The sequence below is a fragment of the Neobacillus ginsengisoli genome, from assembly GCF_030813055.1.
Map to the genome: position 1 here is coordinate 1 of NZ_JAUSTW010000011.1, position 57,671 is coordinate 57,671.

49 protein-coding genes and 12 pseudogenes (1 of these 61 running past the window's edge) are annotated in these 57,671 nt (G+C 36.2%); 46 read left to right on the top strand and 15 right to left on the bottom strand.

All coding sequences use genetic code 11. The features are described 5' to 3' along the window. The first annotated feature begins 148 nt into the window (after positions 1 to 148). From J2S10_RS23980 to J2S10_RS24030, 11 genes are all read left to right on the top strand, one after another. Positions 149 to 460 carry a hypothetical protein gene (locus J2S10_RS23980; RefSeq protein WP_307413161.1) on the top strand — a complete coding sequence of 104 codons (312 nt, stop codon included), beginning with the start codon at positions 149 to 151 and terminating at the stop codon, positions 458 to 460. 56 nt (positions 461 to 516) lie between these two features. Further along, on the top strand, positions 517 to 1,833 hold the full coding sequence (locus J2S10_RS23985) for an ATP-binding protein (protein WP_307413164.1): 1,317 nt from the start codon (positions 517 to 519) through the stop codon (positions 1,831 to 1,833). 298 nt (positions 1,834 to 2,131) lie between these two features. Further along, positions 2,132 to 2,464, top strand: coding sequence for a chaperone CsaA (gene csaA, locus J2S10_RS23990; RefSeq protein ID WP_307413344.1), 333 nt, complete (start codon positions 2,132 to 2,134; stop codon positions 2,462 to 2,464). Between the two features lie 140 nt (positions 2,465 to 2,604). Continuing rightward, entirely contained in the window at positions 2,605 to 3,162 is a 558-nt protein-coding gene (locus tag J2S10_RS23995; RefSeq protein WP_307413166.1) for an AAA family ATPase, read from the top strand. A gap of 460 nt (positions 3,163 to 3,622) precedes the next feature. Continuing rightward, positions 3,623 to 3,760: a hypothetical protein gene (locus J2S10_RS24000; protein WP_307413168.1), complete on the top strand. Its 138-nt coding sequence runs from the start codon at positions 3,623 to 3,625 to the stop codon at positions 3,758 to 3,760. 450 nt (positions 3,761 to 4,210) lie between these two features. Continuing rightward, positions 4,211 to 4,630, top strand: a complete 420-nt coding sequence (locus J2S10_RS24005; protein ID WP_307413169.1) for an RrF2 family transcriptional regulator — start codon at positions 4,211 to 4,213, stop codon at positions 4,628 to 4,630. A gap of 118 nt (positions 4,631 to 4,748) precedes the next feature. Then, positions 4,749 to 5,138 (top strand): IDEAL domain-containing protein, encoded by a 390-nt coding sequence (locus tag J2S10_RS24010; RefSeq protein WP_307413172.1) that lies wholly within the window; start codon positions 4,749 to 4,751, stop codon positions 5,136 to 5,138. A gap of 66 nt (positions 5,139 to 5,204) precedes the next feature. After that, positions 5,205 to 5,519: a thioredoxin gene (trxA, locus tag J2S10_RS24015; protein ID WP_307413174.1), complete on the top strand. Its 315-nt coding sequence runs from the start codon at positions 5,205 to 5,207 to the stop codon at positions 5,517 to 5,519. Between the two features lie 36 nt (positions 5,520 to 5,555). Beyond that, positions 5,556 to 5,690 (top strand): hypothetical protein, encoded by a 135-nt coding sequence (locus J2S10_RS24020; RefSeq protein ID WP_307413176.1) that lies wholly within the window; start codon positions 5,556 to 5,558, stop codon positions 5,688 to 5,690. A gap of 124 nt (positions 5,691 to 5,814) precedes the next feature. Next, positions 5,815 to 6,492: a nitroreductase family protein gene (locus J2S10_RS24025; protein WP_370876277.1), complete on the top strand. Its 678-nt coding sequence runs from the start codon at positions 5,815 to 5,817 to the stop codon at positions 6,490 to 6,492. Positions 6,493 to 6,835: 343 nt separating this feature from the next. Then, on the top strand, positions 6,836 to 7,402 hold the full coding sequence (locus J2S10_RS24030) for a hypothetical protein (RefSeq protein WP_307413177.1): 567 nt from the start codon (positions 6,836 to 6,838) through the stop codon (positions 7,400 to 7,402). Between the two features lie 441 nt (positions 7,403 to 7,843). Here the strand turns inward: J2S10_RS24030 and J2S10_RS24035 are convergent, their stop codons facing one another. Next, positions 7,844 to 7,993 (bottom strand): hypothetical protein, encoded by a 150-nt coding sequence (locus J2S10_RS24035; protein WP_252202086.1) that lies wholly within the window; start codon positions 7,991 to 7,993, stop codon positions 7,844 to 7,846. 624 nt (positions 7,994 to 8,617) lie between these two features. After that, positions 8,618 to 9,619 (bottom strand): annotated as a pseudogene (locus tag J2S10_RS24040) (DUF3231 family protein). 253 nt (positions 9,620 to 9,872) lie between these two features. Here J2S10_RS24040 and J2S10_RS24045 point away from each other — a divergent pair. The 4 genes and pseudogenes from J2S10_RS24045 (at position 9,873) to J2S10_RS27535 (ending at position 12,473) form a co-directional block, all read left to right on the top strand. Beyond that, entirely contained in the window at positions 9,873 to 10,331 is a 459-nt protein-coding gene (locus tag J2S10_RS24045) for a hypothetical protein (protein ID WP_307413181.1), read from the top strand. 223 nt (positions 10,332 to 10,554) lie between these two features. Then, positions 10,555 to 10,944: a cupredoxin domain-containing protein gene (locus J2S10_RS24050; RefSeq protein ID WP_307413183.1), complete on the top strand. Its 390-nt coding sequence runs from the start codon at positions 10,555 to 10,557 to the stop codon at positions 10,942 to 10,944. Between the two features lie 561 nt (positions 10,945 to 11,505). Continuing rightward, a pseudogene (locus tag J2S10_RS24055) lies at positions 11,506 to 12,216 on the top strand (HAD-IC family P-type ATPase); the annotation flags it as partial. A 56-nt stretch (positions 12,217 to 12,272) separates the two neighbouring features. Continuing rightward, positions 12,273 to 12,473, top strand: a complete 201-nt coding sequence (locus J2S10_RS27535) for a hypothetical protein (protein WP_370876281.1) — start codon at positions 12,273 to 12,275, stop codon at positions 12,471 to 12,473. 482 nt (positions 12,474 to 12,955) lie between these two features. On the opposite strand, the gene J2S10_RS24060 is transcribed toward J2S10_RS27535, so the two are convergent. Continuing rightward, complete coding sequence (locus tag J2S10_RS24060; protein ID WP_307413185.1) at positions 12,956 to 13,717, bottom strand: N-acetylmuramoyl-L-alanine amidase; 762 nt, start codon at positions 13,715 to 13,717, stop codon at positions 12,956 to 12,958. Positions 13,718 to 13,884: 167 nt separating this feature from the next. Next, positions 13,885 to 14,244 carry a retroviral-like aspartic protease family protein gene (locus tag J2S10_RS24065; protein ID WP_307413346.1) on the bottom strand — a complete coding sequence of 120 codons (360 nt, stop codon included), beginning with the start codon at positions 14,242 to 14,244 and terminating at the stop codon, positions 13,885 to 13,887. A gap of 632 nt (positions 14,245 to 14,876) precedes the next feature. On the opposite strand from J2S10_RS24065, the gene J2S10_RS24070 reads away from it, so the two are divergent. Together J2S10_RS24070 and J2S10_RS24075 are read left to right on the top strand one after the other, a co-directional pair. Further along, entirely contained in the window at positions 14,877 to 15,536 is a 660-nt protein-coding gene (locus tag J2S10_RS24070) for a DUF1232 domain-containing protein (RefSeq protein ID WP_307413188.1), read from the top strand. 181 nt (positions 15,537 to 15,717) lie between these two features. Continuing rightward, positions 15,718 to 16,773 carry an LCP family glycopolymer transferase gene (locus J2S10_RS24075; RefSeq protein ID WP_307413190.1) on the top strand — a complete coding sequence of 352 codons (1,056 nt, stop codon included), beginning with the start codon at positions 15,718 to 15,720 and terminating at the stop codon, positions 16,771 to 16,773. Between the two features lie 488 nt (positions 16,774 to 17,261). Here the strand turns inward: J2S10_RS24075 and J2S10_RS24080 are convergent, their stop codons facing one another. Beyond that, on the bottom strand, positions 17,262 to 17,903 hold the full coding sequence (locus J2S10_RS24080) for a DUF1232 domain-containing protein (RefSeq protein WP_307413191.1): 642 nt from the start codon (positions 17,901 to 17,903) through the stop codon (positions 17,262 to 17,264). Between the two features lie 324 nt (positions 17,904 to 18,227). Here J2S10_RS24080 and J2S10_RS24085 point away from each other — a divergent pair, with 324 nt between their 5' ends. The 11 genes and pseudogenes from J2S10_RS24085 to J2S10_RS24135 all read left to right on the top strand — a co-directional run bounded on the left by J2S10_RS24085 (position 18,228) and on the right by J2S10_RS24135 (position 31,438). Next, on the top strand, positions 18,228 to 18,329 hold the full coding sequence (locus tag J2S10_RS24085; RefSeq protein ID WP_307413348.1) for a hypothetical protein: 102 nt from the start codon (positions 18,228 to 18,230) through the stop codon (positions 18,327 to 18,329). Positions 18,330 to 18,735: 406 nt separating this feature from the next. Next, positions 18,736 to 20,037 carry an NRAMP family divalent metal transporter gene (locus J2S10_RS24090; protein WP_307413193.1) on the top strand — a complete coding sequence of 434 codons (1,302 nt, stop codon included), beginning with the start codon at positions 18,736 to 18,738 and terminating at the stop codon, positions 20,035 to 20,037. A 468-nt stretch (positions 20,038 to 20,505) separates the two neighbouring features. Further along, positions 20,506 to 20,842 (top strand): annotated as a pseudogene (locus tag J2S10_RS24095) (IS4 family transposase); the annotation flags it as partial. Positions 20,843 to 21,029: 187 nt separating this feature from the next. Next, positions 21,030 to 22,241: a distal tail protein Dit gene (locus J2S10_RS24100; RefSeq protein ID WP_307413195.1), complete on the top strand. Its 1,212-nt coding sequence runs from the start codon at positions 21,030 to 21,032 to the stop codon at positions 22,239 to 22,241. Further along, on the top strand, positions 22,225 to 22,794 hold the full coding sequence (locus tag J2S10_RS24105; RefSeq protein WP_307413197.1) for a phage tail spike protein: 570 nt from the start codon (positions 22,225 to 22,227) through the stop codon (positions 22,792 to 22,794). The genes J2S10_RS24100 and J2S10_RS24105 overlap by 17 nt, the downstream gene beginning before the upstream one ends. 641 nt (positions 22,795 to 23,435) lie before the next feature. Then, complete coding sequence (locus J2S10_RS24110; RefSeq protein ID WP_307413199.1) at positions 23,436 to 24,428, top strand: thiamine pyrophosphate-dependent dehydrogenase E1 component subunit alpha; 993 nt, start codon at positions 23,436 to 23,438, stop codon at positions 24,426 to 24,428. Between the two features lie 118 nt (positions 24,429 to 24,546). Further along, positions 24,547 to 25,575, top strand: coding sequence for an alpha-ketoacid dehydrogenase subunit beta (locus J2S10_RS24115; RefSeq protein ID WP_307413201.1), 1,029 nt, complete (start codon positions 24,547 to 24,549; stop codon positions 25,573 to 25,575). A 27-nt stretch (positions 25,576 to 25,602) separates the two neighbouring features. Then, positions 25,603 to 26,832, top strand: coding sequence for a dihydrolipoamide acetyltransferase family protein (locus J2S10_RS24120; protein WP_307413203.1), 1,230 nt, complete (start codon positions 25,603 to 25,605; stop codon positions 26,830 to 26,832). A 15-nt stretch (positions 26,833 to 26,847) separates the two neighbouring features. Beyond that, positions 26,848 to 28,227: a dihydrolipoyl dehydrogenase gene (gene lpdA, locus J2S10_RS24125; protein ID WP_307413206.1), complete on the top strand. Its 1,380-nt coding sequence runs from the start codon at positions 26,848 to 26,850 to the stop codon at positions 28,225 to 28,227. Positions 28,228 to 28,244: 17 nt separating this feature from the next. Beyond that, on the top strand, positions 28,245 to 29,303 hold the full coding sequence (locus J2S10_RS24130) for a 2,3-butanediol dehydrogenase (protein WP_307413209.1): 1,059 nt from the start codon (positions 28,245 to 28,247) through the stop codon (positions 29,301 to 29,303). A 254-nt stretch (positions 29,304 to 29,557) separates the two neighbouring features. Continuing rightward, on the top strand, positions 29,558 to 31,438 hold the full coding sequence (locus J2S10_RS24135) for a sigma-54-dependent Fis family transcriptional regulator (protein ID WP_307413211.1): 1,881 nt from the start codon (positions 29,558 to 29,560) through the stop codon (positions 31,436 to 31,438). A gap of 361 nt (positions 31,439 to 31,799) precedes the next feature. Here J2S10_RS24135 and J2S10_RS24140 read toward each other — a convergent pair whose 3' ends face one another. Then, on the bottom strand, positions 31,800 to 32,396 hold the full coding sequence (locus tag J2S10_RS24140; protein ID WP_307413213.1) for a hypothetical protein: 597 nt from the start codon (positions 32,394 to 32,396) through the stop codon (positions 31,800 to 31,802). A 181-nt stretch (positions 32,397 to 32,577) separates the two neighbouring features. On the opposite strand from J2S10_RS24140, the gene J2S10_RS24145 reads away from it, so the two are divergent. Continuing rightward, positions 32,578 to 33,090, top strand: a complete 513-nt coding sequence (locus J2S10_RS24145; RefSeq protein WP_307413217.1) for a hypothetical protein — start codon at positions 32,578 to 32,580, stop codon at positions 33,088 to 33,090. Between the two features lie 479 nt (positions 33,091 to 33,569). Here the strand turns inward: J2S10_RS24145 and J2S10_RS24150 are convergent, their stop codons facing one another. Then, the gene (locus tag J2S10_RS24150) at positions 33,570 to 33,752 is read right to left on the bottom strand and encodes a YolD-like family protein (RefSeq protein ID WP_307413220.1); all 183 of its coding nucleotides are present in this window, start codon (positions 33,750 to 33,752) and stop codon (positions 33,570 to 33,572) included. Positions 33,753 to 34,555: 803 nt separating this feature from the next. Between J2S10_RS24150 and J2S10_RS24155 the strand changes: the two genes are divergently transcribed. Next, positions 34,556 to 35,380, top strand: a complete 825-nt coding sequence (locus tag J2S10_RS24155) for a polysaccharide deacetylase family protein (RefSeq protein ID WP_307413222.1) — start codon at positions 34,556 to 34,558, stop codon at positions 35,378 to 35,380. 137 nt (positions 35,381 to 35,517) lie between these two features. Here the strand turns inward: J2S10_RS24155 and J2S10_RS24160 are convergent. Together J2S10_RS24160 and J2S10_RS24165 are read right to left on the bottom strand one after the other, a co-directional pair. Then, a pseudogene (locus tag J2S10_RS24160) lies at positions 35,518 to 36,226 on the bottom strand (IS6 family transposase). Between the two features lie 123 nt (positions 36,227 to 36,349). Further along, positions 36,350 to 36,616, bottom strand: a complete 267-nt coding sequence (locus J2S10_RS24165) for a hypothetical protein (protein WP_307413223.1) — start codon at positions 36,614 to 36,616, stop codon at positions 36,350 to 36,352. Between the two features lie 604 nt (positions 36,617 to 37,220). Between J2S10_RS24165 and J2S10_RS24170 the strand changes: the two genes are divergently transcribed. From J2S10_RS24170 to J2S10_RS24180, 4 genes and pseudogenes are all read left to right on the top strand, one after another. Continuing rightward, positions 37,221 to 37,556: a hypothetical protein gene (locus J2S10_RS24170; RefSeq protein ID WP_307413224.1), complete on the top strand. Its 336-nt coding sequence runs from the start codon at positions 37,221 to 37,223 to the stop codon at positions 37,554 to 37,556. Between the two features lie 61 nt (positions 37,557 to 37,617). Beyond that, entirely contained in the window at positions 37,618 to 37,818 is a 201-nt protein-coding gene (locus J2S10_RS27540) for a MurT ligase domain-containing protein (protein WP_370876278.1), read from the top strand. A 37-nt stretch (positions 37,819 to 37,855) separates the two neighbouring features. Beyond that, positions 37,856 to 38,062, top strand: a pseudogene (locus J2S10_RS24175) (hypothetical protein); the annotation flags it as partial. Between the two features lie 343 nt (positions 38,063 to 38,405). Continuing rightward, positions 38,406 to 39,791: an O-antigen ligase family protein gene (locus J2S10_RS24180; RefSeq protein ID WP_307413227.1), complete on the top strand. Its 1,386-nt coding sequence runs from the start codon at positions 38,406 to 38,408 to the stop codon at positions 39,789 to 39,791. 380 nt (positions 39,792 to 40,171) lie between these two features. On the opposite strand, the gene J2S10_RS24185 is transcribed toward J2S10_RS24180, so the two are convergent. Together J2S10_RS24185 and J2S10_RS24190 are read right to left on the bottom strand one after the other, a co-directional pair. Further along, on the bottom strand, positions 40,172 to 40,681 hold the full coding sequence (locus tag J2S10_RS24185) for a DinB family protein (protein WP_307413229.1): 510 nt from the start codon (positions 40,679 to 40,681) through the stop codon (positions 40,172 to 40,174). 711 nt (positions 40,682 to 41,392) lie between these two features. After that, positions 41,393 to 42,001: a hypothetical protein gene (locus tag J2S10_RS24190; RefSeq protein WP_307413231.1), complete on the bottom strand. Its 609-nt coding sequence runs from the start codon at positions 41,999 to 42,001 to the stop codon at positions 41,393 to 41,395. A 437-nt stretch (positions 42,002 to 42,438) separates the two neighbouring features. Here J2S10_RS24190 and J2S10_RS24195 point away from each other — a divergent pair. The 4 genes and pseudogenes from J2S10_RS24195 (at position 42,439) to J2S10_RS24210 (ending at position 45,747) form a co-directional block, all read left to right on the top strand. Next, positions 42,439 to 42,760 (top strand): annotated as a pseudogene (locus J2S10_RS24195) (group-specific protein). Between the two features lie 270 nt (positions 42,761 to 43,030). Next, on the top strand, positions 43,031 to 43,567 hold the full coding sequence (locus tag J2S10_RS24200) for a DUF2062 domain-containing protein (RefSeq protein WP_370876279.1): 537 nt from the start codon (positions 43,031 to 43,033) through the stop codon (positions 43,565 to 43,567). Positions 43,568 to 43,728: 161 nt separating this feature from the next. Continuing rightward, the gene (locus tag J2S10_RS24205; RefSeq protein WP_307413233.1) at positions 43,729 to 43,971 is read left to right on the top strand and encodes a hypothetical protein; all 243 of its coding nucleotides are present in this window, start codon (positions 43,729 to 43,731) and stop codon (positions 43,969 to 43,971) included. An 87-nt stretch (positions 43,972 to 44,058) separates the two neighbouring features. Next, complete coding sequence (locus tag J2S10_RS24210; RefSeq protein WP_307413235.1) at positions 44,059 to 45,747, top strand: DUF6044 family protein; 1,689 nt, start codon at positions 44,059 to 44,061, stop codon at positions 45,745 to 45,747. A gap of 307 nt (positions 45,748 to 46,054) precedes the next feature. Here the strand turns inward: J2S10_RS24210 and J2S10_RS27545 are convergent. Beyond that, positions 46,055 to 46,161: pseudogene (locus J2S10_RS27545) on the bottom strand (inorganic phosphate transporter); the annotation flags it as partial. A 345-nt stretch (positions 46,162 to 46,506) separates the two neighbouring features. Further along, entirely contained in the window at positions 46,507 to 46,806 is a 300-nt protein-coding gene (locus J2S10_RS24215; RefSeq protein WP_307413238.1) for a hypothetical protein, read from the bottom strand. Between the two features lie 280 nt (positions 46,807 to 47,086). On the opposite strand from J2S10_RS24215, the gene J2S10_RS24220 reads away from it, so the two are divergent. From J2S10_RS24220 to J2S10_RS24245, 6 genes and pseudogenes are all read left to right on the top strand, one after another. Further along, complete coding sequence (locus J2S10_RS24220; protein WP_307413241.1) at positions 47,087 to 47,629, top strand: MgtC/SapB family protein; 543 nt, start codon at positions 47,087 to 47,089, stop codon at positions 47,627 to 47,629. A 451-nt stretch (positions 47,630 to 48,080) separates the two neighbouring features. After that, complete coding sequence (gene ald / locus J2S10_RS24225; protein ID WP_307413243.1) at positions 48,081 to 49,214, top strand: alanine dehydrogenase; 1,134 nt, start codon at positions 48,081 to 48,083, stop codon at positions 49,212 to 49,214. A 73-nt stretch (positions 49,215 to 49,287) separates the two neighbouring features. Then, positions 49,288 to 49,620 (top strand): annotated as a pseudogene (locus tag J2S10_RS24230) (alanine racemase); the annotation flags it as partial. Positions 49,621 to 49,638: 18 nt separating this feature from the next. Next, positions 49,639 to 49,910, top strand: a pseudogene (locus tag J2S10_RS24235) (DDE-type integrase/transposase/recombinase); the annotation flags it as partial. A 79-nt stretch (positions 49,911 to 49,989) separates the two neighbouring features. After that, positions 49,990 to 53,433 carry a pyruvate carboxylase gene (gene pyc / locus J2S10_RS24240; protein ID WP_307413245.1) on the top strand — a complete coding sequence of 1,148 codons (3,444 nt, stop codon included), beginning with the start codon at positions 49,990 to 49,992 and terminating at the stop codon, positions 53,431 to 53,433. Between the two features lie 140 nt (positions 53,434 to 53,573). Then, a pseudogene (locus tag J2S10_RS24245) lies at positions 53,574 to 53,710 on the top strand (recombinase family protein); the annotation flags it as partial. Here J2S10_RS24245 and J2S10_RS24250 read toward each other — a convergent pair. Together J2S10_RS24250 and J2S10_RS24255 are read right to left on the bottom strand one after the other, a co-directional pair. Then, positions 53,704 to 53,835, bottom strand: a pseudogene (locus tag J2S10_RS24250) (recombinase family protein); the annotation flags it as partial. The pseudogenes J2S10_RS24245 and J2S10_RS24250 sit on opposite strands and share 7 nt — an antisense overlap. Positions 53,836 to 54,158: 323 nt before the next feature. Next, positions 54,159 to 54,699 (bottom strand): annotated as a pseudogene (locus J2S10_RS24255) (transposase); the annotation flags it as partial. 376 nt (positions 54,700 to 55,075) lie between these two features. On the opposite strand from J2S10_RS24255, the gene J2S10_RS24260 reads away from it, so the two are divergent. Both J2S10_RS24260 and J2S10_RS24265 read left to right on the top strand, forming a co-directional pair. After that, positions 55,076 to 57,403, top strand: a complete 2,328-nt coding sequence (locus J2S10_RS24260; RefSeq protein WP_307413247.1) for a helix-turn-helix domain-containing protein — start codon at positions 55,076 to 55,078, stop codon at positions 57,401 to 57,403. Between the two features lie 204 nt (positions 57,404 to 57,607). Continuing rightward, positions 57,608 to 57,671: the 5' portion of a glycine C-acetyltransferase gene (locus tag J2S10_RS24265; RefSeq protein ID WP_307413249.1), read on the top strand. Its footprint extends 1,133 nt past the window's final position; only the first 64 of its 1,197 coding nucleotides appear in the window; its start codon is at positions 57,608 to 57,610; its stop codon lies beyond the right edge, outside the window.

Genomic DNA, 57,671 nt, shown 5'->3' on the forward strand with positions numbered 1-57,671 from the left:
TTGGGGCGCCGTATGCGATGAAAGTCGCACCTACGGTGCTAGCAGGGGGAAAAGGGGGCGATAACGTCAAACCCTTACCTATCTGTCATGAATAACACTTGGTAATTAAATTGGATATTTGTGACTGTCTTTCCGGGTGGGGATCCAGGTGTCCGTTCTGCAAGGTCTACACGCTATAGGGCTGGAGGCGATGAAACGACAGAATGCAGATATAGTTAGTCTTGCAAATGTCGTACGTTCTGGTCCAGGGCTTATTATGTTTCTAATTGGTCTTCTGCTTCTCGCTGCGGCTTCTATTATAGTCGCTGTTACGATTTGGATTTCAGGGAGGTACCAGAAATGGATGGGTATTCCATTTGCTTTTGGAATTTCACTATATATCCCACAATTCTCCTCCGAGTATGCCTATAAAAGAGACTTTTTTTCAATGTCATATTCAATTATAATTTACAAGAGATGAATAGTGCCAAACTTTATTACTTGATTCAATAGATAATTTGCTGGGAGAATACTGTTATGACATTTGTTTTTATCAACCATAATGTTTTAGATAACCTATTTTATATTTTAGTCAGTATATTAATGTTTTTCGTTTTATTTGATAATGTAAAAAAGTTTAAAAATCATAAAAACTTGTTGCTTACAGTATCCATGAGTCTGCCGATAGTCCTTTGCATGAAGTTTCCCATTTATATTGATCAATATTGCGTACATGATTTAAGGCAAATTCCTCTATTTATCGGGACGCTTTACGGCGGATGGGCGGCAGGGGCTGCATTGTTGATTATTTCTTTATCCACCCGATTTGCCATTTACGGCTTTAACTCCCTCACACTGGTAGTTTATCTAGTGCTCTATTTGGCAACGGCCCTATTTTCCATAAAGTTTAATCGAATGAATAAAAAGTCCAAACTTATGACATCTGCTTTATTAATTTTTGTACTGGAGCTTCTTACTACGGAAATTGCACTAAAAATGTCCGACTATTTCAAAGTAACAGAGGCTTACATTTTCTATTTTATTATGATTCCTCCTGTCGCCATGTTTTTTCTGGTGTATCTCATTGAAGTTTTAATGGATACCATTCACATCAGATCAAATATTGTTAAAATCGAAAAAATGGACGTTGTCAGTCAGCTTGCGGCCAGTATTTCACATGAGGTCCGGAATCCTTTAACGGTTGTAAAAGGGTTTATCGAGCTGCTAAAGACTCCTGATTTATCCCAGAATGACAAGGAGCGCTATATTCAGTATGCCTTAAAAGAACTAAGAACTGCCGAATCGATTATAAGTGATTATTTAGCCTTTGCAAAACCGGCAATTGAGAAAGTCGAACCAATTTTAATAGATAAAGAAATTAAAAATTTAATTGAAGTTATTAAGCCTTTCGCTAACATGAACGCCGTTAAGGTAACTAATCAGCTTGCCTCCGGAATGGTTTTGGTAAATACAAATTATTTCCGGCAATGTATATTGAATTTAATGAAAAATGCAATTGAGGCAATGGAAAACGGTGGCGAACTTAAGGTCCTATCATTAACAGATAAAAATCATGCAATCATTAAAATCAGTGACAATGGCATCGGCATGAGCAAAGAACAAATCAATCGATATGGTGAACCATATTACAGCAGCAAAGAAAAAGGGACTGGACTTGGGTCAATGGTTGTATTGAAAACAGTCCAAACCATGAACGGAAAGCTTGATATCGAAAGTGTCCCAAGTGATGGAACAACCATAATGATCACACTTCCGCTGTATAATTCGGACCCGGTCTATGTAAAAGAACAGAATGACAGCCGGGTAAAGTTGAAAACCGGTTATTATATTTAGACAAATATTTTTGTGTTATGATTAGGTCCTGTTTGGCTCCCAATTATTTCTGTTATTATTGGCGTGTAAATGGTGCTTATCTTGAATAATTAAGTAATGAACTTCAACAATCGGGCGCAAGAATTGAACAACTATGGACTGTTTCAGCAGTCCTTTTTCTTGGTCTTTAATTAGTTAAATGGCAGGTTACTTTAAGAAGAAATAACAAATCTTGGTGTGGAAATATTAAACTGATTGAGGGTATTTTTGGTAAAGATAATGAATTTTATTTATTTTTTTGGAGGTAATAATTTTGTCCATAACAACGATTGAGGATTTTGAAAAACTAGATATTCGTATTGGTACTGTAATAAGTGCTGAACCCTTTCTAGAGGCTCGTAAGCCAGCAATTAAACTAGGGATTGATTTTGGTGAAGAATTAGGAATTAAACAATCTAGTGCACAAATAACAAAAAGGTACACTTTAGAGACATTAATGGGCCGTCAAGTGGTCGCAGTTGTAAATTTCCCTCCTCGTCGAATTGCAGGATTCAAATCTGAGGTATTAGTTATTGGAGGTGTTCCAGAAGAGGGTGATGTAGTGCTCTTAAAGCCAGATGAGCCTGTTAAAAATGGTACACCGATTGCCTAGTATGGATCGTCACAATGACGGTCTTTTTTATTTCATAGTAACGGTGTTTAATAACGAGGAATCACTCTTTCTTTAGTGAAAGAAGGAAATACCAATAAAAAATAGAATTCCTTTTAAAAAATGTTACAAAAGGAGAGCATATGAAATTAGTTTTGATATTTGGTCCGCAGGCTGTTGGGAAAATGACTGTAGGGCAAGCATTAGGAAATAACACGGAGTTAAAGTTATTTCATAATCATATGACAATTGAATTACTTGAACCATTTTTCGGATTTAGTCCAGAAATGTGGAGATTAGCAGATCTATTTCGGATGGAAATATTTGAGGAAGTAGCAAAGAGTGACCTGGGAGGTTTGATATTTACCTATGTATGGGCATTTGACCAAAAAGAGGATTGGGACTATGTAGAGAAGATATGTGAAATTTTTGAATCCAAAGGTGCAACCATTTATTTTGTTGAATTAGAAGCTGACTTTAACGAGAGACTGGAACGAAATAAAAGCCCGAATCGACTGGAACACAAACCAACCAAAAGAAATATTGAGACCTCAGAAGCTAATTTAAAAAGCTCAATGCAAAAGTATAGACTCAATTCTTTAGAGGGCGAAATTAAAAAGGAAAATTACTTAAGGATAAACAATACCAACCTGAGTGCAGTAGAAGTAGCTGAAATTATTAAGGAAAGATTTCGATTATGAATTAGATCAAGCTGGATACTCGAGCATCGGTCTTTTTTCTTGTTCAGCTAAACAGGTTCCATTATGTTGACCACATTATTTATGGAATTTTGGCTGAGGAATGGGCTTAAAAATATCAATACTTTGTTCCACTATCGGGCGCTATTATTGAATAAAACAATTTTTAAACGACTTTATTGTTATTTTTTAAGTTCGATGAAGCATTTTTTATCAAAAATTAAACAACTTTATTTTACCCCCGTCCTAAAATCAGGACGGGGGTATTCGTGTTTGAGGTTTTAAAATTAAATAACTTTATTGTCAATCTACAAGTGGCCCCAAAAAGAAGGAATTCTTGCCGTACCCCATATAAAGACACCCTGTGGCAAAACTTGCGGGTCTGACTCAGCGGACATAAAATCTTCGTTACTGCTGCATACTATTTTTATCAAAATATTTTAATGAATTGAGGTTTTTGAAAATGGATGAAATGAGAACTACTAATCAAGTAGAAGAAGTAAATAAACAACTTAAAGAAATTCCCAAGGAAGCCGAAAAAAGAAGAATTGAAAATCAGCCTCAAACTGGTAAAAACGAGAAAGCCATCGAGCCGTTTTAAGCCCATAAGACCTGTAGGAAAGCCTGCAGGTCTGATCCGGGATACGAACGGCAAACCGAAGAATCTTGCTGACTACAAATTTCATAAGCAAAAAAAAACAGCCTAGGAGGAATTTTTCTCTTACGCTGTTTTATTCGTCGTTATGTCAGCACGTGATTACCAATGATCTTCAACAATCGGGCGCATTTCTGGAGCAGAGGGCACTGCAAAAGTCCAAAAACAAATGATAAAAGGGTGAGCACCTACCACTGGTAGTGTTTCACCCTTTTATTTTTCTTCTACATATTGTACTTCAGTAATTAAGTCCTGCCTTTTGCAGTGCCCTCGGAGCAAGAAATGCGCCCTTTTTATGGGCTATAAGGGAATTTATTATGAATAAGTTTTTTTGTTGACATTATAAACTGTAAATATTAAAATTACAGTAATCTTCTTGAGAAGGAAGCGATCAAAGTGAACAGTGATTTTACGATAGCCGTGCATTACTTAGTCTATTTAGTTTATCTACCAGATCATATGGCTTGCAGTGGGTCTATTGCTGCAAATGTTTGTACAAACGCAGCACGGATTCGCAAGATAATGAGCTGTTTGCGCAATCATGGATTTGTTAAGACAAAAGAAGGTATTGGCGGTGGCTATATTCTCGACTGTAACCCTCAAGAGGTATCATTGGCAGATATTTATCGTACAGTTTCACGTGGAAGCCTAAAACCAAACTGGTATACTGGTGATCCCGAGCAAAAATGTATTGTATCGTCTAATACTCAGGTGGTTATGAATCAAATTTTTAATAAAGCTAAATTGTATTTGGAAAAATATTTTGAGAATATTACCCTAAGATCTGTTTTAGAAAAAATTAAATTGTGTCCATGATTTAGTTTTTTTATTTAACTATACTGTAAATTATTTTATTACAGTATGACACAAAAAAGAGGGCATGATTTTTTTAAAAACAATCTGTAACTTTTTTTATTACATTTAAGGGGTGTAGATGACAATGGCCGATAAATATCGATTTGAAATTGGAGATTGGGTACAGGGAAGGTCAAGAGAGGCAGAACTGATTCACGGGTATGTTGAAATAGTGGACTCTAACCAAGGAATTATAAAAGTATTTGTAGTGGAAAGTGATAATGAAAAAGCAATTGGCAAATCGATTTGGATTCTAAACAAATGGACTGAAAAGTTGCCGGATTTAACAGTTAGGAATGAAAGTCAACTTTTAACATTAATCGATTTGGCTTTACTATCAAAAGATGAGGAATGGTTTAAAGAATTATCTGCGAAATTAGCATCTATTAAAAAATTTCCAGAATTGCATACCAAGAAATCAGAAATTCAAAGTGGAAACAGAATTGGGAATTCCGGTGCGAAAAGGTAATTTATATATATTTATCTGAGAGAATCAAAAGAGTGTTTATAAAAAAGGATATTGGAGGAATTGATAATGGCTATTTCACATGTAACAGATCAAACTTTTACTACTGAAATTAAAGAGGGATTAGTGTTAGTAGATTTTTGGGCGCCATGGTGCGTCCCTTGTAAAATGATTGCACCACTTTTGGAGGAAATCGATAGTGAAATTGGTGATAAAGTTGGGATTATCAAACTTAATGTAGATGAAAACCCAGAAACAACAAGAACATTTGGCATCATGAGCATTCCGACTTTAATTCTTTTTAAAGACGGAGTTGCTGTAGATAAGGTAATCGGCTTCCAATCAAAAGAAGCTTTGACAGAATTAATTTCAAAACACGCGTAAAATAGAGCTTTGAACTATAAGGGAAATTATTTCTTTATGACCATACAAGATTGTTGTTCTATAGAAGGATTCGATTATGAAAATGTCAACAAAATTCTAGAAGAACAAGGATTGTTGGAAAACGGAGAGCCAGAAGTATCTGTCAAGAAGCTTACGGTAATCGATTGGTAAAGCCACAGCGGTCATAAAAAAGAAAAGACTTAAATTAAATTGAAAAGGGATTAAATAATGAGATTTGATTCTAAATATGATGTATTCCCACTTTTGTTAAAAATCTACGGAGGATGATGAAAATATGGAAAAGAACATGAAGCAAACAATTGATTTTTATAAAGTGATTCAAGAACGTCGATCAGTGCGTCATTATAATCCAGAGCGGAAAATTCCCCGCCAAGAGATTGAGGATATGCTGGCTGAGGCAATTTTGGCACCTTCAAGCAATAACCTTCAGCCTTGGAGATTTTTGGTTATTGATGACCAGGAGCTGAAAGAAAAGCTGTTGCCAATTGCACGAAATCAGCAGCAAGTGGTAGATGCATCAGCCATCATCGCGGTATTGGGGGATATGGAGGGTTACAAGGAAGCCAATCGAATTTTTCAGAAATCAGTTGAAGCAGGCTTTATGACCGAAGAGGTAAAAAATGCATTTGTCAGTAACATCATAAAATCGTATTCAAACAGGAATCTTGAAGTCATCAAGGATATCGCTTTGATAGATGCTGGTCTGGTGTCGATGCAGATCTTGCTAGTCGCAAAAGCAAGAGGATATGATACAGTGCCGATGGGCGGATACGATAAATTGCAGTTTAAGGAGGTTTTCGGGATTCCGGAGCGTTATCTGCCAGTCATGTTAATTGCCATCGGAAAAGCTTCGGAACCGGGACATCCTACAACACGATTGTCTGTCGATGAAGTGACGTTCTGGAATGAGCTGCCGGAGATGGATTTACACTTGTCCAGTAGTCAAACCTAAAAGATTAACATTACATTGTTTATATAGTTTTTCTCTGTACAACATTTATCGAAAACGGCAAGAATCGAACTTAGGATTAACGAATATTCTCCGAGAAAATTGTATTTCCATTCTAACAGGGTACCGCCAGCAATAGTGCATTTGTAACTACTACTTTTTCTTGATCAACAAACAGGCGCAAGAATTGAACAACGATGGACTGTTTCAGCAGTCCATTTTTCGTGGTCTTTACTCAGTCAAATGGCAGGTTTGTTTAATAAGAACAGCTACCTCTGGTAAAAACTGATACTAACAAGAGTAGGTGATAGAGGAGTTTTATGACAAAACACGAGAAGGTGAAAAAATGGACGAATTCGAACTTATGTTAGAAGAAATAAGAAAGTCAACTTTGCAGACGTTGGAAAATTCAAATATAAAAATTGACCTAGAAAAATTAAATAGATTTAAGGGCATTATTTCAGAGTTAGTAAGCATTAGAAATGAGTCTGAAGAACAACTTGCCCACTTACGAACTTTAACGGAAAAGGAAATTGTAAATGTTCAGTATTCAAAGGGGGGCGAGACCATACACAGAGATTATTATTGTCCGAGTCCTGTTCTAGATTTGATTGTTGGGGCACTTAAAAGAGGTAAGCTTTTTAAAAGAAAACCTCATTTCGGAAGATATTCTTATGAATACTGCTTTGATACAAACAACAGACTGATCCTCGTAAGAGGTGTAAATGAATTTACAACTCCCGATAGCAATTTTAATGAGGAATATTTGCTTTATAAAAGTAACATCATTACCGGGGTAGAGTTTGAACATACGGGTGACATCGTAGCTGTTTCCAGATGTACCTTTGAAAATAATAATATTGTTAAATATGAACGTAATTTACTTAAACGCATTAGAGAATTAGACTTGTAACACTAACCTGCCTGTTATCAGAAAAAGAAAAAAGAGCCTGGATCCTAATATTAAATAATCGCGCCCTTTAATGGAATAACTTAGTCCTAAAATCACTTAATTGTTATTCAACAAACGCACCCTTTGGTTTAACAAGGTTGATTTTTTCTACCTCTTAAAATTAAAAACCCGCTGTTCCCAGACTCCATTAGTTATCGGACCTCAATTAACTTAATTATTTTGCCGTCCTCATCTATTTCAACTTTAAATTTATCTTCTGTATATAATTCAATTCGTGGAGTTACTTGAAATGTCCTAACCTGGGAAAGCAAATTATTTTCGTAAGTGTATTCTTCAATATAAAGGTTATTAAAAGGCTGCAGCAATGGCAGCCCGTCTCACTAATTAACTTATGTGACACTATTATAACTTTAGATAATACCTGTAGTTTTACTAAACAGGTTATTGAACATTTTTACTATTTGGCTGCTGAATAGATACATGTTGTGGTTTTTCTGGATATGGTCGCTTACCTGGATCGTCAGGACCAGTAAGGTTATTTCTTTGATCCAGAACTTTCCCTGTATACTCAATAGGATTTATATCTGCCATTATTTTCACCTCCATTAATAGGATGGTTGAAAAATAAATTCACATGACAGGTAATTTCTCCTTATCAATAAATGAGTTTTTATCTAAAGCATAATAATTACTAAGCAGGTTGTGCTAAAGGGGATGTATCCAAAATCTTATCGTGAAGGGCAACGATCTTTTATCAAACACTGTTAATTGCTTGATACACAATCGGGGGCTATTCTACAATTTCTAAAGCTTCTTTTAACTCGGATTGTTGTTGAACGATCTTCCATTTAAGGGCGCAAGAATTGAACAACGATGGACTGTTTCAGCAGATCATTTTTCTTGATCTTTAATCAGTTAAATGGCAGTTTAATTGAATAAGGAAATGACTCCTTTATGTCGCTTTTGACCCAAAAAGCGAAAAAGGAATAGGATTAACCTTTTCCCGATAATTGTTTTATATCCAATAGTAAACGAATAATAATAAAGCTAAAAATAGTCGATAGTAACGTAGTACCAAGTCCAAGTTTAATAATTATATTATCTTTATTTTTTTGAAACATAAAGTTCTATCCTTAGGTTAACTTTTTTGTGTTGTTAGTTTACCCAATAAAAGCAAATATTTACATTAAAAAATACTGCTCAAATATAAAACAATTATTTAGTTAGTTGAATTCGATCCTCAATCTGTGGAGGTTCTTCCATCCAGCCATTTTTGATCATAATCTTTCCTCCATCTTGAGCAAAAGTGAAAATATCTGTTGCAAGGATAGCCATTTTTGCCGGCAACTCATTTCGTAAACTAAATGCACCTCCCAATGCATTGCTTCCGAGCCCAAATGAAGTTAACAAACTGGTGTTGTACATCATCAATTTATCAGAAAATGGTGCGCTTTTGACGAAGTTGCTTTACCGGCATGAGTAGCTGGGGGTTCAATAAAACTTTGGCGTAAAAATTCACCTAAATCCATTTCGATCTTTATTGACAATTTCCTCCCTTTGACAAGATAGTTTTGCACCTCCTTATTTGAAGCAACTTGAGCAAATCCAATCATTAATTGCATTCCTACAAGGTTTGTTTCTATGGCATGATGGATAAGAGAAACTTCAATCGTATTTAGGGATCTCGGATCACCAAACAAATTAAAACCACTCCTATAATTTTTATCTTGTACAAAATGCACCTCTTTAAGCATTGATACAAAAGCTGGACTCACCAAAACCCCTTTTCTAAAAGGAATTGAGTTGATTGGCTGTTCATCGCTTGGGATTCAGCTGTCAAATCGATAAAAAAATCATTAATATCTTTCAGATAAGACATACCACAAAAAAGTGAATAAAGGCTCATTTCCACCTTTGTCATCATAGGCAAATACATGATATCGTACATGAAAACATACAACTTTGGAACTCCTTTATGTACATCGCTTTCTGTAAAACCAAGAGGAATTAAACTCCTTCATGTTGGAATATACTTGTAATCATTTCTACGTTTTTAGCAGCACTATTATAATGTGACTGTAACAACTGTTTTTCTGCATCATTGGCGTTTTCTATAAAATGCTCCAAAATTCTGAGAATCATGGTTTTTTCTTGATAAGCCATCCATAAATTTGCTAATTCTGATGATGTGATTGGAACTCCTCTCGAAGTCATAATGGTAACCAACCCCTCCTAGTTTTATTTAGTTAATAAAACCATAAGAAAAAATTTTAATAAAAATAAGTTTTGCTTTTGGGATTAATTAGCAGATGGGAAGTAATAAATTCTTGATTTGTGAAGGATTGCACTTAAAGTAACGGGTGCAAGAGTTGAAGACCAGCTGCCATATTGGTGGCTTTTTCATATTCTGCTAACGGTTTAGAATAATTGAACAATGATAAGAGAAAAGTAGTGAAAAAAGTACATTTTTATGATTGGACTTATTATAGCTGTAATTCTTTTTAATTTGATTGCTTTTATAACTACCAAGCGACTTACTAAAAATCAGATTATTCATATTTGGTTGTTCACCATTACTTTACAGACTATTGCTGATTTGTTTATTGACCAAAAATACCACGGTTATTGGTACTTTACACAAGATGTAGATTGGGAAGCTTTACCTAACATTACAATGCTTTTACCACCTGTAAATATGATGTTTTTGAATTGGTATCCTTTTAACTCTCCATTATTAAAAAGAATTCTTTATTATATTTATTGGATATTGTTTATGCTGATTTATGAAGAAATACCATTACTTCCAGAACCTTGGGGGTACTTCAATTATGGGTGGTGGAAATTGGAGTATTCTTTTCTTGTTGACCCTCTTTTGTTAGTTATTTTACTGAATTTTTATAAGTGGATTTGTAAGATTGAAAAAAGTTAAGTTATGGAGCATTACTGGAGCAACGGTAATGCTTTTTTATTCTTCAAGTAACGTGGAAGTTGAATAAGAATGGATTCTAGAAGATCGTCATTAGAGTCGATCTTTTTCTTTTCACTGTTTCAGATAAAAGAGTTACTATTTGAAAGCCCGTTGGAACCCAATTTATAGTGATAATATTTTATGATTTAGAAAAAAATAGTTTTTAGGAAAGGAGGGATTTCGAATGTCTGTGAAAAAGTGGTTTACAGGATTGGTCGTTTTGCTTGCAATGATTTTGATTGTGACAACTCTAGGCTCACTCGGCGTATTTGCAGAATCGGGTGGTGGAACTCAGCCTATGGAGACGGTTAAAGCAATTGAGGTCGAGTTGAACGATGATTACTTTAATCCGAAAGTCATCACTATTCTCAATGGAAAAACGATACCGTTGATATTGAAAAACGAAGGTAAGAAAGAACACACCTTCACAGTGGAAAAGCTCGGAATTGACGCTGAAGTACAGCCAGGAAAAGAAAAAACCATTACCGTGAAACCGAAAAATCCTGGTACATATGAACTGATATGTCGGTACCATTTCCAGAAAGGAATGGTTGGAAAAGTAATAGTCAAATAACAAGCAGGTCCAATCGGACCTTGCTTTTTTAATAGGCAACGGCAACTAAGAAGTGAAATGCTCACTATTTGTTAAAGTAAAGAGCTAGGTTTGTTCAATAATACATTTTTGTTAGTGTTGGAAGTTTACTGTTATTGTTATCAATAATTATTTCTTTTAAGTGAAAATTGAAGAATTGTATTTTAGTGTAGTTAAACCTAAAGAATGTGAATCGATTCATTTACACTAGCGGTTCCTTATCTTGAATAAGATTTAAGCACGATCTTCAACAAACGGGCGCGATTGTTCAATAATTAAATCCCAATTTCTCATTCATTTATATCACTGAGAGATTGGGATTTTTAATTCTTGAATATCCTTAACGTTGTAAATATGCGTTTTGCTGGTTATTCAGATAGGAAAATCGGTGTGAAAATCGAATTTATATTAATAAAATCGATTTTCCACTTTCCTATCTAGCACCACTAAATGAATTTTTTCATATTTTGCAATTTATTTATTTGACTCCAAGCAAACAAATAGGAAATTCCGATTTATATTACGTAAAATAGTAAGCTTTTAGGATATGGGTTAAACGGAATCTTAGACGGAAAGTCTTATAAAATTGGGAAAGCTGACTTTATTGGAGATGAAGCTAGGAGTTTTCAAAAATCAACTGTAAGTAAACTGTCCAAACAAGGGAAGACAATCGTATATATTGCTGATAAAGACGATGTATTAGGGATTGTTGCTTTTAAGGATATCATACGTGAAGAAACTGTGGCAGCTATTCGAGAATTGAACGAAATGGGTATAAAAACGATTATGATGACAGGTGATAACGAACAGACCGCGCAGGTTATCGCTGAGGAAAGCGGAATATCAGAATATTATGCGTCCTGTTTACCTGAAACAAAAGTACAAACCGTGAAAGAACTGAAGGAAAAAAATAAAACAGTGGCTATGGTAGGAGATGGTATCAATGATGCACCCGCCTTAGCAACCGCAAGTGTAGGAATAGCGATGGGAGAAGGAACCGATGTAGCATTAGAAACTGCAGATGTGGTATTAATGAAAAACGATCTTTCTCCTCTTGCACAAGCAATTCGTTTGTCCAAAAGAATGAATACCATTGTAAAACAAAATGTTATCTTTTCTCTTTCTGTAATTCTACTATTAATTTGTTCTAATTTCTTTCAAATCCTTGGTTTACCGTTTGGCGTTATTGGACATGAAGGAAGTACAATTTTAGTCATTTTAAATGGATTACGTCTTTTGCAGACGAATAAATAGATACATGGAAAAAGATTCCCCATAGGAATATATACTTATAAATTAATTCGGAATCCATTAGCTTACGAACCTTGTATAGTGAGGAGAAAGAAGAAGGCAATAAGGTAACTGTTAAAGCATGCTTACATAGTGAAACCAAAAAAGATACAGTAGTTGAAGAAATTGTTGGGTCCATAAGTTTAGAAAAGGAAGTTACCGCCATTGGATGGAAATTGGTTACAGTCCCCAACCATATTATACATAGCGATGAATTGTAATAATGAAATTTAAAAAATTAGTATCAATTTTATTGGATATGAAAGTACTAATTTAATCATTTTAAATGGATTACAGCTTTTATTGAGGAATAATAGAATAAATGGTAAAATATTTCCTCTTTTTTGGCAGTTTATACTTTTGTATACAAGTTCAAAGGAGATTTGATGTGTCCTCATGTGATAGTAGAACCATATACATTTTTAGTATAATGTCAATTTTCGGAAGTTAGCAATCTAAAAGCCCCTTGGTATTCAAGGGGTTTCAATTTGGTGTTTTTATGGTTTATGCAGATATCAGTTGACATGCAGCTTTTTTTGTAAAAAAACTCAATGTAACTTAATAGAGATTAAGTTACATTCGGTTATAAACATTTGTTTAAATGACAAAAGGACAGATTCACCAAGTCTGTCCTTTGTTCTTAGAAGAGGAAGTTCAAAACCTTGTCATATATAAATTATATTCTTTAAAACTAGATACTAAATTATTCATATATCACAATGACATTAAATCCAGCATTCATTGCTTTTATTGCCAACGCATCTGCATTTTCCTTCGATGCGAAAGCACCAATTTGAACTTTATACAAACCATCTCTCAATACAACAATGGCATCAAAACCTTTCGCTTTCGCTTCTGCTGCAAGGTTGTCCGCATTTGTTTTGTTACTGAATGTACCAATTTGTACTCTATACATAGCAGTTGGTTTTTTAGTTAAATTAAATGCTCTAGCTAACCCATTGGCATGGCCTCTAGCAATTGTCGTTAGGAAACTTGTATTTTTTAATTTAGCTGCATCATTTGCATCATCGATAAATCCATTTTCTGTTAACAAAGCTGGCATTTTTGATGCACGTAATACGTAGAAGTTAGCATTTTTTTCACCACGATTAGCGAAATCCACTAGCTTTAGAACCTCTTCATGAATGATATTCTGATAAGTTGTTGTAGGGGCTCCACTTCCTGGGTAGATATAACTTTCAAAACCTGTACCTCCACCAGAATTGATATGAATGGAAAGATAATAGTCTGCTCCCCAATTGTTTGCAGCATCTGTTCTTTCACTTAAGCTAACAGTCTGGTCGCTTGTCCTACTTAACAAGACTGATACACTTTCATACTCATTAAGTAAGATATCCCTTAAAGTCGAGGCGATTTGTAAAGTGATATTCTTTTCTTGTAGACCATTACCCACAGCTCCAGAGTCTGTACCCCCATGTCCAGGGTCAATAAAAAGTTTTACCATCTTATTTAATCACCTCCATTAATAAGGTATTAAAAAGGCGATTAAATGCTTGTACAATAACACTTAAAGATAAAAATTATACTAAAATCACAATAGTGTATTACTGTCCGCCAGATATAACCATGGTAGGTAATCTGCACGAACATTAGACGTTTATGCGATTTTTTTTAACAAGAAAGAATTGTAAGTGTTTGTGAATTAGGATCTAGTTGTAATGCAAGTTGATTATCGACGAAGAAACGTAGCCCAAACAGACCTGCATCTTGAAAGTCCGGGTCTACAATACAAGGTACATCTGAATACATTTGATCGCCTATTTGAAGGTTGCAAACGGATTGATACGCCTGAGTTGTTCCTCCAATACCGCCAATTTGAATGGCACCTAGATTCGGTAACCCAAGTGCATTCGCAACATCTCCATTGAAAGTTAATTCAAAGGCTCCAGTATCAAGAATCATGTTATCTACAGTATCACCATTGACACCGAGTGAAAAATAAAACGCATCGTTGACAATGGTTCCCTGTATTCATATAGTGGGCACTTCTTCTGTTTGGTAGTATTTTCTGGACAATCACACTATACCAAAGATTGAGGTCCATTTTGTATTTTTAAGGACTATGTCAAGGATCATATTAAAACATTGAAGAATTAATTAGGGCTTAACTGCACCCAATTATTTAGGTGCGAAATTTGAGTTAATAATTTAAAAGTTTAATAGTGAATAAAATTCCCATTTAACAAAACCTGTGTAATCCGTTGACAAATCGTCAACATATAGATATATTTTATAAATAATATTTACTTTATTACAACTAATTTATGGAATTGCAATACATTTTTTAAATAAAAACTAAGATTAATATCTTAATTTCTCATTAATCAAAAATATGCTTTCATTGTTGGTGTGTCAATAAATGAAATTAATTCAACAAGTTTATTTATTCCTTTATTAATAAGGTATATTAATAATTTAAAAGTTTAATAATGGATTAAATCCCCATTTGACAAAACCAGTGTAATTTGTTGACAAAAAGTCAACAAATAGATTTTTTTATAAACAGCATTTACTTTATTATACTAATTTATTGCATTGGATTTTTCATATAAAAACTAAGATTAATATCTTAATTTCTCATTAATTAAAGGAAAGGATAGTATATGATGTCTGATGTAAAAAAAAATAGCATTGGTGTGCTGTTAAAAGAATTACTTAAGCAACGGTCATTATCAATGAGGAAACTTAGTAAGCTTACAGAAATCGATATAGCTACAATCTCACGGATCATAAACGGTAAACGAAAAGCTACTCCAGAACACTTACAAAAATTTGCTAACTGTCTTAAAGCCCCTATTGCTGATTTACTTCTGGCAGCAAGTTATCCCATTGAACAAAAACAGGAAAATCTCCACTCTGATGATTTTCATTCGTCTATTGACAGCATTCTAAATATACTTGAATCCTCAAAAATATATAATAAAAAGTTTACCATTGAAAGTGTTGAACAACAATTAGCTAAATATACACAATTTGCACAAACTGAAGTAGGGAAAGAGACTATTTTAAAGGGCTTTGAGGAGAAGCTTCAAAAAGTAGACGGCATAGGTCCATTTATTGACCATTTGAAGGATATGTTTGTGAAATTTAGTACGATGAAGAGTACACCACGTGAACTAGCTTTAATGGGAGGTGCATTAATCTACTTCATATTACCAATAGATATTATTCCGGATTACATTTTTCCGATAGGGTATCTAGACGACGCAATTGTTGTAAACCTTGTTTTAGATTTACTATCAAAGGAAGTAAAAGCTCAATAGAAAAGAAATAGCTTATTATGTTGAAAGAAAAAATGAAAAAACAACAACGTTAAGCTTCGCTTAACTTTACAAATAGCTACTTAGGGTAAAACGTGTAGTAGGGAGATAATTAACTTTAAAAAAAATTTGTTTATGATTGTCTTTAACTAAGATAATACTGGTAAAGAAGGGAACAGTTTTTATGAATGATTCTAGATCAAATCATAAAAAGATAATAAAGAGGAAGCCGCGTTGGGGTCGCATCAGTCTATTAACCCTACTAATTTTATTGTTTGGCGGAGGTATCTTTTTTTATTATATCTATAATAATGTAGCAACAGCTGTCAATAAAATGAATAAGCCACTTTTACGAGATGTTTCTGCAAAGCGAACATCAAAAGTCAAATTTAACAATTTAGATCCAATCTCTATCTTGTTGCTTGGTGATGATCATCGCGCCGACGAACCTGGTGGCAACACTGATACTATGTTAGTCATTACGATTAACCCTAAAAATAAAACGACTAAATTATTAAGTATCCCACGTGATACCCGCACAAAGTTAATTGATAATAAAGATCCAAGCAAGAATCAGGTTAATAAAATTAACGCTGCATACGAATTTGGCGGACCTGAGATGTGTATCGATACCGTTGAAAACTTTTTAAATATACCAATCGATTACTATGTTAATGTGAATTTTCAAGGCTTTAAAGATATCATAGACGCAGTGGGTGGTATTGACGTAAATAATAAATATGCGTTTGAATTGGATGGAGTTACGCTGAAAACGGGTCCACAACACTTAAATGGGCTACAAGCACTCGAATATGCCCGTATGAGACACCAAGACCCAAGAGGTGACTTTGGACGTCAGGAAAGACAGCGTGAAGTCATTTCTAAAATTATCGACAAAGGTAAGTCAATGTCAACTTTAGTAAATTACAATAAAATACTTAAAGTACTTGCAAATAACATTACAACAAACTTAACATTAGATGATATGATTAATATTATGTCTTCATACAAACCTGCAGCTAAAAAGATTAGTAATCTAGAAATACAAGGGCAAGGTGCAACAATTCATAATTCGTGGTATTTATTAGTTGATAATCAAGAACGACAAACGTTATCTGACGAAATTCGCGCATCATTAAATTTAGCTCCAAGCCATGTTACAAAATTCTATAAAGGTACAGGAACTAGAAATAGTTTTAGCACTATGAAAATGACCGTCAGCGAGTTACACGAGGAATAACACATAACGCCATAGCAAAACTACTATTCATAGCAATACTTAAAGTAACAATAACATCAACTAAAAAAACCCCATTTACAAGGTAATAACTTATGTAAATAGGGGGTTTTTCTTTTTTTGTGAATTTTATAAAGGACCTTAAAACTAGACAAGGTTTTCTGTTTTCTTTTCCTTTTTCTTTTTTCCCTTTTCGAAAGGGTAAGTTATTAACTTATAATGACCTTTAACTCAAATATTGACCAAAAAACTCTCATTATGACCTTATTAATTAATCTATCAATATACAACCGTTTAATCAGAATTATCATCAAACTACCTGCACAGATAAATGTCAGTAAGTGGTGTCTTTTAGAAAATATGTTCTGGTGGAGGTAATAAATTAACAATCCGACCATTGCGCATAAATTATTAGAACAAAATAGGAAAAAATGCATTTCTTTTTTGTCTTCTTTCACCTACTTACATGGTATAGCTCTATATAAGAATATTCATTTCGCAAGACGTTTTAACACAAGTTGCACAGCAATTGTATCGTCTAAATAACCAATTGGATATACATAATCAGGGATAATGTCAGCAGATAAAATAAAATATAACAACGCACTTCCAATTACTGCACGTTCAGCACTTAACGTTGTAGGATCACAATATTGAATATTCATTTGCTTTAACTGTTCGATAAATGGACCCACACTACCTACTTGCTCTATTTTCTTCTTAAAATCCTCACAAATAATCCGATGTCCCTCTTCTGTTTGTGCATATTGTTCGAATTTAGCTAATTCCTTTTCGACATGAGCCAAAGTAAATTGTGTATCAACCAATTTAAAGGATTGAAGGATTTTTTGAATGGTATCCACTGAGTATTGAATTTCTGATTTTGATTCTTCTTTTCCTCCACCCATCTCATACCCTGCAGCTTCAATTAATTTCTCTAGCGATGTGTTTAGGTGATAAGCAAATTGTTGTAAGTGATTCAATTTCGCTTGTTGTTTCCCATTTACAATTCGTGAAATGGTTGCTGTATCAATTCCTGTGAGTCCGCTAAGTTTTCGCATGGAAAGCGAATGTTTCTTTAACAATGTCTTTATCAGTAACCCAAGGTTTTGTTCTTTATTTTTCTCTAGCATCGCTGTTTCCCTCTTTCTAATTACTCCATGTTCAATTTGTTGAAGTTTTATCAACAGTATATGTAAGAGATAAACACATTTCCTCAGCTTTTTAAATTACTATTCTAAATTTTTTTGTTAAGGAGGAATTGGAATGATTCTTGGAAGGTTACTATCTTGCAAAATGTATTGAATTTAATCTGAATAACGCAGGGGAGCGTTGCAACGGGGGAACGAAAAGGAATTCGTGCAATTTTACCTTTTCACCGACCACATTTATTGCGTTTATTGCTAATATTGATTAGATGCTGTGGGTTGTTGTATTGGTTATATCTGCTTCAAAATATGTCAGCTAAACTTGGAATTGCAACATGTAAAAACCTTCCGGGGCTATGTCGAGATCATTTTCCAAAATGGTTATTGTTTTTTGTTGTGGGTATTTTCTAAAATAGCAGCAATGGCAACTGACATGTTGAATTTTTAATGCATTATGTTATTATCTTCACATTTCAAAACAATGTTTTGAGAAAAGCTCAACGAACCGGAGTTTTACTAAATTGTTCGTTAATTTGACCGTTAAAGTCTTATTATTAGATATTTCCACCTATTTTCTCCTTTTATGAAAGTGGTTCATAATCCGTATTCCAAGGATGTATGATACTATCCCAGATATTATAGTTATAAATATAAATGATGCTCCCATTTCTAAACTCCTCCCTAATAGTTATATATTTATTTCGAACATTAAGAAATATTTCTTTATTTTCAACATGTGATAATAGCCTATGCACATTCTTCAACACCAGAATACATTAATGTTGTATAGAAAATTACGTGGGATGTGAAATCGGACATGATTGAAATACAATCAACATCATCATCTACAGAAGTAAGTCAATCCAAGTTTCATTCAATTGTTACAAAACATAAAACAGGCTGGAAACGTCGATTATTAATCATTTGGGCACTTATGGGACCCGGTTTTATCGCTGCAATGGCTGATAATGATGCGGGTGGAGTTATTTCTTACGCCGTCACAGGGGCACAATTTGGCATCGGGCTATTTATTCCTTTAGTAATTTGCCTTGCCCCTCTGACATTTACGATTCAGGAGATGAGCATGCGGCTTTGTGCCGTAACCCAAGAAGGCTTTTCCAGGTTGGCTTTACGACGTTATGGAAAATTTTGGGGTTACTATCACATCAGTACCCTTGCTTTCGAAAATCTGTTAACACTGATTACCGAATTCATTGGAATGACGGCGGGGCTGATATTGTTAGGAATTCCACTATTGCCTAGTACCATAATTTGTTTAGTGCTTATCGTTGCTTTCGTTGTATTTACTGGATACTGGACAAAAGAACGAATTGCGCTGTTTGTAGGACTACTCAATGTCGTCTTTTTAGTGGTAGCTGGTATGACGCATCCAAGTATGGCAGCGATCGGGCATGCCTTTTCGGCATGGAATGTTCCGTATTTACTAAAAGGCAGTGTAATTTGGTACGTAATCGCAACTATCGGGAATGCTATTGCCCCTTGGATGATCTTCTTTCAAGGAAGTGGTACGATTGATAAGGGTGTGACCGCAAAAGAACTTCGTTTTAGCCGGATTGACACCGCAATTGGCTGTATCATTCAGGTTATTGTTGCAGCTGGGATTATTCTCTGTGGTGCTGCACTCTTTGGTCACGTACAAAATATTAGCAACGCAGGCCCATCTGACATCATCGGTTCACTTGATCACAATGTAGGGCGGTGGCCAGCAATCCTCTTTGGGCTCGGGTTGTTCAATGCTGGCTTCTTAGCATCCATAACAATATCTTTATCTTCTTCCTGGAGCATTGCTGAATTGTTTGGTTGGTCCAAAAGTCTCAATGATAAGATCTGGGAGGCACCGAAATTTTATGTCATCTATATTGGCAGTCTAGTCCTTGCTGCTCTCGCCATTTTAATACCCAATTTGCCCTTAAACTACATCTCAATCATCACTCAGGTGATCGGTGGAGTCCTTGTGTCACCACTTCTAATATTCTTGATATTAATGACAAGTGATAAAAAGTTGATGGGACAATACACAAGCAATTTATTCGGTAGAATATGGGGCTGGACTATGGTCGTATTGCTCATTGGATTGACTATAGCTACATTATTGTAGATATTCATACATTAATTTTTAAGGGAATACTTCCAGAGTTACTGCTGTTGGATGAAAATCAATTACCGAACAGCAAACCGATTGACACAAGCTTGATATAAAAATAGTCCCAAGTGATTTACACACTTGGGACTATTTTTAGTAACTTTAGAAATTGGGGACTATTGATAGTTACTGTTTTTAGTATGATGATTGTTGCTATTATTAGTAGTCCTAATTCCAATAGGGGTACCACCAACATTACGCGTTTATCTGAACTATGAAAATCAGGAGTATTTAAAGTATTCTAAGAAGAAAGATTGAGTGAAAAGTTACTTTTAATACTTGATATCTTAACTCAATAAACAACGTATTCAAAGTATACAATGTAGTGATGTCTTGACAATGAGAAGGCATCAAATAACTGCTTGAATAAACCGTGCCGTTCTATGTATTGTTCTAGGGAAGAACAATGAAAGGTATTTTCTACTTCAGGTACTAAAACATTTAAGAAAAGCTGGTATTACAAAGTCTTTCGACTTTTCTTGTGCCTACCTTTTTCAATTGATTTTTTGTTTGATTTGAAAACAAGAACTGGTTTCGAACACTTGAAAGAAAGAAATCTAACAATTTCCCTGCCAAGGATGCCGTCTACCGTTTCCTAAATCAATCTACGTTTTCATGGAGACGATTTTTAACGTTCCTAAGTGCTGATACGATTAGAAAAGTAACTAAACTGACGAATCATGATCGCCCGAAAGTACTAGTGCTAGATGATTCTTCTTATGACCGAAATCGCAGTAAAGCGGTAGAGTTACTAGTTCGTTGATTGTTTAATAGCTATACTTTCATTCCTTTGTAAAATATCAATCAATTGATTGGTTGAGTAGATAACATTCTTTTTTGTGTTTGTATATATCGATAAATAAAGTAGTGTTTTAACTGTATTTCACGAGCCGAAATATCTTTTATAACAAGTTACATTAGGTAATTGCTTTTCTTTTGCATATTGAATGGCGGACCTTCAAAAGATAAAAGAAGATCTAGCTAAATGGCTTATTACTGACCAACCTAAAGAATTAATTTTTGATGATGAACCTGATAGAGTTTATTATGCGGTAGTTGATGGCAGTCTTGACCTTGATGAAATAGTTAATAAAGGGAGAGGTGTCTTCAATTTTATTTGTCCTGATTCTTATAAATACAGTGTTGAAAAAAGGTTTAATGTGGGCGGATCAGTGAAATCCGAACCGATTTTTACATGTACGGTAAGTAAAGACACTACTTATATAGCGGTTTCGGATGGAAATAAGATTAACCTTATTGGAAACCCTGTCAAACAGGAAGAAACTCCTTTTGACCCCCAAACTCCTATTTATATAGGAGCGTGTAACTCGTTAGTAGGGTGGACAGTTTCTTCAGCAACAAGTGTAGAAAGTTCGGATATTACAGGGACATTGAAAACAGATGGTTCCGTGTTCTATACAAATGATTATGGTACATCTCCAATATGGCATGGGCCAGCAATGAAAACTAGCTTAGGTTCAGCCGTTCAAGATTTTCGTTTCGATGTTGGATTCTCACAGACAGTTAAAGGTAATAATCAAGCTGGCGGTATTGAAGTTTCTTTATTAGATGCAAGTAATCGAATTGTTGCTAAACTCTCAATGACAAAGCATTTTGGCGGTCTGAGTACCCTCTATTCAAGGCTACGAGCTGGCACAGCAAATAGTGGCTTTGATGTTATTAATGAAGGTGGGCAAGCAAATTTCCAGAACGCTTTTGAGGGAGTTTTTAGGATGTGGCGACAAGGCAATGTCTGGACAGCTCAAGTTTTTAAATTAGTGAATGGTAAATTTCAATCTCCAATTACTAACACTTGGACGGATAAAAACGGAATTGCTTCAGCTGCGGTTACCCAAGTTCAAGCAAGGCTTATACAACGTGCTAGTTTTCCAGTTTTAGAGCAAAAAATCGCAGATATTAATGTTTATAGGTTAAATAATCCTACAGCTGGTCAGGTGCCGATTCTTGCTAGAGCTGGAGATATTATTGAGTTTAATCATCAAGAGGATATTATTAGGCGTAATGGAGAGGACATTACAAAAAATAAAGCGTTCATTGGTGAATATTTTCCTTTGTTGCCGGGCGATGTATCAATTACTACTGAACCAGCGGACTCAGTTTCTAATGTAGAAGTTAGGTGGCGTGAACGATGGCTCTGATCCCCATATATTAGATAAGCAAACAGACGAAATTGTAGGTACTTTAAACAGTGATAAGGCTGTATATGTGGAAGCCAAAAGAAAAGATACCTTAGATAATCAGAACATATTTGATTTCACTGCAAATGCAAAGATTGATAAAGCAAGTTTATTGGAGAAGCGTAACCGTCTCGTCATTCAAGATGAGGACGGTTTTTTTCGTGAATATATCATTGTTTATGCAGAACGGCATAACCACAGTGAAAAAATTGTTCAATCTAATGCAAGTATTATAGATTTAGCAAAAGCGAAAACGATTGAGCCACAAACATTGCAAGGTGCAACTTCGGCTTCTGCAACAGATTTTGCTTTGTTAGGTACTGAATGGCAAGTAGGTGTAATCGATTATACATTTATTAGAACGATTCAGATTAAAGAATATACAAATCCTCTTGCTGTTTTAAGAAGAATTGCTTCCACTTTTGACTTAGAAATTCGTTATAGAGTGGAGATAAAGGGGAATAAAATCACAGGCCGTTTTTGGACTTATCTCGGACTTACCCCAAATAGGTAAATATTTCATGAACAGTATGAGGACATGTCTTTTCCTTCCAAAAACCATTAATAATATTTTTAAATTATATTTCAACATATATGTTATTAGTTACATATCTATAATTGTATAAGTTGTCATTAATTTTATTGATAATATCAGTTGATTTATCCTGTTTGGTGACTGTACTTTCAATATTGACAAAATCGTAAAATACTTGAGACCTGCATACCAGGGTCTGGTGGGTTCGATTCCCATGCAGTCCCGCCTACGGAACTCAGCCATATCAGTGATTTTCGCCTAATTTTTAGCTTTGCTTTCCATCAGTAATTACAGCTACTTAGTTCATTAATGCCCTTTACCTTTTAAACCTTCTAAGTGGGTGATGAAAAAGTAGATGGAATTGAAGTGCTGCCACTATAACCAACTTTATAGGTACATAGAAAGATAATTAATCAAACCTCTACAGGTAAGATTATTTTAGAAATATAAATAGTCACTGAGAAAGTAATCAAAAAGAGACAAAACGAGACTACTGTCTCGTTTTGTCTCTTTTTTTGTAAAATAGTTTCTCAGAAGCATTGAGAATATTCGCTTTTATTTCTTGGCACGGTTCTTGCGTTAATAAAGGTGAAATGAATTTTTCCAGGGAGGCTGAAAAAATGAAAACATTGGAAAGAAAAGATGTATCTTTAACAAAGGAAAAAGCACAGTGGATGTATTATAAAATGTTAGAGATCCGTAATTTTGAAGACAGGGTTCATGAGTTATTTGCACAAGGAATTTTGCCAGGATTTGTTCATTTATATGCAGGAGAAGAGGCAGTGGCCGTAGGGGTTTGTTCCCATTTAAATGATAAAGATAGTATTACAAGTACCCATCGTGGGCATGGGCATTGTATTGCCAAAGGTTGCGATTTAAACGGAATGATGGCTGAAATTTATGGAAAAGTCACAGGGTTATGTAAAGGTAAGGGCGGATCCATGCATATTGCAGACCTTGACAAAGGGATGCTTGGTGCAAATGGAATTGTTGGCGGCGGATTTCCACTCGCATGCGGTTCTGCTCTAACTGCCAAGTATAAAAAGACAAATAATATAAGCGTTTGCTTCTTCGGAGATGGTGCTCAAAACCATGGAACTTTCCATGAAGGGATTAATCTAGCTGCCATTTGGAAGCTTCCAGTTGTTTTCGTTGCTGAGAATAACGGTTATGCAGAAGCTACTCCATTTTCTTACGCGTCGAGCTGTAAATCCATTGTAGATCGTGCGATTGGCTATAACATCCCTGGTATTAAGGTTGATGGAAAGGATGTACTGGCTGTTTACCAGGCTGCAGAAGAAGCTGTTCAAAGAGCACGCCGTGGGGAAGGTCCAACACTAATTGAATGTGTAACTTATCGGAATTATGGCCACTTTGAAGGAGATGCGCAAAAATACAAAACGGAACAAGAAAAGGCTGTGCATAAGCAAGAAAAAGATGCTGTTCTTCTATTTAGAAATCATTTGCTAAGCGAGCAGCTATTAGCTGAAAACGAATTAGTCGTTTTAGAAAAATCAGTTGAAGAAGCAGTTAATCAAGCGGTTAAGTTTAGTGAAGAGAGCCCGTATCCAAGTGCTTCCGAATTGTTAACCGATGTATACGTGTCCTATTAATAATGGAAACCCACTGAATGGGAAATCCAAAAGGGCGATTCAAAAGCACAACCTGAATTTTTGCCCTTAGAATTTAATCAAATAAATTCTGATTAGCCAATTAAAAGGAGGAAAGGTTATGACTAGAAAATTGAGTATGTCAGCTGCTATCAATGAGGCTATGAAACTTGCAATGCGTAAGGACGAGAATGTCATTCTATTAGGTGAGGACGTCGCCGGCGGGGCTAAAGTGGATCACTTACAGGACGAAGACGCATGGGGCGGAGTACTCGGGGTCACGAAAGGGCTTGTGCAAGAATTTGGCCGTGATCGAATTTTAGATACCCCAATCACGGAAGCAGGTTATATGGGTGCTGCGATGGCGGCTGCATCAACTGGTCTAAGGCCAATTGCTGAGTTAATGTTTAACGACTTTATTGGGAGCTGTTTAGACGAAGTATTAAATCAGGGAGCAAAGTTCCGGTATATGTTTGGGGGCAAGGCGCAGGTTCCAGTTACGATTCGAACGATGCACGGTGCTGGATTTAGAGCGGCTGCTCAGCATTCTCAGAGTTTATATGCTTTGTTTACTGCTATTCCAGGTGTGAAAGTGGTCGTCCCAACCACACCTTATGAAGCAAAGGGACTATTACTTGCTGCAATCGAAGATAACGATCCGGTCATCTTTTTTGAAGATAAAACACTCTATAATATGACAGGTGATGTTCCAGAAGGTTATTATACGATTCCAATTGGTAAAGCTGATATAAAGCGGGAAGGATCTGATGTGACGATTGTAGCGGTTGGTAAGATGGTTCATACCGCATTAGAAGCTGCTGAACAACTTTCAGCAAAAGGTATTGAAGTGGAAGTCGTTGATCCGCGCAGCTTGTCTCCATTAGATGAAGAAACCATTCTTTCTTCAGTAGCAAAAACAAACCGCCTAATTGTCATTGATGAAGCGAATCCAAGATGCAGTATTGCTACTGATATCGCAGCACTTGTGGCCGATAAAGGATTCGATACGCTTGATGCACCAATTAAACGAATTACGGCACCTCACACTCCTGTACCGTTCTCTCCGCCGTTAGAGGATATTTATCTGCCTAAAGCAGAAACAGTGGTCAAAGTGACAGCAGAACTAATAAGTGCACCTCTTGGAGTGTAAAGCAGAGTACAGGAAGGAGAGATAGACATGACAGTAGAAGTCGTTATGCCAAAACTGGGAATGGCCATGAAAGAAGGCACTGTTTCGATATGGAATAAAGGAGTCGGGGACCCTGTCAGAAGGGGTGAACCGATTGCAAGTGTTAGTTCAGAGAAAATTGAAATCGATGTGGAATCTCCTGCAGAGGGAACATTATTGAAAATTACTGTTCCCGAAGGAGAAGGGGTTCCGCCTGGTACAGTCATTTGTTATATCGGAGCCCTGGGAGAAGAAGTAGCAGCTGGGCTGACCTTGGAAGAAGTCCAAAAGCCTGAAGTGGAGAATCAATCCCCTGCAAACGAAAAAACGGAGCCTTTCACACCAGTGAAACCGGCTGATCGCGTGAAAATTTCCCCGGTAGCAAGGAAAATAGCGGAGGCAGCCAACCTTGATATCGAGAAAATCCATGGAACAGGACCCGGCGGAAGAATTACGAAGGAAGATGTGCAGGAAGCCATAATGAATTCACATACACCTCAGGCTGAACGGAAAAAGGAAACGAACGAAACTCCGGTAAGACCTCAGGAGGAGACCCAGCAGATCCCAGTCAGCGGAATCCGAAAAGTGATTGCAGTTCGAATGTTTGATAGTTTGCAAAAAACAGCACAGCTTACGATTAACATGAAGGCAGATGTGACCGTTTTAATAGCTTTACAAACGCAGACAGCGGAAACAGTTCAAAATCGCTATGATAACAAATTAACTGTGACCGACTTTATTGCACGAGCAGTTGTGCTTTCACTACAGAGGCACGGACAAATGAATAGTGCGTATAGTGAAGATAAAATCCATTTGTTCAAGCATGTCCATCTTGGAATGGCCGTTGCGCTTGAAAAAGGGTTAGTTGTTCCGGTCATCCGCGATGCAGAACAATCTACGCTCATTGATTTGTCACGAAGCATTAAAACACTGGCACAAAAGGCAAGACAAGGACAGCTTAGTAATGAGGATATGCATGGTTCCACGTTTACGATTAGTAATCTTGGAGCCTACGGTGTTGAGCACTTTACACCAGTTTTAAATCCGCCTGAAACAGGGATTCTTGGTGTTGGTGCAGTCAATGATACCCCAACCTATATAGGTGAAAAATTAGAAAGAAGAAGCATTCTACCGCTCAGTCTGACTTTTGACCACCGTGTACTTGATGGAGCCCCAGCAGCAGCATTTTTACAAACGGTCAAACAGTATTTAGAAGAGCCAATAACTATGCTTTTATAGAAGGAAGTGAATTCATTGGCATCTATCGCAATTATTGGAGGTGGACCTGCTGGATATGTGGCTGCAATTTCTGCAGCCCAGCAGGGACAGGAAGTAACAATCATTGACCAAGGGCCGCTTGGAGGTACATGTTTAAATGAAGGATGTATGCCAACTAAATCTCTCTTAGAGAGTGCTGAAGTGTACAGTCAGCTAAAACATGCCAGTGAGTTTGGGGTTCGTCTGCCATTCGGTCAAATCGAAATTGATTGGAATACCGTCCAAGGTCGTAAAAACAGGATCGTTTCAACGCTGGTTCAAGGAATCCAATATTTAATGAGGAAAAATAAGATTAAGGTAGTTAAGGGGACGGCTTCCTTCCTAACAAGTCAGGTTTTACGGGTTGAGAATAATGGGAAACAAGAAGAGATAACGGCAGACAAATTCATCATAGCGTCAGGCTCTGAACCAGTTCAACTACCATTCGCTCCATTTGACGGGAATTGGGTTATTCATAGCGGTCATGCGATGTCGCTTCAGTCGATCCCTGCCTCTTTGCTGATTATCGGAGGAGGTGTAATAGGCTGCGAGTTTGCTAGTATTTATAGCAGATTGGGAACAAAGGTTACCATTGTCGAGATGGCGAATCAGTTGCTGCCAGGTGAAGATGAAGATATTGCCACGATCTTACATAAGCAGCTTGAAAATGATGGTGTAACCATTTACCCTTCCACCAAGCTAAAAGAATTGATTAAGGACCAAAAGAAGGCGATTTTTGAAAAAAATAATGGCCTCTATGAGGTTCAAGCAGATTTAGTTCTAGTCTCGATTGGCCGTAAGCCAAGAGTGAATAATTTGGGTCTAGAGAATATCGGAATTGATTTTTCTGGAAGAGGAATTCATGTGAACGATCAAATGCAAACGAACATTCCGTCTATCTATGCTTGCGGAGATGTTATCGGCGGTATTCAACTGGCACATGTGGCTTTCCATGAGGGAACAGTGGCAGCTTTAAACTCTTGCGGGATGGATGCACTGGTAAATTATCGTTCTGTCCCTCGCTGTATTTATACCTCTCCCGAAATCGCCAGTGTAGGTTTGACGGAAAAACAGGCGAGAGATCAATTTGGTGATATAAGAGTGGGTGAATTTCCATTTTCTGCAAACGGGAAGGCATTAATTGCCAATGAACGGAGTGGAAAAGTAAAGGTGCTAGTTGAACCAGAGTTTGGGGAAATCGTTGGCATCTCCATTGTCGGGCCCCATGCTACAGAACTGATTGGACAAGGAACTGTCATAATCCATTCTGAATTAACAACGGATATTATGGAAGATTTCATCGCTGCCCATCCAAGCCTTTCTGAAGCAGTGCATGAAGCATTACTTAGTGCAGTTGGCCATGCTGTACATGTTTAAGAAAAGGAGGAATGTTAATGAAAGCTGCTCTTTGGTATAACACAAAAGATATTCGCGTTGAAAATATTCCTGAGCCTTCTCAGGAAAAAGATCAGGTAAAGATAAAAGTATCCTATTGTGGAATTTGTGGTTCAGATTTACACGAATATTTGGCGGGTCCCATTTTTATCCCGGTAGAAGAACTCCACCCAATATCGAAGGATAAGGCTCCAATTGTCATGGGCCATGAGTATGCAGGTGAGGTAGTAGCAATTGGGGAAGCTGTAACAGGTATTGAAGTAGGTGACCGGGTATGCGTGGAACCCATATACAGCTGTGGGAAATGCGCTTCCTGCAAGAAAGGGCATTATAATGTTTGTGAACAATTAGGTTTCATTGGTCTCTCTGGCGGCTTGGGCGGTTTTTCAGAATACAGCGTGGTACCCTCTAAGATGGTTCATAAAATCCCTGAATATATGACATGGGAACAAGCAGCACTTGTTGAACCTACCGCTGTTGCCGTCCATGCAGTTCGCCAAAGCGATATGAGGATTGGGGATTCAATCGCTGTTATCGGTACAGGACCAATTGGATTATTAGTCATTCAAGCTGTTAAAGCTGCAGGAGCAAGCCAAATAATTGCGGTGGAGGTTTCTCCAGAACGACGTGAGATTGCTAAACAAGCAGGAGCACACATCGTCATTGACCCTATCAAAGTAAATCCTGTTCAAGCAATAAAAGAATATACTAATGGACTTGGGGTTGATGTGGCATTTGAGGTAGCCGGAATCGAAGCCACTATTAATACAGCGATTGAATCTACAAAATCAGAAGGTAATGTGGTGAATATTAGCATTTGGGAAAAACCAGCTAGCATTCCGATGAACAATTTTATTTTAACTGAGAGAAAAATGACAAGTATCATCGCTTATCGAAACATTTTCCCACAAGTAATTCAATTGATTGCCAATGGGCAAATTCAAGCTTCAGAACTGATTACTAAGAAAATATCCCTTGATCAAATTGTTTCTGAAGGATTTGAAGCATTAACCAAAAACAAGAACCAAATTAAGATACTAGTAGACCCTTCTTTATAGAATTCTTTAGCATCTATCATTCTACTAATTAAGTCAAACTTCGCGTTTTTTCTGCGAAGTTTATTTTTTGAATTTTCTTTATAATGACGATTGTTGCATTGAAAGCGTATTCGGAATTTTGTATAATTAAAACTGTAATTTTATCCTCATTTTAAAAGATTACTTTCTGAAACTCCTTTTTTCTTCGCAAGATATACAAACAAGTATTCTATCTCAAATCACTGAAGATATTTTCCATGACTAGAGGAGGGTTTATGAATACAACTTTTCATTTTGATACTTGGAAGCGTTTTGTCAAAGAAGGGGTTCTCGATTCATCGAGGTTGAACAAACGAATTATGGAATCCTGGCATCGCTGTAAAAAAGAAGAGGTAAACCCTTATTTAAATAAAGGTCTTCATTTATTATCAAAAGAGGAACTAGATATAAAAAAAGCGAAAAATTCACTGCTGATCGAAACAGCTTCCCCCTTTATAAAAAAGATGGATCAGGCTATTAAAGACTCTGGAATGATGGCACTTTTGGTCGATCCGGATGGATATGTTCTATCTTTAACTGGAAATGAAAAAACATTAATGGACGCACACAGAATTAATTTTGTAGAAGGGGTGCGCTGGACCGAGGGTGAGGTCGGAACAAATGCAATTGGAACAGCGTTACAAACAGAAGAAGCGGTTATTATAAATGGGGCTGAGCATTATTCCGTCGCTTCCCATCAATGGAGCTGTTCCGCCACACCTATTTTTCATGATAATGGAAAACTAATGGGTGTCATTGATGTTTCATGTCCAGTTGAATATTCCCATCCCTTTATGCTTGGAATGGTCACATCGATTGCTTATGCAATCGAAAAAGAAATAAGTAAGCGGTCCTATAGAGAAGAACTAGCACTTATTCAGCAAGCAGCTCATTTGGCAGAGACCTATCCAACCCAGCTCTTCATTGTAAGTAATCAAAAACAAATGATCATATCTGCAAGTAAATCCGTACGCAAAAAGTTTCCACAATTAATTGGAATGAACCTGAATGAAATAATACATAAAGGGTATCAAATTGATGCTGAAATGCCTTTCCATGCAAAGGAAGACAACATCATCATCGGAAGCTGCTTTTTCCTGTCAGAAGTGATTACCCAGCATCAAAACGCAACTTTTGCCTTTTCAAGTCAATTAAAACCCTTCATCTATAAAGGGGAGTGTGGAACGAGTGAGATTTTCCAAAACACGTTAAATAAAGTAAAACTAGTAGCTCCAACTGATGCAACCGTGTTTATTTCAGGTGAAACTGGTTCAGGAAAAGAGCTGATTGCAAGAGCAATTCATGACAACAGCTCCCGAAAAAATGGTCCATTTATTTCTTTAAATTGCGGGGCAATTCCGAAAGACCTTATGGAAAGCGAGCTTTTTGGCTATGTTGAAGGAGCTTTTACTGGGGCTAGACGGCAAGGCTATAAAGGAAAATTTGAACAGGCGCAAAAGGGAACCATATTTCTGGATGAAATTGGTGAAATTCCGCACACGATGCAGGTAGCCTTACTGCGTGTACTTCAGGAAAGGAAAGTGGCTCCGATTGGAAGTACGAAGGAAATCCCATTGGATGTACGTGTTATAACAGCAACCCACCGTGATATTACGGAACTTGTAAAAGAAGGGGATTTTCGAGAGGACCTTTATTACCGCTTAAATGTGTATCCAATTGACGTTCCTCCTCTAAGAAAAAGAAAGGAAGATATCCCGCACCTCGTTCAGTATATTTGTCAAAAGAATAACTGGAACATCGTTAACATAAAGGATATATCAACTAGATTAACAGACTATGATTGGCCAGGAAACATAAGAGAATTAACCAATATGCTGGAGCGATTACACATAATGGTTCCAGATAATCAGTCAAGTAAGGATATTTTAATTAACTGCATCGAATTATTAAAAATTAATCACCCATCTATTCCTTCAATCATTGAACAGGAATACATTGAGGTAGATGAAAAGAATTTAAAAGCACGTGAGAAAATACAAAGAGATTTAATGCTAGAAGCCTTAAAAAAAACAAAAGGTAATGTAACGGCAGCAGCAAAATTACTCGATATCCCAAGAAGTACTTTTTATAAAAGGCTTCAAAAGTTTGGAATGTAAAGATGATGTTTTTCAAACTATTTGTTTCATTAATAAGAATTAAATGTAATTTGCAGATGAAAAAATAGCCCACAAATTTGAGTGTGCTATTTTTTATTTTAATTTAAACACAAGTTAACAAATCATGTTTTAGACCATTTTTTTTCGCATTGCAATTCTTTTTTACAAAGTCCTAAAGTTGTAATAGATATACCATTATATTAAGCCTACTAAATATTGAGTATAATAATACTAATGGATTTGACATTAATACTAGTGATTTAATTAGAAATAAACTGGAGGCTAATTTTTAATAAAACTATTGATTGTGTCGATGATTAATGGAATCATCTATTAACTGACTCTGGAATAACAGGCTGTTTTAATCATCCATGTTACTTGCTGTTCTTTTGTTCTTGGTAGCAACTTTATTCTTTACTGTTCTCCTGTTTTTTGCGGCTGTGGTGATCTTTGTCACTTTTTTGTTATTGCCAGCCGGGGTAATCTTTGCTGCTTCCTTGTTATCGTCAGCCGCGTTAATCTTTGCAGCTTCGGTGGTATCTGCAGCTTTTTTATTATTAACTTCGATTAGATAATTTACTTGAGTAAGGATTTGGTTAAGTTTAGCGTCTACACTTTCTAGTTTTTTTTCAAAATTTTCAATTTTGAATTGCAGTTCTGCAGGGTTTAGTTGTTTAGCTCTCGCTTTTTCTAAAAGATTTTCTAAGTCATCAACTTTTGTGTCCACATTGACGATAAGGGAGAAGATCTTTGAAATGTCTTTACGGGTTGGGACATTCATCTGCTCCAAATACCGTTCTGTTGTTTCATTTAGCATTTTATGGTACAGAAGATACATTTCTAAGAGCTGCCCTATGACCTGAGGTGGAATTTGTTCTTTCATTTTTTCATCAATTAGGGTACTGGACTGGTTAAAATAATTTTTCCACATTTCAGACATGTCTAAGTTTTGAGTCATTTATTGGTCTCCTCTATTAATTCCATTTTGCAAACACTTAGGTTACCCAATTAATTATAAATAAAGATAACGTAAAATTATGAAGGAGAAGTAACAAATATATTAAAATTAGTATTTGACATATCTCTCACATAGGTGTAATTTACATATATGGTTATTTATGATTAGGAGGTTTTTTATAATGGAATTAAACAATGAGTTCGTTACTAATTTTGGTGAATCTCTATTAAACATTTGGACAAACAGTTTGGACAAGGTGACCGCTTCTCAAAAAGAAGTAGAAAATCATTTGCTTCAAGCATTTACAAGCCAAAAAGAATCATTAGAGAAAGTTGCTGGCGAATTGGAGTCAATTCAAGCAGACCAGAAAAAAATCATTGGAGAAGTTCGCGACTACGTAAAGCAAAACATTCAAAATGTTTGCGGTGAGGAAACAAGCGATTCATTCGAAAAGTGGAATGCTCAACTGGATGAAATCAATAACCGCGTTCAACAGTTAACCTCCACTCCTTACAAAGAAAGTTTAAATTTATTAAATCAGTTACAAGAGCAGTTCCAACAACCGATTAAAAATACTATCGAACAACAAAAAAAGATTCGTGAAGAGGCTTTAAATCAATTTAAAACTGCTCAAAAAGGATTTATGGACTTAATTGAATCCAATACAAAAATAGCATTTAATTTGTTTAAGTAGAGCAGCGAATTTTCGCTGTTCTTTTTTTCAATATACAATTTAGATCCTACCACTAAAGGGACAATCTGTAACGAAAACGGTCTCCTTTAAAAGCTTATCTAATGTTTTTCCCCACAAAACACAATACTTTCCAAATACCAACAACTTTTTTATCTGCCTTTTGCATATTCCGTTTCCCATTAATTAATACGCTATGGATACTCTTAATTAACGAAATTATTGAGACGTAACATTTATTGTCAATAAAAAGAAGATTTATAGACTATGTAAAGAATTAGATATATTTTACACACAGCTTCAAAAACGGTTATCGTTTCCGAAATGATAGGGGCAAGGGGGGAGCAACAAAGCTTACTGCTAAAAGTTTCTATTAAAAATGTGACATATCTACAATTCTTTTTGTGTTTAAAACAAGTTAAACAAAATATAAACTGGTCACTTATAGAAAATAGGATGGATATTATACCAAAGACAAATGGTTAATAAATATGTTTAATTCCAGATAAACGGATTGAGAAAGGCTTTTGTTTTTCATCCTTTAAAGTTAGGATTTGTTCATTTAGATTAAGGCCATTTACACGCCCTTTAATTTTTTGTAAAATTCCATTTTTATAATAATCAATAGTAATTAGTTTATTCTCAGTTAATTTTTTCAAAAACATAAATATCCTCCTTTTGTAAGTGGAAAATTTCACAATGTATTATATGATTAAAAATTTAAGATAGAATGACGAAAATGTTAAATAAATATTAAAGCAGCCTGGGCAACCAATCAGGATAAGGCACCACATTAACTATTTTCTTCTTTTTGACAACATCAATAATGAGTTTAAAATCTATGATATTAAACTTTGACCGTTCTGTTTAGAAACTAACACCTTTGAAATCTGTTCAGCATAACGACAAAATAAAAAGTCTGGAATTCATCTTTAATCGTGGGCTATTTTTACTTAATATTTTAGTAAAGTTTTAAAATATATTACAACACATATGTCATTTATATATTATTCAATAACATATGCGTTATCTTAAAATTTATTATCTATATCAACATTGTAATTAAATTTAAAAAAATAACTTTTATTACCCTCAATCAGAAGCAGATAATACATTTTTCATCGAAAGATTGTATTTCCACAGCGGGCTTACTATGAAGATTAATAAAACCAGCTACAACGTACCCCAACAGCGATTTAATGATTATATTTAATGAAGAATTATTACTGAAATACTACAATTTTATGCGAATGGTTAAAATAAATTTTACAAAAAAGATAATTTTCTAAATAATAATTTAATATATAATAGAATTGTGTAAAAAATTGTATAAAAATGGCATGTCAAGTAATAGGATTTGAACAAACTTTGATTTACTTTTATTTAAGCTATTGAAAAAGTAAATATCATTGCGAGAGAGGAAAAAACCTTTGCTAATTTATTAGAAAAACAAAAGAGGTGGGGAAACGTGGTAAAAACAATATGGTTTGTATTGTTAGGAATTGTAACACTAATTTTCAGTTCTTCTTTTGACCTTCAAAAAACGAATCCTCAGCAATCTCATCATCTAGTGATAAATGATCCCATAAACGAGATAGTTCAGCAAAAACAGTTTTTTATTACGCAGAAGTTACAAGCGCTAAATACAAAGAAAAAGATAATAGAACAAGAAAAGACTCAATGGGGCCAACAAAAAATTGTGTATTTAACTTTTGATGATGGACCAACGAAATATACGCCTCAAATCTTGGATATTTTAAAACAAAATGACATAAAAGCTACATTTTTTTTAGTAGGAAACTATATTAATGGGAAAGAAACGACAGTTAAAAGAATAAAGGATGACGGGGATGGAATTGGGCTTCATTCCATGACACATAATGAAAAACTTTTATTTCTTAGTCCGGAGAGCTATATAAACGAGTATAAACAAGAACAAAGTTTGCTTCAGTCGTTAGGTGTTCAAACCAATATAAGTCGAACTCCATATGGAAGTAAACCTCTTTTGACTCAACCTTATCGTGATCAAATTTTTTACGCGCATATGAAACTCTGGGACTGGACTATTGACTCTAATGATTGGCGGTATAAGGATCAGACCAATCTCATTATTAATCAAGTAAGTAGCCAAATCAAAAGACAGCATGAGGTAGTACTTATGCACGACCATGGTTATACTGTAAAATCGTTACCAGGTATTATCAAATTGTTTAAAGATAGAGGTTATACTTTCCAAGCCTATAATCCAGATATGGATTTTATGGTTAATTTTTGGAATGATACAAGGTTATAAATGATGGTTAAAGAAGCCGTTATAACTGTTCTTTAAGGGAGAAAAACACCTTTATCTGGGCAAGGATTTTTATTTGGTTCTTGTGCAAATACCATGACAAATAGAAAAAAGTTGTAGGTCCACTTTCAGATAACCCCTTAGGCGGTTATCCCGAACAGTCTATGTATGAATTCCACTTCATTTTGGGCAGACTTCACCCCTTGATGAACCTGCTTCTTTTTAATCATATGCATCGCTTCTATGCCACTCAGTATGTAAGTGGCTGTTCGAAAAGATTTCAACCCTAAAAATAGAACGAACACGCTTTTTTATAAAGCGATGATCTTGCTCCACTATGTTATTCAAATACTTCTGTTGTCTAAGTTGCATACCGTCAGGTATGCTTTTCTCTTTTTTCAACTGTTCAATTGCTATAGGATAAACCGGATTCTTATCAAGTGTCATGACACGAGGTTTAGAAACATGAAAAGACCGCAAAGCTTTCTTGAAGAAGCGCTTTGCAGCCTTTTTGTCTCTTGTTTTACTGAGATAAAAATCAATCGTGTTTCCTTCGGAATCCACTGCACGATATAGATACTTCCATTGACCTTTTACTTTGATATATGTTTTATCGACTCTCCAGGAGTCATTTGTTGGCTTAAGATGACGTCGTACTCTTTCATCTAATTCCGGTCTATATTGATGAACCCTACGCATAATCGTTGTGTGGGCCATCGATAAGCCACGTTCTTCCATCATCTCCACTAAATTACGAATGCTCAAGTTGTACCGCAGGTACCTTCTCACTGTTAACAAGATAATGCCAGGCTGATAATGTTTCCACTTGAATAAATTTTGCTTTACCAAACCGTTCACACACCTTATAAGAGTAATAGTATCCATCAAGTCCACGTAATTACCATAGATCAATGAAATTGGCGCTCTCCCTTCCATTTTGTGCTTCATTCTATTAATTTAACCGTCTTTTCTTTATTTTTTGATGTTTTCTCTGATTTTTTCAATCCCTGGTAATGGTGGTAATGGTGTGTTTTCCATTAAGAAGCGTTCCACTAGCTTTTCTGGAAGAGATAACTTATTAATATCATAAACATTCGTATCTATCTCTTTAATTCTATTTTCTTTTATTTTCTTAGAGAATTCTGGTTCTACAAGTGCAGTTCGACCGATTGCAACAATGTCTCCATGTTCAAGTGCTTCTACTGCATTTTCTACAGATAAGACATTAGAAACAACCATTACTGGGCACCTACCATTTAAAACCTTCTTAAAAAGTTTACCGTAGGAAACTGTTGATTCTGTAGGGCTAGAATTATAACCGTAACCATCGATAAGTGTAAATAATCAATTTTTTCATCGGCAAGTTTATCAGCTAATTGTAATGAGTCTTTATACAACTCCACCTATGTTCTCGTGTGAACATTGTGGGGGAGAAATGTACCCTGAGTATTATAAAGGGATACACGGAATAGAGTACAAAATATCGGATATTCGCGAAACAAAAAAGGACTGGGCTGTTTTTTTTCCCGGTTTTTCTTAGTGTTTTAAAGCCTTGAGCCCGTAGGGATCATAATTTTGAAATTGATTCAGCTTTATTAATAATTAATAAAATTTTTCTTAAATTAAATAGTGGTTCTACGACTACTCTATGGATTGGATTATAATAAACAGGTAAGAAATAAGTTAGATTTGATTAGATTTTTTGTTTTTGACAAAAAACAACCAGTGAACCATCTAAACGATTTGGTTGTTTTTTTTACTGCTTGTTACTGGAAGAACAATATGGGAATATTTTAATTCGAAAGATGAAAGATAGTTTGAGATCTCCAACGTTAAACTTATCTTGAATGCGGACGACCCGTTTGTCCATCGGTTTTCTGGCCTTCAAAATGAGAAGATTTATATCGGCCTAAGCGCCAATGCTTGCTGGTTTCAATCACATACAATGGGGGAATCAAAATATTGCCCAAATTGCCAAACATACAGCTTCTTACATTTTGGTCAGCTTGGACATTATTATTGCAGCTGTGGATTCACTCGACCTGAGCCAAATATTTCAGCACAAAAGGTTTTTCAAACTGAAAAAGGAATTGGTTTGATCGTGGATGGGGAGGATTATCAAACTACCCTAAAGGGAATGTATAATGCATATAATGCCCTATTTGCCAACAGAGTGTGACAGGATTTGGGGATGGAATCAAATGAATTCCTTATCGGGTTGACTTCCTATCAAAAGGTAGATGGAAGGATGCACGAATTTTTTATCAATAATAATACTTGGAGACTTGAATCCTGCTGGGGCAAATCTAACCCTTTCAGAGTTTTTTCGAACGAATGAAAGAAAACAACTAATCTTCTGTTTAAATGACCTTCTGGCTGATGGTGAAGACATTTCATGGATATGGGATATTGACATGGATTGGCTAACTGTGATGAGGTAAAGTTGTTTATTGCAAGTGTTAACCAGCATATGATGCAGCATTTAGGATGATATATGCGGGTATTCCAGAGGAAAATATTTTAATACGTCCTGATTTGAAAGAAGCAGTTCTTGAGGCCAAACGTATTGGCTTGGCAGCTAATATCATGGCAACATACACATGTCTTTCTCCAATAGTAACCATTGTATCAAAGGAAGCAAAAAAAGTGTCTCAATTGATTTCTTCGATGATAAGTGGTAAGTAATAAGTTTTAAGAATTATATAGGCTCAACGATTTTTTCTTAATTAAAGAACGGGGAATTAACTAGTTTAAATATTTTATTTAGGGAGATTAGTATTTTAAGTGATTACAGGTTGGTACAGAAATGATATTCAATTTAAACGAGATAGCTTGAGGTAGAAATACGCCTACAACACCAACATTTACTCTTTTTAAACCATAATAAATCAGGAAACAGCAGATTGAATAGAACTTATAGGCCTTTTTGAAAATTTATCGTTTGTGTCTATAAGTAGTATTTTTAAACTTCTTGTATTGTTATGAACGTAATATAATTTTTAATAAAAATCTTTAGGAAAAAGGGAGAATGATGAGTATATTCAAGATTAGATCATATTTACTTTTTATAGAGGATTGGCCTGTAGAAGTAGGGGTTTTGTTGATTTTCCTTTTGCCGCCTATTGGCATGCTATGGCTTTTTATTTTGGGCTGGTGTCATATTCAGCGAATGATTAACTCTTCCTTTAAATTTCCATTCACTGTGACGACCTTTTTCTTTTTATGCCTTATGGTCTCTACCATTGGTGCAGCACTTGCTGCAAAAAAACTTGAGTATGTGCTAGTGTTGGCCATGTTGCTCGGATATCTCGGGTTATATTTACGTACGAAAGAAAATTTCCGAATTTCACTTTTTAAAGGATATCAACGGATGGTAATTGCAGGAGGATGTTATTCCATTCTCTCCAGTTTTCTCCCAGAATCAATTCGAGCTCACCCCATTTGGGGGATGCTTTTAGGAACCAAATGGTTTGGCGGAAATACGCTAGATCCTCGCCTAGTGGGAAGTGAGTATAATCCAAATTTTGCTTCGTTTTTGTTGCTGCTTTCTTTTTCACTCGTTCTTAGTAAACTTTTAAGACAAAAGAAAATCTTTAGCACTTTTAAAATGCCAGATTGGCTCTTGGTCTTATTTTTAGGCTATGGAATTGTTGCAACTCAATCACGAGCTTGTATCGCTACTATGATCGTAATCTTTCTTTTGTTTTTGTTTCGTTATAGAAGTAAGCTAGGTTTATGGGTAAGTGGTGTAATGGTATTATTACTCCCATATCTGCTAAATATCATACCGCGGTCCAATTTGATTGACTCTTCAACTTCCGTTAGGGAACAGATATGGCTAAATAGCATTCGTATTTGGGAGCAGCATCCTTTTTTTGGCACCACTCCATTAGGATTTCAAGAAGCTTATTCAGCCTTTGGAGCACCGGTCCCGCATGCACATAATATCTTATTGGCTTTTTTCTCTGAATATGGAACTCTTGGCGGTCTTGGGTTTGTGATTCTTCTGCTTTGGACGGGGGTAAAATACCTAACCTTGGTCAAGTGTTTTTCTACCCAAAAGATCATGATGGAATCTTTTATTCTTTCTCTACCAATATTACTTTTTACCGGTTTTTTTGACCACCCGATGTCGTCACCGCAAACAGCCTTGGCAGTCATCCCTCTCCTTTCTTTTTGGGACAAGTATACAGAGTCGTTGCCGATCTTGGACTATGTGGTTGAAATTAGTAGAAAATATCTGTTCTTTCCTGCTTATCCTTTTAAATATCGAGTTTTGACTATAAGTGGGAAAAAAATAAAGAAAATAGAACAAAACCTTCTAAGCATTAAAAGTCGAGATTATAAGTTTATAAACTATCTAAGTCTACTTTTAATCATAATTGAGTTAATTACTATTGTCCGAATTATTTAAGATGTTAATAATATACATCTACAAGCGATAACCGTTGAGGAACAGTAGGCAAAGACCCGCATTTACGGATTTTTGAGAAGGCGCATGAATTTTCTTCATGCGCCTTCTCTAATGAGCAACCCTTTAAAGGGTTGATTTATGCTTAATGCTTGAGTTTAACTTAGCATATAATATGCATTTTGTACGTAAAAAAGATAAAAAACCTTGTTATACTTAACGAATAATGTTATTTAATCCTATCATTTTATATGTTTTGTAACCATAGATACTCATCATATAACTTAACGTCAGATTCTTTAAATATAAAAAAACCGGTTATTCCTTCTTATCGTTGGAAAAACCGGTTTCTTCTTTTTTCGTAAAAAAAGTTGGTTCTACCCTTATAAAATTGCAGGAGCTTCCATACCCATTTGGCTCCATTCTTCTTTAGCAGGACCATATACACCTGGAACGATTAAGTTTGCTTGGCGCATAAGGATGGTCATTTGTCCTCGATGATGGATTTGATGATTTATAAGTATAGAAAGGCTAAATCCTTTTGCCCATTCGAATTGTCCAAACATGTTACAAGATTCCGTTAGGGTTTCATCTGTCCATTGTGTTTTAATAGCTTTGATTAAGGATTGGCTAGCTTGGCGGTAAGTATCTGCGATTTCGTTTGCTGTAGTAGGAACGGAAGCATGATGAGATGGTGCATCAAAGGTTAAACCTGTTTGTCCCATAATACCCTGAAGGGCAGTGACAATGTGCCAAGCAATACCACCTAGGGTACGATCATTAGGTTTAACGGATTGCTTCAAAGATTCATCGGTTAAAACGTCAAGCATTTTTTGCGTTGAAGTACTTTCGAACTCCCAAGCCTTGACAAACCCATCAATAGTTAAAAACATGAATAGTTCCTCCTATTTAAATATTTACACTATTATAGTGTATAATACATTTCTATAATTTTCCATATAAATTTTTATCAGTTCTATAAATAGTTTGTAAAGGTACACTTTTCCGAACAGGTATTTTCCAGGCAAAAATAGCCAATTTTTACGTTCGTAAAATTTAAAATTAGTTTATGAACGTTCTCTCTTTTTAACACACTTTTACGAACCTATTATAGTAAAATAAGAGAAAGAGAATTAAAAATGAGGAGAACTCGTTTTTTAAAGACAAGTGAAGAAAATTTGGCTACACTCAAACAATGGAACAAAACAAGGCGGTAGAGGTGGAAGACGAGGATAAATTGTTGCGTTTTTTAATACTTCATCATATAGATAAAGGCAAGCCTGTAATTGGCTTGCCTTCTTTAAGTGCGCCCGGCACGGTTGCAGTCTACAGGATGAAAGTCGCGACCCACAAATGCGGTAGTAGTCTGAAGTTCCCTGTGTAATTAATTTAAAGAGCGGTAATATTTCTACAGCATAGAAACAAGGATCCATGCTTTTTATATAAAAAAATAAGCCCTCATCATAACTGCCTTGGGAGGTGTTAAGCGAGGACTTCCACGATATATAAAATTTAGGGGTAAATTATATGAAAAAGAGCTTTAATAAGCTTATCTTAACTTGTGAAACTTAACTATTTATTAACTTTTTGTTTCTAAACAAATATTATTTATTAGCATTGATTTGCTGTTGTAATTGCTGAATGGAGCTTTGTAATTCTTGATCAATTTTTTGTAGACCAGTATTAATAGCAGCTTGGTCTTTCTTTTGAACGGCTGCTTTTAATTCTTGACGTGATGCTTTCTCTTGTGCTTTATCATTCTCTTGATTACGTTCTTTTTTTTCGAATAGTGCTTCTAATTGCTTATGTGCTTGTTGTTTTGTTAATTTTCCATCTTTAACTTTTTGTTTTATAGCATCAATTTCTTGCTTGTGAGCTTGATAATTAGCTTGTCGTTGCGTTTTTTCTTGGGCCTCTTTCTTTTGGAAAACTGGTGTTTGTCTTAATTGCTTCATTAAGTTTTCACAAGCTGCAAGATCTTTTGTTAATTGATCCTTAAGTTGAGGTGTGGCGTATTGATTGATAATGTTTGTGAGTTCTTTCTGCTTTTCGCCTTTTTCTGATTCATGATGCCCTTCTTTTTGTTCCACTTGTTTTGCAGATACGGGCGTTTTTGTAGAATCGGTTGTATGATTGGCAACGGCAGTTCCAACAGCTGGTGCTAATAAAGTTACGGCGACTATGGGTGCGATTAAACTAGATTTAACTTTCAAATTAAATCCTCCTTAATTAAATCAATGTGGTTTTACAGTTATCAATTTAGCCATGAATTTTGAACAAACTATGGACAAGATATGAACATTTAATCAATTTTTTATTATAAAAAAAGGTGGATAGAAAACTGGGAGAATGGACGTAGTATTATTTAACTAGTGAAGGTAGTGCTGGAGCGGCGGGCGATTTTTCACTTTAGCTTTTATATAGCTTTATAGTATCTATTCCCAGCATGGCTTTCTATTTCCGTGCTTTTTTCATATCTACATAAAAAATGCCCTCTAACATCTAGAGGGTGACAATTAATATATAGAGATAGGGGTTGCTAATGAAAAAAAGATTGTCCTTATCATATCTTGTTAATTTTAATTAAATATTAAATTGTTTGGGGGGGTTATTACTTTTTCCTTTTTTATTTATTAATGGAGGTGTTTTTGTGCTACGTATTCAGATCGATGAACAAGAAGTGAAAATTCAGCTCTGGAAAAATTGAAGAAATTCTGAAAGACGTAAATAAGGAACTCGTATTTTGGGATAGTAAGGAGCTCATGAGAAGGACTTGCATGAGTATGAATACTATTAAGGAGTATTTCTTCTAGGATCCACGGTTTCCTAAATATAAGGTAAACAAAAAATGGATTTTTCCAGCAGAAGAAACAAAAGTATTTTTACTTACGTGGTTAAGCGAACAAAATAGGAATAAATATTTTAAAAAAGTGATTATGTTTTTGATAATGTGCATTTTCAATATGGGGTAGCGTCAGGAAAATGCGGATTTACAACGTTAAGATTTTAGTAAGTGGGGTCCTGCCGACAAAACAAATTGGATGACCCATACACTTCCAAAAGATACGTGCATTACGTAATAATCGCTTAGCAGCCATTTGCCGAGCGATTATTTTTTTATTAAAAGTTTTCTCGGGAACATCTTTTAATTTAATATAGAGTTTATTTTTTATTAATAAAGATGTGTTAATATTTTATCTATATAAAGAATATGGAAACGATTTTACCGGGGGGGATTAAAGTTGAATAAGACTTTGAAGAAAAATAATGTTTTTCAAAAAATCGGGAGAATGCTCAAATTGAATTTCGTTAAACTCCTTCGTTCGTCAGAAGGAGCTAATAAAGTAGCTTTAGGATTTGCTATTGGGTTCGGGTTAGAAATGTTGGTCATTTCAACTGCTGGCCTTATTTATGTTTTACTTATCCCTCTTGTTCGACTATCAAAAGCTTCCCTTCCTGTTGCCATTATCGGAAATTTAATCGGAAAAGTCTCGCTTCTTCCTGTTATACTATTACCTTTAGCATTAAAAATTGGAAAATTGATCTATCCAGGGAGAGTAAGAATAGTGAATCATCTAAGACACTTTTCTTTTACCGACTTATTACATGGTGATTTTCAAGGGTTAATTAATCTCCTTTATGGAGGCCTTCATGTGTTAATTGGTATGGTGATTTTAGGAAGTTTGCTTGGATTCATATCTTACTTTGTCGTTAACTTCCTCTATGAAAAAGAAAAAAACAGACGTTTAAAGAAAAGACAGGCAAAATTTGTTTGGTAATTAAAAATACAATCCCATTATCAGGAATATGTAGAATAACGAAAAGGAGCCCACTCTAATGAGTAGGCTTTTTTGTTTTAATACAACTATTTTTTTCGTTTGGTCTAGACACCAAAGAAGGGAATTTTATCGCCATTAAATACAGCTTTAATATCACCATAATGGGGTACGGAAACGATTCCGAATTTCAGGGGCCACTATGGCAAACAAAACTAGACGTTTCAAAAGAAAAAATTGCGGTTGCCATTGCAGATGAAGGTCGAGATGAGCCAAGGTATTACAGAATGATTCCTAACTCGGTGGAATCAGTTAGAAAGTTAGGAAAAAAGCTTGGAGAAAAAGATAATCCTCGAGTGTGTTATGAAGCAGGACCAACTGGCTACGGTTTATATCGACAACCTTAAGTTTCTCTTAAGTTTTAAATAGTAACATATATAAGATTATGAAACTTTATAAGTTATAACTGAAATCTATAAAAGAAGGAAAAAGTTATGGTCATTATTAACATTTTAAAAAAAGAAAAGACTTACACAGTTTTAGCACTGATTATCATTGCTGTATGGGTCGCTCCATATTTTATCCTTGGAGAACAAACGCATATGCGGATTTTGGATAATTTGGATTCGAATGTTGCATGGTATAAGATGTTGATGGACAGCGGGCAGCTATATGGTTCCATACATGCCAATATTCCTCAAATCATTAATGGACAATTATCGCGGAATGCCATTTACTCTGAGTATTACGGAATTGTACAGATTTTCCGTTTTTTCCCGGGGGAAATTGCTTATGGACTAAACCAAACGATTTCCCGTTTTGCTGCATTTTTGGGCATGTATTTATTATTAAAAAAATATGTAGTAAAAGAAGAGAATCTGGGGATTATCCGTGTAGGTGCAGCGTTAACCTTCGCATTAACTCCTTTTTGGGCAAATGGAATGTTAAGCACCTTAGGAATGCCTCTGGCTTTATGGGCCTTTTTAAATATTCGAAAAAGGGAGCAAATGAAGGTTAGTATTTTAACGTTAACCCTTTTGCCTTTTTATTCGACATTTATGTTAGGCTTTTTCTTTTTCCTGAGTGCAATGGGCATTTTTTGGCTGGTAGATGTGATTAGAACAAAAAAAACGCAGTGGAGGCTTTTTTGTTCGATTGCCTACATGACCGTTATTTATATGTTTGTTGAGTACCGGGATTTTGCATCGCTCATTTTTTTAAAGGAAAAAACGAATCGGTCGGAGTTTTTTGAATCAACGAATAGTTTGCTTGCTACAATTCGGTTAATATTTAAAAACTATGTTGTTGGGCATTATCAGGACCCGACTCTTTATCAATACGTTATTCTGCCAATCTCTTTATTTGCACTGGTTGTTATTATCCTAAATAAAAGTTGGAACCAAGAAAAACTGTTCATCGGTTTGCATCTGGTGAATTTTTTGCTTTCTGTTTGGTATGCTTTCTGGTGGTATACAGGATGGATCCCGTTAAAACAAAAGGTCAGTATTTTAACTACCTTTAATTTTTCCCGGTACCATTATTTAAAACCAATGATTATTTATATTTTATTTGCCGTTTCATTGCAAATTTTATGGAGGTTTAAACATAAATTAATCTGGCGCCCATTAGTAGTGCTATTAGTCATTATACAGATTGCTGTTTTAATCCCGTCAAATGAACAAATTGCTTTCGGCGATTCGCCGTCATATGGGCAATTTTATGCAGTGAAAGAATTTAATGCTATCAAAAAATTTATTGGCAAACCTGTCCAGGGCTACCGGGTTGTCAGTATCGGTATATTCCCGGCGGTTGCTCAATATAACGGGATGTACACGCTGGATACTTATAACAACTTTTATCCTTTGTCATATAAGCATCAATTTCGAAAAATCATTGCTCCTGAGCTTGCAAAAAGCAAAACACTAAAAGACTATTTTGATTTATGGGGTGGCCGGTGCTATATCTTTTCCAGCGAATTAGGCCAGTATTACATGTATTCAAAAGATTCAAAAAAGGTAATTCATCATTTAGACTTAAATATACAGGCATTAAAACAAATGGGTGACAATTATGTGCTGTCTGCTGTTCCAATTGAAAATGCAAAGGAAGAAAGCCTTGATTTACAAAAAGTCTTTGATTCAAAGGATGCCTATTGGCGAATCTATTTATATAAAGTCAAATAAAAGGATAGAAAAATTTGATTCTAAAACATTGTGTACTTGATAAACTGAAAGGGGTTGATTCAAAAAGACTATCGACAAATCCGAATTTTTTTGGATTTGCCGATAGTCTGAGGCTTTTCTTTATGGATAGACTTTTTCATTTTCGAAAGAACACTTGAACCTGTAGCTTATTAAGAATAAATCACTGCTGCATCAAAGCCTTATTTAACTCTTACCCTGGTTAGTTTAATATCATTTTGATCTCTCGTATGTAATCTAACCAAAGCAAATAGAAAAGAGTACATGGAATACTGAGTTTTCAACCTTATTAAAAGAGTTTCATGATAGATATTACGATACCGGCGATACAAGCAGAAATTGGTAAAGTGATGACCCAAGTATAACCATTCTTCCGGCTACTCCCCAGTTGACGCCCCAGAAAACGCTCATATATTATACATAGTGGTCATAATTGATTTGGCCAATTTATTCTGTAAAAGATGTTGAATTTTCACCAGAAAAGCGTATATATTGAACATAATGTAATTGAAAAGTTTCGTTTTTCAACAAACGGGCGCAATAATCCCACCCTAATCTAACCTAGCAGGGTGGGTCCTTTTAGACTAATACAAATTCTTCTTATAAATGGCACGTTTAACACAAAATAAAGAGTGTCAATTTTGAATAAGGAAAGAGTGACCAAAAATGGTCACTCTTTTTTAGCATATAGCTATCCAGGTATGTTAAAGCTATTTTCCTTTAACTAGATTTCACAGGTTTTTATTTTTGAGAATTATCGTGTTTAACAACGATATTTTCACTTTTAACTGTAGTGTTACCAGCATTGTCTGTTGCTTTATAAGTCACCGTGTAAATACGATCTCCAGATCCACTTCGTTCAGCTCGAACAGAAAAATTAGTATCTGGGGTACCATAAGCAGCATCTTGTATATCATTAGATGTATTCCCACTTCCTACCGCGTTATCTGGTTGGTTACTTGTGATTGAAACGAGTTCCATATGAATACGCATTAAAGGCGAAAAACTATTTATTGAAACTGTTAGATTCAGAAAGTGCAAATATATCATCACCTATTTAATACTCTGTAATAGCGATAACCTCGTTTTAGCATGGTTAAAGTAATCAAAATCAGAATTCTGAAACTCCTGGGATAGCTAATGTTAAAAGGGTATGAATTTTGTAAATCCTTTTTATTGTTAGCTTTCTTTATTTCTAATTAAATCCAAATTGCATGTGATCAACTTGTTTAGCTAAAACTCGAGCGGATCACATCTTACTTGTAGGTAAAATGAATCTCTACTATAGTTCTTATCTCACATACACTAGGGTGGAAATGATATGATTGATTTTTGGAGACACTATTTCTTCTCAAATGGAATTTTTAATTTCGAAATCTTCTGCAGGTTGTTTATAAGCGCCATTTTAGGTTTTGTTATTGGATTTGATCGTTTAGCCAAGCGAAAACCAGCGGATATTAAAACATATACTTATGTCTCGATATCTAGTTGTTTAATTACGGTTATTTCAATCTATAGTTTTCAGATGTATGGTCATATTGGTGTAAAAGTAAATATGGATCCAATGCGGTTAGCAGCACAAATTGTCAGTGGTTTAGGCTTTTTAGGGGCAGGACTTATTATAAAGGATGGTATGAGAATTAAAGGCTTAACCTCTGCAGCTATGGATTTTTTCACAGGTTCCGTTGGTATAGGAATTGGGGCAGGTTTCTATGGAATTGTCATCTCTGCTGTAGGAATTACACGCATTATATCTTTTGTAGGGAACAAGTTGGAAAGAAGAGTGGCTGATACATCTGAAAAGAAAACTTCAGTTAAAAAAGCCCGAAGAAATTATGACAAGAATGTTGAAGTGAGTAAGTAAGATTGTATGTTACTACTATTAATAAATAAGGAAAAATTACCATTTTTTAATTTATTACAATTGAGGAAAGCACCCTTGGGAAGGAACCCTACCATAAATAGAGGCGTTTTTTTACAGTTGTAAAACCATTGCAAATACAAGAGGGCACCTACGTAAATAAACGATGACCGAAAATAAGCAAGCTGGCAGGGATTCAAAACCAATCGTTTGAATCCCTTTTTAAATTCTATTAATCTATTTTTGTTTATACGCCTCTTCACGCCAGCGTCTGCTTCATACCAGGTCCTAGACCAATGAGATATAGGTTCTATGCTATCGCATCATCCTTTTGTGGCATTTCACAAAAGGATGATGCGTTTTTCTCCTTTCTCAACGATGAAAAAACATTTTGAACACTCTATACTCGGATTACAACAAGAGAAATCAAAGTTATTAAGGGGGAGAAAATCTAATGATTATCGGAATACCGAAGGAAATAAAAAACAATGAAAATCGTGTCGCTCTTACGCCTTCAGGAGTTATCTCATTCGTGAAGTCTGGTCATAAAGTATTGGTTGAAGCAAACGCTGGTATTGGAAGCGGATTCAGAAATGAAGATTACGCAAACGCTGGTGCCGAAATTATTGAAAGCGCCGCTAACGTATGGGCGCAATCGGAAATGATCATGAAGGTAAAAGAACCTCTCTCCAGCGAATACACATACTTTCGTCCAGGCTTAATTCTATTCACATACTTGCATTTGGCTGCAGAGCCTGCTTTAGCTCAAGCTCTTAAAGATAATGACGTTACTGCAATCGCATACGAAACAGTAGAAGTGAACCGTACGCTTCCTCTTCTTACACCGATGAGTGAAGTGGCTGGAAGAATGTCTGTTCAAATCGGTGCACAGTTCTTACAAAAAACAAACGGCGGACAAGGAATTCTACTTGCAGGCGTTCCTGGTGTAAGCCGTGGACAAGTAACCATTATCGGCGGCGGTATAGTAGGAACAAATGCTGCAAAAATGGCAGTTGGTTTAGGTGCGGATGTAACCATTCTTGATTTAAGCGCAGATCGTTTACGTCAATTAGATGATATTTTCGGTTATCAAATCACAACATTAATGTCCAATCCAATGAACATCGCTGAAGCAGTAGCAAAAGCGGATCTTCTCATTGGTGCAGTCTTAATTCCTGGTGCAAAGGCTCCTAAGCTTGTAACGGAAGAAATGGTCAAATCAATGAAACCTGGCTCCGTAATCGTGGATGTTGCCATCGACCAAGGCGGCATTGTTGAAACTTGCGATCATGTAACAACTCACGATGATCCTACATTCGAAAAGCACGGCGTTCTTCACTACTCTGTTGCGAACATGCCGGGCGCAGTTCCAAGAACATCTACTATTGCTTTGACGAACGTAACAGTTCCATATGCAATGCAAATCGCCAACAAGGGCGTGCAAAAAGCAATCTCTGAAAACGGCGCATTGAAACTTGGCGTAAACACGGCGAACGGCGAAATCACATACGAAGTAGTCGCAAAAGACCTCGGCTACACTTACGTATCCGTAGAAGACGCTCTCGCCAAAGAAGTTGTCTCTATCTAATAAGAATTCACTTCTATAGATCTCCCCTTAAGAGCAGCTCTTGAGGGGTTTTTCATACAAAGGGAATGGGCACATGAAACTGAACAGTTATTGTGACACATGGGTAGAAATTTTATTGGAAAACATCCATCATAATTTTTTGCAATTCAGGGGATATGTAAAGGAACAAACAAAAATTATGGCTGTTGTTAAAGCGGACGGCTACGGGCATGGCGCAGTTGAAATTGCGAAGACACTCATGCAAGCAGAGGCAGATTATTTGGCTGTCGCTCTTTTAGATGAGGCTATGCAGCTGCGGAATGCAGGTACCTCTCATCCGATTCTTGTTTTAGGGTATTCGCCAGTGCGCTCGGTGCAAAAAGCCGTTTCGGAAGACATTACACTGACCGTATTCTCTCTCGAAGTATTGGATGAAATCATCCTGGCTTATCCAGTGGCGATTCAAGAATTAAAAGAAGAGAAATATATGCCTGAAGGCATGCAGATAAGGCAAAGTAAATATCTCAACAATATCGTGGAACAGGATCACCGTTTTATAAAGAAGAGAGTTGGTTCCATGTTAGGGTTACAATCTTTTCGTCCAGCTACCTTGATTTAGCTATGCATATTATGAAAAAAGGGCAACTTCATCGAAGGGTGAACTCTGCCAAAAATGAGGTTGAACTTATTCATAAAATGTTTGGATTAGCTACCTAATCCTTAAAGTTAACAGGAAATCGCTGTTCTATATTCTTATTAAACTATTTTTACACCAGAACCGTAGAGGGGGAGAATTATGAAAAACCAAAAACAAATCCAAAAGGTGTTAGTAGCAAACCGCGGTGAAATTGCGATCCGTGTCTTTCGTGCTTGTACAGAGCTTGGTCTTCGCACAGTAGCCATTTACTCGAAAGAGGATACAGGATCTTATCATCGCTACAAAGCGGATGAAGCATATCTTATCGGAGAAGGCAAAAAGCCGATTGATGCGTATCTCGATATTGAAGGGATTATCGAAATTGCAAAAAGCAACAACGTAGATGCTATTCACCCAGGGTATGGTTTCTTATCAGAAAATATTTATTTAGCAAAGCGCTGTGAAGAAGAAGGTATTTTTTTTATCGGTCCGAAAAGCGAACATTTAGACATGTTTGGAGATAAGGTAAAGGCAAGAACGCAGGCACAGCAGGCGGATATTCCGGTAATTCCGGGAAGTGATGGCCCTGCCAGCCTTGCAGAAGTTGAAGCATTTGGTGAACAATACGGCTATCCCATTATCATTAAGGCAGCTCTTGGCGGCGGCGGTCGCGGCATGCGTATTGTTCGCAGCGAAACAGGAGTAAAAGAAGCGTACGACCGGGCAAAGTCAGAAGCAAAGGCTGCGTTCGGAAGCGATGAAGTGTACGTAGAAAAGTTTATAGAAAAACCAAAGCATATTGAAGTGCAAATTCTAGCAGACCAACATAGAAACGTTGTGCATTTATACGAGCGTGATTGCTCCGTGCAGCGCCGTCATCAGAAGGTAGTTGAAGTGGCACCAAGCCTATCGCTGACTGAAGATTTACGAAACCGTATTTGTGAAGCTGCGGTGCAGTTGGCGAAGAATGTAAACTATGTGAACGCAGGTACAGTGGAATTTCTCGTAAAAGACAATGAGTTTTATTTTATAGAAGTGAACCCGCGCATTCAAGTGGAACATACGATTACAGAAATGATTACAGGAATTGATATTGTACAGTCCCAAATTTTGATTGCTGCTGGATATAATTTACATAGCGGTAAAGTGGGAATTCCGTATCAGGAGGAAATTGCAACACATGGCTTTGCTATCCAATCTCGCGTTACAACGGAAGATCCGCTCAATAACTTTATGCCGGATACAGGAAAAATTATGGCATACCGCTCCGGGGGCGGCTTTGGGGTACGTCTAGATGCAGGAAACAGTTTCCAAGGTGCTGTCATTACACCGTACTATGATTCCTTGCTTGTGAAGGTTACAACATGGGCGCTAACATTTGAACAAGCGGCAGCGAAAATGGAACGTAATTTAAAAGAGTTCCGGATTCGCGGTATTAAAACAAATATTCCATTCTTAGAGAACGTTGTAAAGCACGCAAATTTCTTATCAGGCGAATATGATACATCGTTTATTGATTCTTCGCCAGAGCTTTTTGTATTTCCGAAACGACACGACCGCGGAACAAAGATGTTAACGTATATTGGCTCCATTACAGTAAACGGGTTTCCTGGTGTGGGAAAGAAAGAAAAGCCGATCTTTCCAGAGCCACGCATGCCGAAGCTAAAGTATTCTGAGCCAATGGCACCAGGTACGAAGCAAATTTTAGAGGAGCGCGGTGCAGATGGTCTTGTGAAATGGGTGCAAGAGCAAAAGAGCGTCTTACTGACGGATACAACCTTCCGCGATGCACATCAGTCATTACTGGCAACACGTATCCGCACACAGGATTTGAAACAAATTGCTGAGCCGACCGCGCGCATGTTGCCAAACTTATTCTCCATGGAAATGTGGGGCGGTGCAACGTTCGATGTAACATACCGATTCTTAAAAGAAGATCCATGGGAAAGACTGTTACAGCTTCGCGATCGCATGCCGAACGTATTGTTCCAAATGCTACTTCGCGCTTCTAACGCAGTGGGCTACAAAAATTATCCGGATAATGTGATTAAAAAGTTTGTAGAAAGCTCTGCACAAGCCGGAGTTGATGTATTCCGCATTTTTGACAGCCTAAACTGGGTAGAAGGTATGCGAGTGGCAATTGATGCGGTTCGTCAAAGCCACAAGTTGGCAGAAGCAACGATTTGCTATACGGGTGATATTCACGATTCGAGCCGCAGCAAATACGACTTAGCATACTATAAGAGTTTGGCGAAGGAGTTAGAGTCGTCAGGAGCTCATATTTTAGGCATTAAGGATATGGCAGGCCTATTAAAGCCAATGGCGGCTTATGACTTAGTATCAGCACTAAAAGAGACCGTTTCTATTCCAATCCATTTGCATACTCATGATACAAGCGGAAATGGTATTTTAACATATACAAAAGCAATTGAAGCGGGCGTGGATATTGTCGATGTAACTGTAAGCTCCATGGCGGGCTTAACATCCCAGCCGAGTGCGAATACACTTTACTATGCATTAGAAGGAAGCGAGCGTTGCCCTGATGTGGATATTCGTGCACTAGAGCAGCTATCCCATTATTGGGAGGATGTTCGTAAATATTATTCCAACTTTGAAAGCGGGATGAACGCTCCGCACACGGAAGTATACATGCATGAAATGCCGGGCGGACAATATAGTAACCTGCAACAGCAGGCAAAAGCAGTCGGACTTGGCGACCGCTTTGACGAAGTAAAGGTCATGTACCGCCGTGTAAATGATATGTTCGGAGATATCGTGAAAGTAACGCCTTCTTCTAAAGTAGTAGGAGATATGGCGTTGTTCATGGTACAAAACAATCTCACAGAGGACGATGTTTATGAGCGCGGTGAAACGCTTGACTTCCCAGATTCTGTTGTTGAATTGTTCGAAGGCTACCTGGGACAACCTCACGGCGGCTTCCCGAAAGAATTACAACGCATTATTTTAAAAGGAAAAGAGCCGATTAAAGTGCGGCCGGGAGAGCTGTTAGAGCCAGTTGATTTCAATGACATGCAGGAAACATTGTTCCATAAATTAAAGCGTCAAGTCACAATGTTTGATATACTGTCTTATGCGCTTTATCCGAAAGTATATATGGACTATCAAAAGGTATATGATGAGTACGGCAACGTATCTGTGCTTGATACAGCTACCTTCTTCTACGGAATGCGTCTAGGGGAAGAAACTGAGATGGAAATTGAACGGGGCAAAACGTTAAACGTGAAGCTCGTTTCTGTCAGTGAACCGCAGCCAGACGGTACACGCGTGGTATACTTTGAATTGAATGGGCAGCCGCGTGAAGTCATCATTAAAGATGAAAGTATTAAATCGACGGTGGCGCAGCGTGTGAAAGGCGACCGTAATAATCCGAGCCATATTAACGCTACGATGCCGGGAACGGTTATTAAACTGCTTGTGAAGCCTGGCGATCAAGTGAAAAAAGGAGAGTCCATCGCTATTACAGAAGCGATGAAGATGGAAACAACGGTTCAAGCTCCATTTACAGGCACAGTGAAAGAAGTGTTTGTAAAAGACGGCGATGCCATTCAAACAGGCGATTTTCTCATTGAACTTAATAAGTAATTAAAAGAGGCTGACTCAAAAGGTCGTTGAATGACGACTCTTTTGAGTCAGCTTTTTATTATTGCCTCTATTTTGGGTCTTGAATTGAAATTTAAGCTACATATGAAGGAGAAATCCCCTCTAACCGGAATTAACCGTATGAATTTCTTCGAACGGAAGATACAGTTGTTGTAACGATTTAACTCGTTTATCTCGTTCCTCGAAAGATCTGATTGAGATTACAGAGCTAATTTCACAAAAAGGAGCGCATTTAAAAAGTTTAAAGGAGTCTTGGCTGCGATCCCATTTGGTACCAGTCATTTTTTCAAAAAAGATACGTTCGCATCCGAAATCTTCAAGCTGTTTCTTTTGGCGATCTAAATTTTGTTAAATTGTGGAAACGCGCATGTAACCCAATGTCATTTCATCCTCACCTTCCTACATTATTGACCAAAAATATCAAATAATTAATATTGTCACAAAATATTTTGTTACATATTTTTGTTACGTAATTTATGAGAGATTGGTAGACAGAATATTTGTTTTTACACCGCCTAACAGAAACGAACGTTTTTGTTACGGTAATTGCATAGAAAAGGCTACTTTATAAAAAGTAGCGATTAATTTTTGATATTAACTGTTTTATGATAATAAAGTTAAAAACTCCAGTCATCGTATTCAACAATCGGGCCATATTGTTGAAAATCAACAGGAACCTATAGGAAGTGTAGTTATTATATGCCAGAGGCCAGAAGGCTTAAGATCATTTTAACCTCGTTCACGTGGAAAGTATGGCTTTTCATCTGATCAAACTTGAAACCATTTTTGGCCTCTTTGATGACGAAATCTCTGGAAGAAAAGGCAACTTATAAATTGGTCACAAAAAATGAATGGATAAAGAACAGTTCGCCCGAGGAGCGTACCGATTATATAATCACTTTTCTTGGCTTAGACCATGGTTTTGCCTGATAAATAGTTTCTTCAAAATAGCATTCGGTCTTTGTAACATCTTTAGGCATTGAGAAGGGATGATATTCTTCTACAATTTGTTGTAACTAGGCATTAGACTTTAGTCGAATCACGTAATAGACCGTTTCTTTTACACACAAATTATATAAATCTGGGTCAGAAAAACCACTGTCTCCGCGAAAAAATTATGAAGTTTCCGGGAATTTCTCGTTGTAATGTTCAATAATTGGTTGTATTAATTCTATAACACCCTATGAAGTTTACACGTTTCCAGGATGTAGCTTTGCCTTCAAAAAAGTCGCCTGTTACACCATCAAAATAGCTGGGCCCATTAGTTTAATTACATGATATTTCTCAAAATATCTTCGCACTATGAAAGATATTCAAATGAAACTTTGTTATTATGAAGAGTAACTAATATAATGAACATTGAGATTTCATTGTGAGAAAATATTCGTGGGGATCGTGATTATGACTATGCCCCTGTCCCTGTCCTATTTTGCTAGACTTCCTGGCTTTATACGGCTGCTATTGAGCAGCGGATTATTAGTGGGGGCATATTTTTGACTCTTGTTTTGGAAAATCTGTTTCATTGGGATAAGCTTCAAAACAAGTAAAAAGACTAGAGTTAAAGGCTCTAGTCTATTCTTTATGTGCATTGCACATTTTTAATCTAGTCCTGAGGAGAATGTTCATGAATCGGCTGATAAAAGAAGATTCTTATCAAATAAGTTTACAAAACATTGAATATTATTCACAGCATATCCATTTAGGGATTGAGATTCTTCTTGTTATAAGTGGGGAAATTGAGGTTACGGTCAATCAACAATCTTGCCATTTAGCTGAAAATGATCTTCTGCTTATTAACGCCAATGATATACGCTCTATTGAGGGTAATAAGGAGAATGTGGTCTTATCGTTACAAATTCCCATGGATCTAATCGAGCCTTATTATCCGAATATTCATGAGTGTCATTTTAACTGCAATTCATCCAAAGAGAATAATGGGCTGTATCTGCTCTTTGATCAAATTCGCCAACTAATGGCAAAAATTTTGATTTCATTTTACCAAAAGCAGGATGGCAGTGAAATTGAGATCAACGGACTGATTTATCAGTTAGTTACACTGTTGATTCGAAATTTTAAAGCAACACATCTCGTGAGTAATCAATTCACGGAAATGAAGGATGAAAGAATTAGAGAGATTCTAGCTTTTATCGAAAAAAATTATCGCAAACCGATATCATTGGAGGAAATCGCCAAACGGCAGTATTTGTCTCTTTACTATTTGTCGCGTTATTTCAAGCAGGAAGTTGGTGTTAGTTTCTCCCAATATGTCAAAAATGTCCGATTGAAATCAGCGGTTCATGACCTGCTGTATACCGGCCATAATATTACCCAGATTTCGCTGAATAATGGTTTTCCCAATGTGAAGGCATTTAATAAGGCTTTTAAAGAAATGTACCAGCAAACGCCTGCTGAATATCGCAGCCTTCATAAAATGGAACCGATGGATGTCGAGGAAGTGAAACATGAAACGGAACAATATACATTACTGCAATCGTCCAACTTTTTAATGGAAATCAGCAAATATATTTCAGGAAATGAGAAGAGCACCACGCTGATGGAACCGGCTGCTTCAGTGGTATATCTGGACCTGCCGCAGGAGCCCATTTTTATCAGGGAAAAAGCCATAAAGTTACTGGTGATTGGGCAGCTGGAATATGCTTTGCATGAAGAAGTGCAGGCAGACTTAAAGTTGATCCAAGAGGAACTTGGATTTGAATATATCTATTTTACGAACCTTTTTTCGGGCAGCTTTGCAATGACAACGCCGCTCTATCAAATAGGAGGGCAATTTTATCAAATGGATGCCTTATTCAGCCGCTTTCAACAATTAGGGTTGGTTCCTTTCATTCGCGTGGAAGTAGAAAAGGAAGTGGCAAGCAGCTCTGAATATCTTAAGAAGCTGGATGAATTTTTACAGCACAGTCTTAGTTATTTTGGCAGCGGTTTTGTTGGCAAATGGCGGTTTGAATTGGTTTTCCCGGAATGGGGTGAAACAGCTATGAGCTTTTATCAAGATTTTTATCAAACCGTGAAAAAGTGGGCTTATGCCGCAAAAGTGGGACTTCATGTGCCGTTTTCTTTAGGAAAGGCTATACCCGTTCCTGCTGCTGACTTTTTAAACCAAATTTCCGACCGTTGCGAGCTGGTCTGCTTCACCTGCAATCCGAATGAAGAAGTGGATTTTACCGATATGAATAATCGTACTTTTGAAGGAGTAAAAAATTATGTAAAGAAAGCATGCAGCAGATTAAAGGTAAGTTTATCGTCTGCGGGTTTGGAGGAGGTTCCGATTTTTCTTACGGATTGGAATACACTTTATGGAAATACGATGGATTTGAGCGGCACTTTTTTCCGTTCGGCCCTTATTTTTAAAGAAATGCTGGATGCGATGAAAGAAATTTCCGGTTTGGGGTTCTGGATTGATACCCACTCACTGGAAAAAAATAATCTGGATCAAGACCATATTGCCATGAATGGAATTGCCCTCCTGTATTATTATCAAATTAAACGCCCTGCTTATTTTAATCTTCAACTGATGGCAAAAATGACCTTGCGGATTTTAGCTGAAGGCGAGGATTTTGTCATGGCAATGGGGGAAAATGGCTACCAATTGGCCATTTATAACCCCTCCTATATCAATCCTTCTTATTCGGTCGAAAGTTTCTTTTTGCATTCCATTACAAAGGAAAAGAAAGTGGTGATTTCAGGGCTGCCGCCTGGCCGTTACCAAATCCGCAAGCACATCCTTGATCAAAATAACGGCGAATTTTATATTAACTGGATAAATTTACAGCATCAGGATATTTACGATCCGGAGATCATTACCTTTATCAAGCAGGGAACCCACCCTGATTTGCAAATTTATGAGGAAAAAGTGGCAGCGGAGCTTTATTTGCAATCCACCCTGACCTTAAACGCTTTTCATCTCTTTGAAATAAAGCCATTAAGTTAAAACTTAATGGTCCTTTTTTGCGGTTAAATGTGACGAAAATGTGAAGGAGGGCAAATATGGGAGGTACATACAACAAAAATGGGAATGCAAATCAACAAAGTTCGATTTAAACTAAAGATATGGAAACGTTTTCATAGCAGATTTTCTTAATGGGAAACGGATAAGAAATTTTTACTGAAAAGTTTATTGATGGAGGTTTGTACGATGTCAAGAAAAGTTTTAGAAGATATATTAACTCCCCAGCTGCAAGAGCTGCGTGAGAAAGGGC

Bases quoted from the DNA above. Each gene is read 5' to 3' on its own strand.
- J2S10_RS24110 (WP_307413199.1), top strand. From the start codon at position 23,436: ATGAAAACATTGGAAAGAAAAGATGTATCTTTAACAAAGGAAAAAGCA.
- J2S10_RS24165 (WP_307413223.1), bottom strand. From the start codon at position 36,616: ATGGTTGTTTCTAATGTCTTATCTGTAGAAAATGCAGTAGAAGCACTT.
- J2S10_RS24085 (WP_307413348.1), top strand. From the start codon at position 18,228: ATGTCAGCTAAACTTGGAATTGCAACATGTAAAAACCTTCCGGGGCTA.
- J2S10_RS24000 (WP_307413168.1), top strand. From the start codon at position 3,623: ATGGATGAAATGAGAACTACTAATCAAGTAGAAGAAGTAAATAAACAA.
- J2S10_RS24100 (WP_307413195.1), top strand. From the start codon at position 21,030: ATGGCGGACCTTCAAAAGATAAAAGAAGATCTAGCTAAATGGCTTATT.
- J2S10_RS24220 (WP_307413241.1), top strand. From the start codon at position 47,087: ATGATTGATTTTTGGAGACACTATTTCTTCTCAAATGGAATTTTTAAT.
- J2S10_RS24130 (WP_307413209.1), top strand. From the start codon at position 28,245: ATGAAAGCTGCTCTTTGGTATAACACAAAAGATATTCGCGTTGAAAAT.
- J2S10_RS24115 (WP_307413201.1), top strand. From the start codon at position 24,547: ATGACTAGAAAATTGAGTATGTCAGCTGCTATCAATGAGGCTATGAAA.
- J2S10_RS24205 (WP_307413233.1), top strand. From the start codon at position 43,729: ATGGGGTACGGAAACGATTCCGAATTTCAGGGGCCACTATGGCAAACA.
- J2S10_RS24050 (WP_307413183.1), top strand. From the start codon at position 10,555: ATGTCTGTGAAAAAGTGGTTTACAGGATTGGTCGTTTTGCTTGCAATG.
- J2S10_RS24150 (WP_307413220.1), bottom strand. From the start codon at position 33,752: ATGTTTTTGAAAAAATTAACTGAGAATAAACTAATTACTATTGATTAT.
- J2S10_RS24010 (WP_307413172.1), top strand. From the start codon at position 4,749: ATGACAATGGCCGATAAATATCGATTTGAAATTGGAGATTGGGTACAG.
- J2S10_RS24080 (WP_307413191.1), bottom strand. From the start codon at position 17,903: ATGCTAGAGAAAAATAAAGAACAAAACCTTGGGTTACTGATAAAGACA.
- J2S10_RS27540 (WP_370876278.1), top strand. From the start codon at position 37,618: ATGGAAGGATGCACGAATTTTTTATCAATAATAATACTTGGAGACTTG.
- ald (WP_307413243.1), top strand. From the start codon at position 48,081: ATGATTATCGGAATACCGAAGGAAATAAAAAACAATGAAAATCGTGTC.
- trxA (WP_307413174.1), top strand. From the start codon at position 5,205: ATGGCTATTTCACATGTAACAGATCAAACTTTTACTACTGAAATTAAA.
- J2S10_RS24025 (WP_370876277.1), top strand. From the start codon at position 5,815: ATGGAAAAGAACATGAAGCAAACAATTGATTTTTATAAAGTGATTCAA.
- J2S10_RS24260 (WP_307413247.1), top strand. From the start codon at position 55,076: ATGAATCGGCTGATAAAAGAAGATTCTTATCAAATAAGTTTACAAAAC.
- J2S10_RS24140 (WP_307413213.1), bottom strand. From the start codon at position 32,396: ATGACTCAAAACTTAGACATGTCTGAAATGTGGAAAAATTATTTTAAC.
- J2S10_RS24145 (WP_307413217.1), top strand. From the start codon at position 32,578: ATGGAATTAAACAATGAGTTCGTTACTAATTTTGGTGAATCTCTATTA.
- J2S10_RS24135 (WP_307413211.1), top strand. From the start codon at position 29,558: ATGAATACAACTTTTCATTTTGATACTTGGAAGCGTTTTGTCAAAGAA.
- J2S10_RS24210 (WP_307413235.1), top strand. From the start codon at position 44,059: ATGGTCATTATTAACATTTTAAAAAAAGAAAAGACTTACACAGTTTTA.
- J2S10_RS24185 (WP_307413229.1), bottom strand. From the start codon at position 40,681: ATGTTTTTAACTATTGATGGGTTTGTCAAGGCTTGGGAGTTCGAAAGT.
- J2S10_RS24070 (WP_307413188.1), top strand. From the start codon at position 14,877: ATGATGTCTGATGTAAAAAAAAATAGCATTGGTGTGCTGTTAAAAGAA.
- pyc (WP_307413245.1), top strand. From the start codon at position 49,990: ATGAAAAACCAAAAACAAATCCAAAAGGTGTTAGTAGCAAACCGCGGT.
- J2S10_RS24045 (WP_307413181.1), top strand. From the start codon at position 9,873: ATGATTGGACTTATTATAGCTGTAATTCTTTTTAATTTGATTGCTTTT.
- J2S10_RS24120 (WP_307413203.1), top strand. From the start codon at position 25,603: ATGACAGTAGAAGTCGTTATGCCAAAACTGGGAATGGCCATGAAAGAA.
- J2S10_RS24075 (WP_307413190.1), top strand. From the start codon at position 15,718: ATGAATGATTCTAGATCAAATCATAAAAAGATAATAAAGAGGAAGCCG.
- J2S10_RS23995 (WP_307413166.1), top strand. From the start codon at position 2,605: ATGAAATTAGTTTTGATATTTGGTCCGCAGGCTGTTGGGAAAATGACT.
- J2S10_RS24180 (WP_307413227.1), top strand. From the start codon at position 38,406: ATGATGAGTATATTCAAGATTAGATCATATTTACTTTTTATAGAGGAT.
- J2S10_RS24020 (WP_307413176.1), top strand. From the start codon at position 5,556: ATGACCATACAAGATTGTTGTTCTATAGAAGGATTCGATTATGAAAAT.
- J2S10_RS24090 (WP_307413193.1), top strand. From the start codon at position 18,736: ATGATTGAAATACAATCAACATCATCATCTACAGAAGTAAGTCAATCC.
- J2S10_RS24035 (WP_252202086.1), bottom strand. From the start codon at position 7,993: ATGGCAGATATAAATCCTATTGAGTATACAGGGAAAGTTCTGGATCAA.
- J2S10_RS24060 (WP_307413185.1), bottom strand. From the start codon at position 13,717: ATGGTAAAACTTTTTATTGACCCTGGACATGGGGGTACAGACTCTGGA.
- J2S10_RS24030 (WP_307413177.1), top strand. From the start codon at position 6,836: ATGGACGAATTCGAACTTATGTTAGAAGAAATAAGAAAGTCAACTTTG.
- J2S10_RS23985 (WP_307413164.1), top strand. From the start codon at position 517: ATGACATTTGTTTTTATCAACCATAATGTTTTAGATAACCTATTTTAT.